This window comes from Spirosoma fluminis (assembly GCF_054778895.1).
Map to the genome: position 1 here is coordinate 57,672 of NZ_BAAGZD010000001.1, position 41,878 is coordinate 99,549.

Below are 41,878 nucleotides of genomic sequence, written 5' to 3' on the forward strand. Positions count from 1 at the left end.
CAGATCCATCCGATGGGTGCTCTTGTAGCCGGTACCATCATCCTTCAGCGTGTGCATTTTAGTACCGAGGAACCCGATGGTGTTGTTGATCAGGAAGTCGCCCTGAATCTCGTCGGGGAAGTGACGGCTCGATACAAATTCCACCCCGGACGTAGGCCGAACGCGGTGGGCCTCTTCAATGAGCTGCTTGGATTTATGGGTCGATTCGCCATAGCGCGGCAGAACGGAGCCGGGCAGCATCCAGCGGAAATCCGGGCTGGAGGTTTCGGCGAAGAAGGGTTGGCCCCATTCATCGAAAGCAATACCCCAGGGGTTCGGGATAGCTAACTGCGCGGTACGTTCCAGTTTTTTAAGCTGCGGAGCGTAACGGTAGAACCCCCCGTTTGTCGCCCGAACGGGACCGTAAGGTGTCTCGACATTGGTATGCAGGAACACGCCTTCGCCCGAATAGATGGCACCCGATGGATCGGTCGTAAACGCGTGGCTGTTGTGGTGCGTGTCGTGGTCGTCGAAGCCACTCAGCAGAATTTCGCTCTTGTCGGCTTTGTCGTCGCCGTTGGTATCGGTGAACAGTTTCAGGTTGGTTCCCTGCGATACGTAAACGCCTTCCTTCGCAATCTCGAAGCCAAGCGGCAGGTGCAGGTTGTCGGCAAATACCGTTTCCTTATCCGCTTTGCCGTCGTTATTGGTATCTTCGAGAATGATGATTTTGTCGTTCGGTTTCGGATCACCAGGTTTGTAGTGCGGATAACTCGGCATGCAGGCAACCCACAAACGTCCTTTGTTGTCGAACGACATCTGCATCGGTTTCGCCAGATTTGGAAACTCTTTTTCCGAAGCGAACAGCTCGATTTTATAGCCAGGGGGGACTTTTAGCTTGCTGAGCGCATCCTGCCCGTAGAGGTACGTCAGGCTCCCATTTTTATCCGGGTTATAGTTGGTTTTCACCTCCGGTAATTTTCGGGTGCGCTCATCAGCGGCCGCTACGTCCATTTTCTGGCCTTTTGAAGCCGCCAGCCAGATAGCCGTATCCCGAATAGCCGTCATCTGGCGAATCTTCTCAATTTCGGCCGGATAGTTGTCAGGGCCAAACGGATTGTAGCGACGGCCGTAGGCGTGGACGCCATTCGGAATCTTGATGTCGTTATGCCACATCCAGTCTTTCTCGATAACAGCATCGTAGACAAGTTTTCGATTGGCTTCGGCCCTAGTCGGAGCCTTGCCAAAAATTTGATCAGCTAAGAGAACCCCCAGCTTTTTGTAACCTTCCGCGTTTAACTGACAGCCATCGATGGTGAGCGGCTCTTTACTCTCATCGTACCATTTCTGCGAAGGCGTAAACGCATCGACGAAGAGCACGACTCCCGCACCCCGGCTGTTCTGGTCCGCCACCTCCTTCATGGCTTTGGCATACATTGCCAGATTTGCGTTCTCTTTCTTGCCGTTAGGCAAATCATACATGGAAGACAAATCCTCGAAGGCGATGGGCGACACAAGCACCAGTTGCGGTGCCGTAGTTCCGTTGTACGTCTGGTTGAGCGTATGCTTGACAAAGGCATCCAGTTCGGCTTTGTAGTTCGCTAAGCCAGCCTGTCCCTGAAACGATTCATTATAGCCAAAGAACGCCATGATAACGTCTGGCTTCAGCCGGGTAAGCCACTGATCTGGTGAGTCGAAATGGCCTTCGCTTTCGGAGGGATTAGCCAGCTCCGTCTGGAATTTTTCGGCACCCGGAAACGCCCAGGGTGAAAAGCGGCTGGAATGGGGGCGAAAGCCCGGCGTGTCTCCGCCGTCGCACATATTGCGAATAAACAGCTGACTGTCGGGGTAGCGCAGGTGCATCTCGGTCTCAAAGTGATCATAGTTCATCATCCTTGAGCCGAGGTTGTTGCCCAGCAAAACGATACGGGCTCCCGGCTTTAACTGAAGCGACTGGGAGTCATTGAACTGGAACGCGCTAAACCCAACGAGTAAGGCGAATACAAGGAGCAGGCCGTAGATGCTCCTGCTTGGAGAGACAAACCGTTTCATACCGTCAGGGTTTTTTAGGGTGGCCGTAAGGCACGTTGATGGCTAGTTTACCCTTCCACTTCTTCGGAACCGGCTGACCAAGCTCCCAGTGAATGGCATTGATGACTAAGCGCTGCACCGGCTCAAGGCTAAAATCTTCGGGGTGACCGAGGGTTGTCATGAAGGCTTTGCCACCCCATTCGTTTTTCCAGGTCCAGGCAACAGGATTATCAGTAGCCTCTTTGTCCGGGTTAACCGACTTACCCATCAGCAGAGGTACCGATCCTTTCGCCGGATAATCGGGCTTAACCCGGTAGAGCCAGGACGCTACATGGAAATTCGGTTCAACCCCCGTCAGAATGGGATGCTTAGCGGCTTCGGGGATGATCGTTACGTCAGTCGTGCTGTTGTGACCGTAGTGCGTATGTTTGGCGGCTCCACCCCAGCCCGGAGGACTGCCGAAGGCAAACTCACCAAAGGCATTCCAACGCTTACGCTCGTCACCATCGGGGTAGTTGAAGGCATGGGTCGTTGTTCGGAATCCCATCACCGGTTTGCCCGATTTCAGGTAATTATCAATGTAGTTGAGCTGCTCCTGTGGCAGCAGACGCCAGCGCAGAAAGAAAACGGCCAGATCGGCATCCTTCAACGTTTCCAGGCCGGGTATATCTTTTTCGCCATTGTAGTCGGGTACGGATTTGAGCACCTTCGTCCGCATTCCGTAATTTTTCTCCAGCTCAGCGGCAAACAGCGGCATGGTTTCTTCTCCACTGTATTCATGATCGCCCGTGACGAACACAACGTAAGGCTTATTGGCGTGGGCAGAATGTCCGGCAACTGTTTCAGTCCAGTTCGATAAGCCGCTTGCCGCCAGCAAACTGGCTGCTTGTTGAAAAAAAACTCGGCGTTGGGTTTTCATGAAGGGCATTTTAAGAATAACGTAACAACTAAGGAAAGATGACATTTAGCCAGATTTACCCGAGGCCGTGACCAGGGCTACTTGATGAATTTAGCTACGTTCTCTTTCGTAACGAGCTGAAATGGAATCAGCGTTTCTTTCGCGTACGATTGCCCTTTGGCCAGTTTCACGGCGGCTTCAATGGCTTTGGCGCCCTGTTGCTCGGCATTCTGGAAAACCGTTGCGTCCAGCGTTCCTTTCTGTACAGCCTGCAACGCATCCGGAATCGCGTCGATGCTGACGACGATAATTTTGTTCTTTAGTCCGGCATCCGTCAGGGCTTTTACCGCGCCCATGCCCATTTCGTCGTTATGCGCAAAAACCGCGTTGATCTCTGATCCATACGATTGAATCCAGTTTTCCATCAGGTCCATGGCTTTCGCCCGGTCCCATTCGGCGGTTTGGCTGGCTACCAGCTTCAGGCCGGGGTACTGTTTCAACACGTCACGGGCTCCCTGTTCGCGCTTGATCTGAGCGGCCTGGCCCATGTAGCCGTGCATCATCACTACGTTGCCTTTGCCGCCGAGTTTGCCAGCAATGTATTTCATTGCAATCCGGGCCGATTCCACATCGTCGGAGCCGACAAAGGCGGATGGCTTCGTGCTGGTCTCCGAGTTTACATTGATGATAGGAATTTTAGCCGCCAAGGCTTTGGCCACCGCTGGCGAACTGGCTTCCACTTCGCAGGGATTCATAATAATAGCGTCGACCTTCTGAGCAATGAAGCTTTCTACCTGCTCCACCTGTTTCAACGCCGACCGTTCTGCATCGACGCTGATCAATTCAACGCCCGCTTCTTCGGCCTTTTTGGTCATCTCATCGTTGACGTTAACGATAAACTCATTCTGCATACTGAGCATCGTAGCGCCCACAACGAGTTTTTTGCCACCATCTCCCTGACTAGTTTCATTGGAGGTCGATTGATTGCAGCCGGTGAGTAGTGTAGCCGCCGTACATAAGGTTAGAAATGTGTGTTTCATTGGGTAATGTATTGTTAGGTCATTCCTTTAGCGGGCGAACTAATCTGCCTATTAAAGGAAATTATTTCTGGTTCACGCTGTCCAGCACGACGGCACCGATGATAATGACGCCCATGACCACCTGCTGGTAATACGACGATACGTTGAGCAAATCGAGGCCATTGCTAATGACACCAATCAGCAAGGCTCCGATCAGCGTGCCGGTCATGGTTCCGGTGCCGCCGGAGGTGCTGGTGCCGCCGATGATAGCCGCGGCAATGGCGTCGAGTTCAAAACCGGCACCGGCGTTCGGCTGTCCCGTGGTGATGCGGGACGTCAGCACAATGCCGGCCAGTGCAGCCAGTAAGCCACTCATGGTGTAAACCGCCATTTTGACTTTGCTCAGCTGAATGCCTGATGCTCTGGCGGCTTGTTCGTTGCCTCCAACAGCATACATATAGCGCCCTAATACCGTCTTGTTTAAGATGACGTAGCAGATCAGGAACATACTGATCAGGATGATAATGGGCATGGGGACGCCCAGCACCTGACCGCCACCAATGAAGTTGAATGAGTCCGATAAATTCGAGATTGGTCGCCCTTTGCTCAGGATTAAGGCCAGGCCGCGTCCGATGGTCATTGTGCCGAGCGTAACAATAAATGGCGGGACCTTACTCCGCGTAATAACGAAGCCATTAAACGCGCCGAAAAGAAGTCCACTTAGCAGTCCTACGAGAATCGGTACAATCACCGGGTACGCATCCGATTTGGCGAACAGGGCTGCAACAACGCCCGTTACGGCGACCATCGAACCCAACGATAAATCGATACCTCCGGTGATAATGACAAACGTAACGCCAAACGCCAGCAGCGCGTTGATCGACACCTGCGTGACGATAATCATCAGGTTCGAAACGGTCAGGAATCGTGGCGTTATCAGCGAAAGGGCGATACAAATCACGAGAAAGGCCACAAAAATTCCGGCTTTGCCAATGCCGCTGATCCGTGTCCTGTACGACTCCCGGACCGGTTTAAAGTAAGTGTCTATCGTGTTTTTCATAAATAGAATCGGCGGGCAGAAGAGATTTAGTGCTGCATGGCGTACGCCAGGATGGTTTCCTGCGTGGCTTCTTCTTTAGAAAGCACCGCAGCCTGTTTTCCTTTAGTCAATACCAGAATTCGGTCGCTTAAACCCAAAATTTCTGGCAGTTCAGAGGAAATCATGATGATGGCGATGCCGTTTGCCTTTAGCTGGTTGATGAGCTTGTAAATTTCGGCTTTGGCACCGATGTCGATGCCACGGGTGGGTTCGTCGAGGATGATAACGTCGGGCGAGGCCAGCAGCACCTTCCCGATCACTACTTTCTGCTGATTCCCTCCACTCAGGTACATCACCTTCTGATCAGGGCCTGCCGTTTTTATACGAAGGTCAGCAATCATCTTGGTCGCTACCTCAGTTTCGCTTTTATCCTGAAGCAACAACCCTTTTGTGTGATTTGATAAGCTGGCCAACGTAATGTTTTGCTTCACCGATAAGCGCGGAATGAACCCCCAACCTTTTCGGTCTTCGCTAACGTAACCGATGCCGTGTCGAATAGCATCCTGCGGGGATTGAATAGCGACCGGCTGGCCTTTGATAGAAATCTCTCCGCTGGTGATGCGATCGAGGCCAAAGATAGCGCGGGCAATCTCGGTACGTCCAGCACCCATCAGGCCCGCAATGCCCAGCACCTCGCCTTCGTGAACGGTAAAATTGATGTCACTGAATACGCCCGCCCGACTGAGTGACCGAACGGAGAGCACTTCTTTCCCGTTGCGGACAGTCGATTCTGGAAACAGGCTATCAATCTCCCGACCGACCATCATGGCGATCAAGGTATCAATATCCAGTTCGGTCGCCGGTTTAATGCCGATGTATTTGCCATCGCGCAGGACGGTGATGGTGTCGGCGATTGTGAATATCTCGTCCACCTTGTGCGAGATATAGATGATGGCCACACCTTTCTGCTTCAAATCGCGGATAAGGCCAAACAACGTAGCGACTTCTTTGTCTGATAAAGCTGAGGTCGGCTCGTCCATGATGATTACCTTGGCGTCGTTCGAGATGGCTTTGGCGATTTCCACCATTTGCATCTCGGCCACACTCAGGTATTTCATTCGGGTGTCGGGTCGTATACTGACGCCCATTTGGTCGAGGAGCTGCCTGGCCTGCTGATTCAGTCGTTTGTCAGTCAGCCAGCCGAATAAGCCGCCCGCCGTTTCTCTACCGAGGAAGATATTCTGCGCAACTGTCAGCTCGGGTACTGCCATAATTTCCTGATGAATCATGGAAATGCCCCGCTTCATGGCTTCGTGAACGCTGCCGTTTTTCAGCTCCTGACCCTCTAGAAGTATCTCGCCCGAATCGGGTGCCAGCAGGCCCATCAGGATTTTCATCAGGGTTGATTTACCCGCTCCGTTTTCGCCCATCAAGGCATGAACCTCGCCCTTTCGCACGTTCAAAGCGACAGTATCGAGCGCTTTCACACCCGAAAACGTTTTTGTCAGGCCGCGTACGGTAAGGATATAGTCTTGAGTCGGGAGCATGAGTAAATGGGTTTAGTATGGTCGGTTTCCCTCATGGTGTCGGATTTGAGAATCAGACTCCACAGACAGGTAGCGCAGCAAAGCGCCGTAGGTGCGGTCTGTCAATAGCCCGTTTAGCTCCTTCTTATTTCTAAGCGCCGTAGGTGCGACATACGGTATGTCGCACCTACGGCGCTTAGGGTTAACTATGTAAGTTTCTATGAACAGACCACCCCTACGGGGTTAGCAATGAGATCAATGCTGTTTCAGATTTATGATTGACCAATTATGAGCGATCTTAATAATCAATCATAAATAGCGTTAAGCCTCCTGGCTAACACCCGCGCCAACGCCGGTTTCTTTCCAGCTTCGGGACGCGGCCGATTCCAGCACGGCTTCGCACACTTTCTGGGTTTCGAGCGCGTCCTGGAAGGTTGGGGAGCAGGGTTCGCCTGTTTCCAGGCTTTTCAGGAAATCAGCTACCTGGTGAATGAAGCTGTGCTCATAGCCAATGCCCAGGCCGGGTACCCACCACTTATCCATATAAGGCTGATCACCATCGGTTACATGAATGGAACGCCAGCCGCGTACAATGCCTTCATCGCGATGGTCGAAGTATTCCAGCCGGTTCAGGTCATGCAGATCCCAGCGAATCGACGCGTTTTCACCGTTGATTTCGAGGGTATATAGGGCTTTGTGGCCACGGGCGTACCGCGTTGATTCGAACAGACCCAGCGAGCCGTTATCAAAGTGGCAGTGAAAAATGCAGGCATCATCGATACCAACCGGCTGCACTTTACCCGTTACGGCGTGCATCCGTTCTTTCACGAACGTTTCGGTCACGGCCGATACGTCAACAATATTGCCGTTTAGCCACATGGCTGTATCAATGCAGTGCGCCAGCAAATCGCCCGTTACGCCGGAGCCAGCGGCTTCAACATCCATGCGCCAGGTACCCGTGCCGCCCTGTGGTACGTCGGCGCTGATGGTCCAATCCTGCAGGAAGTTAGCCCGGTAGTGGAAAATCTTGCCAAGCTTTCCGGAATCGATAATCTGTTTTGCCAACGTAACAGCCGGAATCCGTCGGTAGTTGTACCAGACTGTGTTGGCAACACCCGCTTTCTCAATGGCATCGACCATTTGTTGACCTTCGGCTACCGTACGGGCCAGCGGTTTTTCGCACAGGACCATCTTACCCGCTGCTGCCGCGGCAATCGCGATTTCAGCGTGCGAGTCGTTGGGTGTGCAGATGTCTACAGCGTCAATATCGTCGCGGGCGATGAGCGCTCGCCAATCGGTTTCAATGGATTCGTATCCCCATTGGTCGGCAAACGCTTGTACCTTTTCGGCGTTACGTGAGCAGACGGCTTTTAAAACGGGCTTGTATTGGAGTTCTGGAAAGAAGTGACTGGCCTGGCTGTACCCATTCGAGTGGGTTCGACCCATGAAGCCCGTACCAATCAATCCGATGCGTAAGTCTTTCTTAGTTGCCATGTTTAGGGGAAGAGTAAAGGGGTGATAGTCATCGGTCATTCATTGTCCGTTACGTAGTCATTTGTTGTCATTGTCGGTTGGCTTTCAGCACTTCTACCGGATGACGATGAATGACTTCTAATGTCAACGAACGACCCCATAATGACCGATTATTCAGCTTCATACCAGCCGTGTGCCTGACGAACTTTGATCATGGTGGCCAGAATGTCGTTCCAGGTTTGCTGCTTCGTCATGACCTCATTCGGGAACATACAGCCGTCCCAGCAAATATGCTTGAACGCTTTCGTCAGCTCGCCATTTTCGTTACGCAGCCAGTACCCCGCATCATGCACAATATCGAGCTTCCCGTTGGGGTCCAGCGCCTGGCAGTGGCGGCCCGTCTTGTCGTGCGAACCCGATCCGAAAACGGTTCCGTCGTTCTGTGCTACGTGGAAATCGATCGTGTATGGACGTAAGGCGGCTGTCACTTTTTTAAGGGCTTCCGACAACGTTGCCCGGTCACTCCAGTCAAAGTCGGGGGGGAGAATCCGGTCTTCGGGACGATTGTAGCCTAGTAAGTACAGCAACGTATGCGCCATATCAGCCTGGAAGCCCATGTTCGGGCGATCAACGGCTGCCAACGTATCGACCATTGTTTTCCAGCTGTGCATACCCCCCCAGCAGATTTCACCTTCGGCGGCTAGTTTCTCGCCGTAATCGGCCGCTACGTCGCAGGCTTCCTGGAACGTCTGCACAATCAGTTTGCTGTTGCCAACCGGATCGACAGCCCAGTCGTGCGGAGAGCTTGCCGAGTCGATACGTACGACGCCACTGGGACGAACGCCCAGCTCTTTTAACTTTTGACCGATGTGGCAGGATTTACGGACCATCTCGACAAAGTTGGCCCGGTCTTCTTTGCTGCCCATCGCTGGCCCACCCCAGATGGGAGCGACCATTGAGCCGATGTTCAGGTTGTAACCCGCTACTTTATCGGCTAACCGCTTGATGTCGTCATCCGACAGATTGACATCGATGTGTTCGAAAAGGGCCAGGTCAACGCCGTCGAATTTGACGCCTTCTACTTCGGCAGCGGCCGTCATTTCCAGCATGGTATCGAATCCAATAACGGGTTCGGAGTCGGGACCTTTTCCAACCACACCCGGCCACATAGCGTTGTGAAGCTTGGGATAATTATTCTCGTTCATGAAGAGGTTTTGATTTAAGGGGTTTGAGCTATTTCCCTAAGCCGGTGACCGCCACGGCGAACCACATGGGCGGCCCCGCGTTTGATGCACCGGCTTAAGGATTGAATTACAATACCAAATCAGGATTTCCGGGGCCGAAGTGCTTCAGCATTACGATCGGGTCGGTTGTGGAGGGGTTAGTAATGGTAACGCCTTCCATGGCGGCCTTCTCACTGACAAAGAACTCGTCATTGGTGAGTTGGCCGTATCGGATGAGGGCGGGGGTTTCAATATCCCATACACCCATCTTGCCGTGCCCCTGCATAACGATCAAGCCATAGGCTGCACTGTCTTTAATCGTCACCGTCTGGCCGGGGAGAACCGTCAGTTCCTTAGCGCTGAAGGCATCGGATTTATAGCAAACCCACTTTTCGATATAGCCTTCGGCCTCCATCTCAGCCAGGTCTTTCACCGGCTTCGGCACCATGTACCGGTTCGCCATCATGTTCGGATCGGTGTTCAGATCCCAATCAATGGCTTCCATCAGCAGGTCGTAGTCGCCGACGCGGTCTTTGGGCGTACCGTTCCAGAGCAATTCTTCGGGAACAATGGCTTCATTCACCAGCGACTGATACATGGCAAAAATATCCGATGCTTTCTGGGGTTCGTACGTACACATACTACCCGGTGCATGAAGTAGTCCCGGCGGAACGTCCCAACCCGTACCCGGTTCCAGCCGATATGCCGACGAATAATTGGTAATCTTATTGTCGCCTTTCGTGAAGTTGGTCAGGCACTCGCGAATTTGCTCTTTTGTGGTGCCGGGCGCGATGCCGAAGAACGTGTATGGGTAATCTCCGCCGTGGTTGTTGAGTTGGGGAGGGAAGTAATAGGCTTCAGGTTTACCTAGCTGACCGGTCAGGGCGGCCTGTTCGTCGTTATGGTGCACGTGATGCGGCAGCGGTCCCATATTGTCGAAGAACTTCGAGTACATCGGCCAGCTTTGGTATTCATTCCAGAGCCGTTCGCCAATCACTTCACCCTGAAGTTCATCAATGGCATCTTTCAGCAGAAACTGAACTTCGTTGCCGCCATCGTTGAAAACGATCATGCTCAATCCTTCGTTTTCGCCGGTTAGCGGACCGTTTTTGGCGGGGGTAGTCGACGAGAGCCACCGCTCATCGATGCCACCCCGTACGCCACCGAGCACGTAATAATCGTCGGGATGGAGTTTGATGCGCCGTCCGGGTACGCAGAAGGAGCGGGGTACCCAGGTGGGCGCTAAGCGCAGAATGCCTTTGCCTTGTTCCAGGGCTTTTTCCGCTAAACTTACTGTTGGTGTTGTTTCCATCAAGGGTTGTATTTAGTCAGGTAAAACGGGTTAAAAAAACGGAAGGGTTATAGGTTAACCGCTTTGTGTTTTATGAATTGATTGATCTGCGTTTGATTTTGAAGTACTTCAATTTCCAGGTCGTAGGTGCGGCTTTCGCCAGGCTCCAGAAAAATAAGTGAACCATCTTCGCGGGCTTTGGCCTGACCAATGGGCGGGTGCGTGCCTGGCTCAATGCCCGTTACGTATTCGCCTTTGCCCCAGTGCTGCCAGTTGGTAAGCCATGGCAGCTGCTCTTTCTGAAACCGCAGGGCAACCGCAAAACCTAGTTTTTCATTGTACAAACCGGCCGTACACTGACCCATGTCATCGGGGGTAGCGTCGATAATCGCGACGGCTTCACCCGTGCCGCTGTGCGCGTCCATCGGAGCGGGGCAGGTGCGAAAATCGTTGCCTTCGTGGAAAATATCAGCGTTCATACCGCCCTCCCGCGCCTGCCAGTCACCCTGCCAGATAATTTTGGTGCCTTCATCGACCAGTGGCCAGCCGAAGTTGACATGGTACAGCAGCATGTGGGGCGCTGGCGTGTTGGCCCGGTTTAGGACCTCGTCGTGAATGCGGATTACGGGCTGCCCGAGCGTACCCGAAATGGTACGTTTCAACTCCAGATTCGGGCCGAACACTTTGGTTTCCCGTATTCGTCCGGTAATGCTCATATCCAGCTTGCCCAAGGCTGGGTCTGGCTGGATGATCGATTCGATCTCGGCGGGTAGGTTGCTGATCTGGCCGTGGAGGCCACGCTCACCATAAGCGTCCTGCTCAGGCCCACCCACGTGGGTCAGACCGCAGGTCATCAGCAACCCGCCCCCAAACGTGCGGAGCCAGTCAAGCCCCCGATCCGTAAGGGGTTGTGGCGAGGTTATGCCAACGTGGCTGAGCCAGGCCAGGCTATGCTGGTTGTAGAATGCGTCGGCAATGTCCATGGCCCGATCCAGCACCACTTTATACCGAAGGCCGGTACCGGTGTTTATCCAGGCAATACGAACGCCACGCCCGGCACCATTGTCTACTACGGCGGTTTCAATGCCACCCAGCTGGGCTGGGTTCGATACTTTATCGCTCCAGGGGTACTGTGCCAAATCTCGTTCGGGTTAAGTTCCAGGGTAAAGCGCACAGGTTTCGGTACGTATTGTTGAGGAATCCACCTTTAGTTTACCGACTGAAACCTGTGCTGCCTGACCTACAACTGCTTTAGCATTAGATTGCGATACTGGACTTTCATAGGCGGTCCTACGTGTACCTGGACACCCAGCAGTCCTTTTGCTTTACCATTTACGGCGTCCTCATCAACGACTTCGCTCATGAGCACACCGTTAATGTAATGCTGTAAGCGGTTGCCTTTCACGATCAGATGAAACGTGTTCCAATCGTCGGTTTTCACGAGCGTTTTCAGGGAATCCGAGGTGCCGAGCGAGCCGGTTACGGTGCGGTTTGTCCACGCGTTGCGAGCCACTTTACTCCGAATGGCTTCCGGCGTATTCTCGCCGGAATAGGCGTTAATGGTCGCTTTCTCGCCCCGGTAAGCCAGCGTTGTCCGTTTGCGTTCCTCGTAGTTCTGTCCCGTCCACATCCGTTTTCCGTCGATGTCGGCCTGGTAGCCCCGGAGTGCAAAGGGAATGTCTGTCAGCCGGTCGCTGCGGTAATTAATGCCTGAATTGCCAGCCTCCGTAATGTTAAACTCGCCTTTGAACTCAAAATCGGCCGGCTCGCCACCTTGCCAAATGATGAAAGAGTTCGTTTTGAGCAGGGTCGATGGCGTGATTTCGCCGACCAGATTGCCGTTTTCGACGCGCCAGTAGGTGGGGTCACCGTCCCACCCCTTTAGCGTTTTACCATCGAATATCTGCACGAAACCGGCTTTCTTTTCTTTCTTGCGTTGAGCTGAGCCGGTTGTGGGCAAGCCACAGCTTACAGCTACCGCCAGCAGGAACCCCACCCCAAGAAATGTCAAATTTGTTCTAACCAACATGTTCACAAACCGTGTTTAAAGCCTCAATTTATTTACCCTTAGATGCGCTGGCAGCTGTTTTGTATACCTCATGATTTTGATTGCCACCCGATTTCAGGAAAGCGATCAAATCTTTTAACTCTTTCGGGTTGAGGCTATTAATGAGGCCGGGCAACATAATTGATTCAGCCGAATACCGCTTCGAGGTTACGTCCTTCTTTGGAATTTTCCGGAGCTGATCGGCCGCGAATGGATTCTGAGAAATAGAATAGCTCAGTTTATCCTCGTTCACCAGTCGGCCTACTACAGATTCACCGTTTTTCAGAATGAAAATAGTTGATGCGTATTGGTCAGAGACGGCTTTGCTTGGGTTGATGATGGCATCCAGAATGTCCTTATTGGAGAACCGAGTTCCCAGCTGAGTGAGATCAGGGCCAATATCTCCCCCTGATCCCTGAATGGCATGGCAGTGAGCGCATAGAATAGCCGAATAGATTTTTTTACCTGTATCAAAGTCGGGATGTGAGGTGGCTGTATCGACTACGGCTACGGCGTTATCCAGCGTCCAGCGTCTGCCCGGACCTTTAGGCGTATAGCCGTTCATGACTATGTCATTGCCGGAACTGGTTAGAATATCCGCGCCCGACAGCTTGTTGAACTTCTCAAACTGGTCTTTAGGCACGTGGTTCAACGCCAGTTTACGCGCCCTATCGATGAAGCCGACGTAGCTCCGTCCGCCCTCGTATTTGAAGGCATTGCCAAACCACGTAAAGTATCTGGTCCGGAGTTCCGGGGTCCACCCATTGTCGGCGCGGCTGAGCATGACAGCGTAATAGGTTTGTTGGAGTGGGGGAACCTTAGCCAGCATTTTGGCGATATCCATTCCGTATTGTGGGTTACGCAGAATCAGGTCGCTCGACGCGGTGGCGGGGTCCAGGCCCAGGTTCTTCATGCCTGGCTCTTCTTTCATATCCATCAGTGCCAGGGTCTTGTTAACCACGTTGGGCGCTTCCAGATAAATCAACACTTTGCTGAGCCCGCGGTTTAACAAGGCCGTTTTGGCGGGATAATGCGTGTTCAGATACCCGACAATTTTCTCTTTATCAGCGGCCTCGGGTGCACCCATCCGGAGGAAAATCAGTTCGAAGGTACGCAGCAGATCAAACTGCTGTGATTCAGATAGTTGGGCGTAATTGATTTTTAATAACGTACTGATAGCCTTACTTTTCACATCAGCACTACCCTGACGAGCTAACGCCACAATAGCCTGAATAGCGCGCTGGGGATCGGTTTCCGCAATGGCTTTCTCCTGCCACTGAGCCACCGGCTGATGTTCGACCGCAATGCGGGCAGCGTAGCGTACGAAGCGATCGGGGTGGTTCAGATTTGGCCAGGCAGCAGCAATAGCGGCCGGATTTGCGCCTTCGTGGAATTTCTCCAGGCTGGTTCTAAGCTTATGTTCCGCCGTGAGCGCGGGCGTCGGCGACGTAGTCGCTTCGGAACCATTGTAATAGACCCGATACAGGTCTGACTCTAAGCGACGACCTCCCGTTAAGAAATACATGGCTCCATCAGGGCCAATTACGCCATCGGTCAGTGGTAAGGGTGATCCTGAAATAAACTCTTCCCGTTCGCCTTCGTAGGTAGACCCTTTCGGTTTGAGATGGATTGCGTAGATGATTCCGAAGCTCCAGTCGAAGGCAAATATTGACTGACGGTATTTTTGGGGAAACTTAGCATTCAACCCGGACATGACGCTGGTTGGCGAGCCCTGACCGATGTTCACGATCGCTGGCAGATTGTCAGGATTGCCAGGCAGCCACTTGCTGTTGCCCGTACGCCAGCCAAATTCCGATCCGCTCGTAACGTGGCAAATCCGGGTCGGACGATACCAGGGCAAACCAAAGTCCCATTCCATATCCGAATCATAGGTAAACATATCACCTGCCTCGTTGAAGGCAATATCAAACTCATTTCGAAAGCCAGCCCCTATCAGCTCCCAGCGCTTTCCTTCCGGATCAATTTTAGCAACCCAGCCACCGGGTGCCATGCGATCGTTGGCGTGTCCGCGCGGGTCTTTAATGAGTGGAAACAGGTTGTCTTCTTTCCAGTTGGAAGGTAAGCGGTATGCATCCATCTGCGGTACGTCGGTGTGGTTACCAGAGGTGACGTAGATCGATTGTTTGTCGGGAGACAGCACGATGCTATGCGGGCCATGCTCGCCTTCTCCTTTCAGCTCCCTCAACATCGTTACCTTATCGAACTGATCATCACCATCGGTATCCTGTAACCGGTATAGTCCACTCGGCTTGGGAAACTGCTTGCTGGGCCGGTTATTCACCATCACATACAGGCTGTTGAAGGCGTACATTAACCCCTGGGCGTATCCCATCCCGACGCTGGTATCTTTGCTGATCACCAGTTTTTCGACGGTGGGCCTGGTCGAGCCTGAACCAATGGCCGGAAGCTTGATTCGAAACAAACCCCCGTACTGATCGGAAGCAATCATTCGGCCTTTGTCGTCGAAAGTCATGGAGACCCATGACCCCTGCCCGTTTTCGGAGGGGCTGTATATGTGTTCGGCTTTAAAACCGGGCTGTAATTTGAGTTTATCAGCCTTCGAATTATCGGCGCCAATCGTTTCCGGGCCCTGCATGCCAACCCATGACGTTCCGATTAGAACGAGGGCAGACAGGGCTAGTCCGAGTTTGGCAACGTTGAATGATGATTGCATATCGTTGTTGGGGTATCTAGTTTAAAGGAGTATCTATAGAGCGCGTCTCGATCAGGCCTTCGTTCGCATGGATACGTCTAAGAGACGATAATAAGGCATATTCTACTGATTGATTTAACGAATAGTCGCCGGGCTGATTGCGTAAGCCAATCCTTCGGCTGGGTGGCTGCTGGTACGTCAGAGGCTGCTGCACAAAGGTCTTTTGCTGGATAAAGCGTTGTCGGTTAAGCGTATGAACATACCCGCCGATCCAGTTACCTGTACCGGCGGGTATGTTGAATCAGAAGTTTGGCGTCAGGGCCGCTTCAACGGCTGGCAGACCGTAGTAATCATCCAGAACGGTGAAGGCATTTGGTGGTGGAACCGCCCCCGCCGGGAAATAATACGCGGCCGGATTGGCTTTTACTTTTGCTCCGTAAGCACCAATGATCTCTTTCACCCGACCCGTTCGGGTCAGATCGAACCAGCGTTTGTTCTCAAACGCCAGCTCTACGCGCCGTTCCCTGAAGATGGCCTCGCGCATGTCGGCCTGCGACGACGCGGTCGTAGCCGCTAATCCTGCCCGTGTGCGCACCTGGTTCAGATACGTAGCAGCCTCGCCGGTTTTGCCCTGCTCATTAAGCGCTTCGGCCATGAACAGCAACACTTCGGCGTACCGGTAGACCGGCCAGTTCTGCCCCGTGTTGTTGTGGAGCGAATGAGTCTTGGCGTATTTTTTGATGTACGGGTACTTTTTATCAGCCCGCAGACTACCGCTTAACGTAACGTATCCAATGGAAGCGTCCAGGCGTTTATCGCCGGGTTCGTAGGCCGCAATCAGATCCGGTGTCGGAATATTGTTGCTTTCCTGCGACGTAGGCTGGGGGTTCGAGGTACCGGTAATCGGTTTGATCTCATCGGCGCTGATTGGTGAGGGTAGAAAGCGGTAAATCTGGTTGCCGTTGTACCCAGCCGAGCCTTCCATGTACTGAATCTCGAACACCGACTCTGCATTGTTCTTGTTGCCGGTGGTGGTCGAGAAGACGTTGTTGTAATCCGGTATCAGCGAATAGCCGTCGTTGGTGATAACGTCTCGCATCAGCGTTTCAACCTGCGCCCATTTTTTCTGGGTCAGATAAAGATTCGCTAACAGCGTTTTGGCGGCTCCCGACGTAGCGCGACCTGCCTCCTGTTTCGCTTTGTTGAGCAGCATCTTACTGGCGTCCGTTGCGTCTTTTTCAATCTGCGCGTAGACCTGCTCTGTTGTCGACAGGGGTAGGGCGGCATCGTTCCGGCCCGTAACGGGTACCAAGTGCAGCGGCACTTTACCGAATAACCGAACCAGATCGAAGTAGGCAAACGCTCTCAGGAACAGCGCCTGGCCTTTCAGATTATCTCGATTGGCCGGGGTGCTGAATGTAATCGTGGGGCTGTCGATAAGTGCCAAAATCTGATTGGCACGGGCAATGATCACGTAGTTTAATCGATACTGGACCAGTACGTTATCATTGGCCGTAACGCCATTGGCCGTAGGGATGGCGAAATCCGCTACGTTCTCGGTTGCGTCAACCGCGCCGTAGAGCGTATTGCGGGCGTAGTACGTGTTGTCGGAGTGCATTTCCTCCAGTACCCAGGCCCGCTCGTTATACATCTGCCGAAAAGGTACATACGCCCCATTGACAGCCTGCTGAAAGTCGGCTTCGGTCTTAAAAAACGTTGCCGAGCTTAGGGCCGTTTCAGGCACTATGTTCAGAAAATCTTTTGTGCAGCCGGTCAGGACAATCGCCAGGAGGCCAGCTACTATAAATTTACGGTTCATATACTTCAGAATGAGTTTATTGCTGTTCACTGGTCATTACGTAGTGATCCGATTGGTATTTTCAGGAATAACTGCCAAATGACCAGTGAATGACGATGAATTAAAAATTCAGGTTAACACCGAGGGTGTAGGTACGTGGAACCGGGTAGTTCGAGAAATCAACGCCCTGACTCAGGTTATCACCGGGGCCATCACCGGCCTGGTTTCCGCTGGTTTCCGGGTTCGGACCACCCCAGTATTTGGTGAAGACATATACCTGCTGAACAGATGCATATACGCGGGCCGACTTGAAGAATCTGTTCATGGCTCCCAGATTATAGCCCAGCGTTATGTTCTTGATCGTGAAAAACGACGCGTCAGCCAGAAACTGCGAACTATGCCAGTCGCGCTCGATACCTGTGAAGTTGCCGCCATTGTTTGTTGCCCCGAACTGACCTGCGCCCTGAGTGATTACATTGGTGGCGACCCCGGTCGTCGTGCCGTTGATGACAACGTTGGTATTCTGAACCCGGAAGCGGTCTTTTACGCCTTCAACCATGTTAAATACACCGTCCAGGTTAGCCGTGCTGTACAAATGACGTACCCAGAGCTGGTTGCCGTAGGAGCCGGAGCCCGTAATCGACAGATCGAAGTTGCCGTATTTCAGGTCGTTGGTAATGCCGTACGTAAACTTCGGAAATGGACTTCCCAGAATGGTCCGGTCATCGGCATCGCCCCCGTTCGTAATTACGCCATCGCCGTTGATGTCCTTAAACTTGATGGTACCGATGGCCGAACGACCCGGAATGATGGCTGATGTGCGGAGTTCTTCCGCTGTCTGATAATATCCTTCTTTAACCAGCCCATAGAACTGACCAAAGGGCTTGCCGACCTGCGTGATGTGGAAGCCAATGCCGCTATACACCCGATCGATACCCGGTGCCAGCGACATAACCTGATTTCGGTTAAACGAGATGTTGGCGTTGGTTGTCCATTTCAGTCTGCCCGTGGTGTTTTTCGAGGTCAGCGAGAACTCGTGTCCCCAGAACTTAATCTCACCGATGTTGTCGGAGAAGAATCCAAATCCAGCCTCCTGCGGAATTTGCACGTTATAAAGCAGATTCGTCGTACGCTTGGTATAAAAGTCGTAGATGAACTGAATCCGATCGTTGAACAAGCCCAGGTCAAGACCGAGGTCGAACTGTTTGGTCGTTTCCCAGCCTAAGTTGGGATTGGCCAGGGAGGTCACAACGGCACCAGTCGCTACGTTACCGCCAAATACAGCATTGGTCGTGTTGTTGACCAGCGCATAGGACGTGTAGTTACCGATGTTGTTATTACCGATCACGCCGTAACTCGCCCGGATTTTGGCAAACGAAACCTGCTGAATCGGTTTGAGGAACTCTTCGTCCGAAATTACCCAGCCCACCGAAGCCGATGGGAACGTACCCCAGCGATTGTTGGCACCGAACCGGGACGATCCATCTGCCCGGACAGCCGCCGTAAACAGGTACTTTCCTTTGTAATTGTAGGTAAGCCGGGAGAGATAAGACGACAGCGTCCACTGATTGATCCCGTTGTTGGTGCCGCCCCGGTTTATGTTGAGCGCGCCCTGGATCGTAGGCAGCCGATCATCGGCATACGTATCGGCCTGAACTCTGGTGACTTCCTGTCTGAAGAATTGGTTCGTGAAACCGGCCAGTAACTCAAAGTTGTGATCTCCAAAGCTTTTGCCGTATGTAGCCAGGTTTTCATTCAGCCAGGACGTATTCTCCAACCCCTGCCGAATCGAAACGGCTGTAGTCGGGATGGGTACGTTAATGGCGCTGGTAGCCGTTGAGGGGTTAAAGAAGAAAAACTTCGAGTTCTGATACTCGATGTTCATCGTCGACCGCAGGGTTAACCCGTTAATCGGCCGGTATTGCACATAGGCGTTCGCCAGCAGGTTCGTGTTCCTGGTTTCGTTGACCAGCTCGTTGGCAGCGCGCACCCAGTTGGGGTAATTAAAAATGTTACCCGTACTGGCTGGGAACGTGTTGAATTTGGTCAGTTGGCCATTGGCATCGTAGATCGGCATCACCGGCCAGGTATGCAGCGCGTTGAACAGAATCCCGTTTCCGCGGTCGCCGTCGGTGCGGGGCGTATTGTCGAATACATAGGAAGGCGCTACGTTGAAACCAACCGTGATCCGGTCCGACAGATTGTAGTTTGAATTCAGACGCAGCGAGTACCGTTTGTATTTGTTGTTCAGCACCACCCCATCCTGGTTGAAGATACCGGCTACCAGCGCTGTGTTGGACTTGTTGGTATTGTTGGAGATGCTCAGGTTGTAGCTTTGAATGGGCGCTACGCGCAGCAACGCATCGTACCAGTCGTTATTCTTACCTTCGTACTGGGCCGGATTCTGGAACTCTGCCGGAACGGGCTGCAGCATGTCTTCGTAGAATTCTTTCTTGAATTGAGCGAACTCAACGGCATTCAGCATTTTCACCCGACCTTTCTTGGGGACTTGCTGGACACCGGCATAGGCACTGAAGCTGATATTTGTCTGACCTGGTTTCCCTTTTTTGGTGGTGATCAGTACCACTCCGTTGGCCGCCCGCGAACCATAGAGCGAGGTCGACGCGGCATCTTTCAGGACGGAGATGTCTTCAATTTCATCGGGGTTAAGTTGGGCAATGTTACCAGTAATGGGAAAGCCGTCAATTACGTAGAGTGGGTCACTACCGGCCGAAACGGATACCTGACCGCGAATCCGGATGCTGATACCCTGACCGGGTTTGCCGGTCGCCTGGGTAATCTGCACACCCGCCAGCCGCCCCTGCAGCTTCTGACCGATCTGCGAAACGGGTAAATCTTTAATTTCCTGCGCACTTACGGTTTGCACCGCGCCGGTTACTTCCTTCTTCAACTGGCTGCCGTAGCCCACCACCACCACTTCGTTCAGCGTCTGGTCGTCGGGAGCGAGCTTAACGGAGATGGTTTGCTGACTGCCAACCGTGATTTCCTGCTTGATGTAGCCAACGAAGCTGAACACCAGAACAGCACGAGTATCGGGAGCTGAGATTCGAAATCTACCCTCAACGTCCGTAGTTGTCCCCTGCGTTGTTCCTTTCACCACGACACTAACCCCTGGCAGTCCGTTCCCTTGTTCATCCGTTACCCGACCCGATACTGAAACATCCGAAACCATCGGAGCGATCTCTGCCAGGCTTCGTTGGGGAATATGCTTAGCCAGCAAGGGCCCTTTGTTCAGCACTAAGCTAGCCTTAAGGGGTGTTGTTTCCTGTCCTTGGGCGAGCCCTGCCGAACAGCTAGCCACTATACCTAGTGCTAGTAGTTGACCAAGTTTCTTCATGATGATAATATATAGGAGAGAGGTTAAAGATTAGAATAGCCCGAAAGCAGACAACTCAATACCCAAATATTACCACCCCTCTTGCAGTAACTTTCCTATACTTACCTAATTTTGTAATTATTCAAATAATAAAGAGTCAATTTCTGATACCTAGGTTAGTTGGCGCGAAAATCCATCGTGAACTCGACTAGTTTGATCTGATGATTTATGGTACCAGGTAAGGTAAAGGCGGTCCCAGAGAGGCTTTAGAGAGTAGAGCGAACAGCTTAACTCGCGTACGAATTCTTTTCCAACTTACCCATGATCGATTATTCTGAATACAACTCGGCCCAGAAGCATTACACCCTGCTCGACCATATTCGAATCAATGACTATTCGAACACCCCTAAGTATCAGCAGATCTATAACTCGATCGTAGAAGGAATAGAAAACCGGGACATTCTGCCGGGCGATAAGCTGCCTTCAATTCATGAAGTATGCGCTGAATTCGACGTAGCGAAGGGTACTGTCGAGCGGGCGTATGAACTCCTGAAGGACAAAGAGATTATCGGAGCCGTTAAAGGAAAAGGGTTTTATATCAACTACACCAAAACCGGCCGGAACCTCAAGATATTCCTGCTCTTCAATAAGCTGAGCGCCCACAAAAAAATCATTTACGACTCTTTCGTTGAGGTACTCGGGCCGGGCGTAGCCATCGACTTCTTTATTTACAACAATGACTTTCGGCTGTTTCGCGATTTAATCCAGCGCCAGGCGCAGAACCATACTCACTACGTAATTATCGGCCACTTTTTTGAGGGTGGCGAAAAAGCGAATGAACTCATCAATAGCCTGCCCAAGCACAAACTCGTGATTCTGGATAAGTTGCTGGAGGGCGTATCGGGCGAGTACGCGGCCGTGTTTCAGAATTTTGAGAAAGATCTGTATCAGGCTCTAACGGATGCGCTGCCGTTGCTGAAGAAATACACGACGCTGGGGATGCTGTTTCCGTCCTATACGTATCACCCCAAGGCGATTCTGAACGGATTTTACAAGTTCTGTTACGAACACGGCTTTGGGGCCAGGGTCATTCACGACATCAAGCAGGAGGTTGTTCAGCCCAAACACGCTTATATCAACCTGATGGAAGAGGACCTGGTGGAACTCATCAAGAAAATAAAAGGTACGCCCTACGTAGTGGGGGAGGAGATCGGCATCCTGTCGTACAACGAAACGCCCCTGAAGGAGTTTCTGCTGGATGGTATTACGGTCATGTCGACCGATTTTGCCCAGATGGGACGCACGGCGGCCGAACTCATTCTGAACGATACGCTCCAGCACGTAGAGAACCCGTTTCAGCTCATTGTGCGGAAGTCGCTCTGAGTCAAAGGTGTTTCTGATAAAAATCTATAATCTGCTCAATCACTAACGCGGGTTTATCGTAGGGAATGTTGTGCGAACTGCCTTTTGCAAAAAGCAGACGTCGATTTCGGTGTCCTTTAATTAAGCTGCGCTGGTCAGCCTGAAATCGTTCGTTCTCCTTCGCTTCCGCAAATGGACCGTGCTCTGCCATAATGTCGAGAATGGGAATAGCAGGCGGCAAAGGCACCTGTCTTACATAGTTGCTGGTACGTTCCATTCGGGCAAGCAGATGATACAAGCTCATGTATTCAGCTTCATAGTCTTTGCGGTTGAGTCCTTGAAAATAGGTTCTGGCCAGTCGCATATCGGCGTAGGAAGGTATTCGCGGATCGAGAAGAACAATGCCTTTCACCTGGTTGGGATGCCGGGCGGCATAGACCCGGTTGTAGAAACCGCCTAACGAATGCCCAACCAGAAGCAGATCGGATTGACTGTAACCCAATTGCTGCAAAGCAGCCTCCAGGCAGTTAATCTCCTGCAGAATCGTGTAGTTAAGCGTATCGAAACTGCTTTTCCCAAACCCGGCCCGGTCATACGTGATTACGGTGGCCTGAAGACGGTGATGCACTACGGTCGCAATCGAGTCCCATTGGGTAGCATCCTGTCCTCCGCCTGATTCAAAGAGGATCGGTGGGTTCTTTCCTCTCAGAACTCTAAAATGAAGCTGATAAGGCGCGACATGAAGTAAGGTGTCAAGACGTTGAGCGTTAGCGTTTACGGTCACGAGTGACAGCAAAACGAGAAGCATTTGCTTGACATAGTTCATCTGGTTGTGTACGGCTGGTAGGCGATGCCAAGTTACGTATCACCAGCGTATCGAGCAGCGGCATGTTGATATTGCCTACGCCAGCACCTCCCTGATTACTTTGCCGTGAACGTCGGTCAGCCGGAAGTTACGGCCCTGAAAGGGGTAGGTTAACTGCTCGTGATCGAAGCCTAACAGGTGCAGAATGGTGGCCTGTAGGTCGTGGATATGCGTTTTGCCACGTACACCGTAATACCCGATTTCGTCGGTCTCGCCATGTGTATAGCCCGCTTTCAAACCACCCCCGGCCATCCACATCGTGAAGGCATCAATGTGGTGGTCACGTCCTTTAAACGGCGAGTTGTTGTCACCAGCCCGGTTCTCCATCATCGGCGTCCGGCCAAACTCCCCGCCCCATACCACCAACGTATCGTCGAGCAGACCGCGCTGCTTAAGGTCCTGGAGTAAGGCCGTAATGGGTTTGTCGATTGAGCGTACATTCCGGCGTAAGCCTTCGTCTACGCCACTACCGGCGTCGGTACCGTGCGAATCCCAACGTCGGTCGAACAACTGCACGAACCGAACGCCTTTTTCCAGCAGCTTTCGGGCCAGCAGGCAGTTATTGGCGAACGAAGCCTCGCCCGGTTTTGTCCCGTACCAGTCGTGTACCCACGCTGGCTCATCGGCAATGTCCATCGTTTCGGGCACTTCCGACTGCATGCGGTAGGCCAGTTCATACTGCGAAATGCGGCTTAAAATCTCCGGATCACCGATCTGCTGGTGTTCCAGTTCATTGATCTGGTTGATAATATCGATCGACTGCTTTCGTAACGTATCACTTACCCCCGCCGGATTTTTTATATACAGAACGGGTTCGCCCATCGATCGGCATTGTACGCCCTGGTATACCGTTGGCAGAAAACCACTGCCCCAGACTGACTTGCCCGCACTGGGCTCTGGTCCGGACACCAGCACTACGTATCCCGGCAGATTCTGATTCTCCGAGCCCAGCCCGTACGTCACCCAGGCTCCCATGCTGGGTCGTCCCAAACGCGGGCTGCCCGTATGCATGAACAGCTGCGCGGGTGCGTGGTTGAACTCGTCGGTATGCATGGCCTTCAGAAAGGTAAGCTCATCGACCACCTTCGGCAGATGCTCGAAATAATCCGATAGCCAGGCACCCGACTGGCCGTACTGCGCAAACTGCGCTTGTGGCCCCAGCATTTTGGGCACTCCTTTGATGAAGGCAAACCGCTTTCCTTCCAGCAGCGACTGCGGACACAACTGGCCGTCGAGTTTGGCCAGATCGGGCTTATAATCGAATAATTCCAGTTGCGAGGGAGCGCCTTCCATGTGCATGAATAGCACCCGCTTGGCCTTACCCGATTGAAGGGGACTGAGGGGCTTGAGCGGGTTTTCGTTCCTGGCAACTGGCGTCGAACTGCCTGCACCGCAACCGTCCAGCAACGACAGCATCGCCAGCGACCCTAAGCCCGAGGTGCATTGCTTCAGAAAATGCCGCCGGGTGTTAAACGTAGCCTGATTGAACACCGCTTCGTCGGCGAGCGTGAGCTTTTTCATTTGGTCAGCGTTTCGTCTAGGTTTAACAGCGCATTGGCCACCAGCGTGAGTGCCGCCAGATCGGTTTCGGGTTGATAACCTGCCAGGCGGACGTTCGGTCGGCGCCGACGTTGCTGGCTTGCCTGCACGTATAACTGCTGCAAGAGGTCAAGTTTGGCGGGCAACGGCTTTTTGAACATTACCTGCTCATAGCCCGCTGTAATCTTCTGACGTAGCGTTTGCCCCCTCACATCCATAGAGGTAGCCAGGCGCTGCGCGGCTTCCGTGTACACCGTGTCGTTCAGTGTTGTGAGCGCCTGTAAAGGCGTATTGGTACGTACCCGGCGGGAAACGCAGAGGTTACGCTGGGGGCTATCGAAGGTAACCATCGACGGATACGGGTTGGTACGTTGCCAGAATGTGTAGAGGGCCCGACGGTGGCGATTCTCCGGTTTTTCCTGCTGCCAGGCACCGTTTGTTGGATTAAAAGGCCGTACGCTGGGCCCGTATAATGTCTTGTTTAATAAACCACTAACCGCTAAGGCCTGGTCACGAATCTGCTCGGCACTGAGCCGGACGCGCGGTCCCCGCGCCAGCAACAGGTTACGCGGATCTTTCTGGGTAAGCTCGGGCGGAACAATGGCCGACTGCTGATACGTCGCCGACAGGACCATGTCGCGAACTAGTTTCTTGACGCTCCACCGATGTTCATCCTGAAACCGAACAGCCAGCCAGTCGAGAAGCTCGGGATGAGTTGGTTTCGCGCCCATCGTACCAAAATCTTCTAGGGTCTCCACGATCCCGTAGCCGAAAAGCTGCTCCCAGAACCGATTGACCATCACCCGGGCCGTCAGCGGATTGTCACGGCTAACCAGCCAGCGTGCCATGTCCAACCGGTTTTTTACGTTTTCCGAACCCGAATACAGCGAATTGGGTAGCGTCGGCTGAACTGCCTGTCCCTTTGTTAACCAGTTCCCCCGAATGAAAACGTGCGTCGGTCGCGCTTTGTGAGCAGGGCGTTCCAGCATAATCGGCGTCGAAACAACGGGTACAGCCGCCAGCTTATAAACCGAATCCCGGAGGACCCTATTGCGATCTAAAAGGGCCTTATCGATGTGTAAGTCAAACCAGTCCAGATGAAGCAGATCACTGCGAAACTCCTTGTCTTTATGGAACGTAACGAACACGGTATGCTGCCCGGTTACCGGTTGAATCGGCGCACGATGAGTACCAAAGGTTTTCCAGCTGGACCAGGCACCAGGATCGCCTGTTTGCGTTGCCGGTACTTTCGTTCGACTGATCAATGGGCCATCGGGCCGGTCGAGGTGAAGCTCAAGGAACGACGAAAACGAAGTCGTGTAACGATACGTAACGCTCGTAACGCCTGTCAGGTCCACATCGTCATAGGCACAAAAAGCGCCTTCGGTGGTTTGCATAATCGACGTCTGGTTGTCCCAAAGCTCAATATGGCGGCTGGTCGAGTCAAAGTCTTCCGCTTCGATACGTCGGTAGCCGACGGCATCAAGCAACGCACGACGCTGCTCGCTCAGGCTGGCCGTTGACGTAATCGAGGGCGAAGTTGTCGGCAATGACTGGTTGATCCAGGTGATCAGGCGGGTAGTCTGCTGTTCGTTTTCGGGCGTGAACGTGTAGAGCTTTGGCTTTTCGTTGTACAGGTCTTTATCCTGTGTATTGTTGAAAAACGCCAGGAACTTGTAAAAGTCTTCGTGGCGAATGGGGTCGTAGGGGTGGCTGTGGCATTGCACGCAGGCCATGGTTGTGCCCTGCCACACTTCCCAGGTCGTACTGACCCGGTCGATCAGCGCCATATTGCGGAACTCCTCGTCGTTTGTACCGCCTTCATCGTTCGACATGGTGTTGCGGTGGAAAGCTGTCGCAATCAACTGGTTTTGCGCGTTTGCTACGTCCTTCTTAGGCAACAAATCCCCCGCCAGTTGCTGAATGGTAAACTGGTCGAAGGGCATGTCCCGATTGAAGGCCCTGATCACCCAATCGCGGTACAGCCAGATGCTACGTTCCAGGTCTTTTTCGTATCCTTTCGAGTCGGCGTATCGGGCCAGATCAAGCCACATCGACGCCCAGCGTTCGCCGAAGTGCGGAGATCGTAAGAGTTGATCGACCAGCCGGGTATACGCTTCGGGCGATTTGTCGTTCAAAAAATCCTGAGCCTGTTTTGCGGTAGATGGCAGGCCCGTCAGGTCCAGGCTGACGCGTCGCAGTAAGGTCGCTTTATCGGCCTGGGGCGATGGGTTTAGTCCTTCCTGTTTCAGTCGCTGGTAGATAAAGCGGTCAATGCCGTTCCTGGCAAACTGATCACCAACCTGGGGTGGGCTGATCGACCGGTCGGGAGCGATGTAGGACCAGTGGTCTTCCCACTCGGCGCCCTGCTCAATCCATTTTTCGATCAGGTCGATTTCGGCTGCGCTTAAGGGTTCGTGCTCAAGCGGCATCCGAAGTTCCGCGTCATCGCTGACCAGCCGTTTTACTAATTCTGACTCATCAGGCTTACCCGGAACAATGGCGTATTTCCCCGACTTCGCTTTGGCCAGTGCCTCCTCCCGAAACAGCAGACTGAAGTTTCCGCTCTGCTTGATGCCGCCGTGGCACGTAATGCACTTGGCGTTGAAGATGGGGCGGATGTGCTGATTGTAACTGATCCGTTCGTCCGTACGCAGGCCGTTTATGGCGTAAACCACAAAAAGTACGGATGCTGGTATGCCAATAAGCCACCACTTTTTCATAAAGCGAACGGGCAGTTAGTGCTTTATTATCAACTATGGACTTACTGAGTAAAAGGTGGAATTGGTGTAATCTACCGTTCGAATTAGATTTTGAGATAGGGATTTAAGCCCCGTAGGAATGGTATGTTCACAGAGGGATAAAGTGAGGTGGTTTGATAGCTTCGTAGGAGCGGCATGTCTATCCATACACATACCGCTCCTACGAAGCTTTAGTTGGTCGAAGAATTGTCCGTCTATTGACAAACCGCCCTTACAGGGCTAAATCTGGGGTGACTCAAACGTATTTTGACGTACTTGGTTACGCCCGGTGCCCGACTTACAGGTTAACCCAATCCGCTTTTAGATAATAAGAAGGGCAGCGTTAGCGACAGCGCATAAAGGCGCTCGCTGCAATAGCAGAAAAGCCAGCCCTTCAATAAAGGTGCTGGCTTAGTAAAGTGATGTATGATATTGGTTTACCTGAAGGCAGGAAGGCTAGATAAAGATAACATCGTCGATTACATCGGAGCCCATGTCCTTATTTACCAACTGAATCAGCTTTTGCTTCGCGTTGACCAGTTCGTTACGTAGCGGAGCAGACGCGATCTCGATATGTAGCTTCCGGTCGCGCACATAAAGCCGATTTGTCCGGGAAGCAATGGCTGGTCCCATCATTCGGCCCCAGAATGCTTCGAGGTAGGTTTCGTTAAAGCGCGTTTGCAGTTGGTACGTTTTTAAGAGTTGCCCGATCGCGTCTTTTAAGGTAGTAGTACCCGCCATTCGGGTGGCGTTATCGCGATTGTATCGGTATGTGTGGCTCATCAGTACGGCAGTCTTAGCACAAAAATAAGCAACGATCGAACTAAACAAAGGTCTGCTGCGGCATTAAGCGAAAAATTAAGATGGCCGATAGAAAAACCGGGCTGCGTTTGGAATCGCCCCGTTTGCCTAGTATACTTGCGGCATCAAGTCAATTGCTACGCATCGCTTTTCTTATCTTCGGTGCGCGTTGATTTATAAAGAAGCGGGGAGAGATCAGGCTCTGTGAACCGCTGGCAACCTACCACATGGCAAGGTGCTAACTCCTGCCTAAAGCAACCGTTTCGACGGATCGTTAGGGACTATAAATCGAAAACTCACATGCTCTACAATCGACGCTGTATGCCTTCAGGGGCCTACTAAGCACTCTCCAACTTCGCTACGTACACCGGGAGAGGTGTCGTGTGCGCCTATGTAGCGGTCTGTCGCTGCATCGTTCCGCTGGCCTTCATCTATGTCAGCCTTACCCAGCCTACCATTTTTTTAGTGAACTATAACCAACAAAACCATGTCTCAACTGCATTTCGATACCTTACAGCTCCACGCTGGTCAGGAAGCCGACCCAACGACCAACTCGCGGGCCGTACCTATTTACCAGACTACCTCATACGTATTTAACGATTCGGCGCACGGAGCCGATTTGTTTGCTCTAAAGGCGTTCGGGAATATCTATACCCGCATCATGAATCCTACTTCGGATGTGTTCGAGAAGCGGATTGCTGCGCTCGAAGGCGGAGTAGCGGCCTTAGCGGTGGCGTCGGGGCAGGCGGCTCAGTTCATTGCCCTGAACAACATTTTAGCGGCCGGCGACAACTTTATCTCGACGTCGTTCCTGTACGGCGGTACGTATAATCAGTTCAAAGTATCGTTCAAGCGGTTAGGCGTCGATGTCCGTTTTGCCGATGGCGACAAGCCCGAGTCGTTCGCCCGCCTGATCGACGGGAAGACCAAGGCGATCTACCTCGAAACGATCGGTAACCCTGGTTTCAACATTCCCGATTTCGACGCCATAGCGGCCATTGCCAGAGAACATGATCTGCCCCTCATCGTCGACAATACGTTTGGCGCAGGTGGGTATCTGTTCCGGCCGATCGAGCACGGAGCGGCTGTGGTGGTTGAGTCGGCAACGAAGTGGATCGGTGGCCACGGCACCAGCATCGGCGGGGTTATCGTCGACAGTGGCAACTACAACTGGGGGAACGGCAAATTCCCGCAGTTCAGCGAACCATCGGAAGGCTACCATGGCATGGTGTTCAGCGATGTGTTTGGCGTCGGCGGTCCGTTCGGTAATATTCAGTTCATTATCCGCGCCCGGGTCGAAGGCCTGCGCGACTGGGGTCCAGCTATCAGCCCGTTCAACTCGTTCCTGCTGCTGCAAGGTCTGGAAACACTTTCGCTACGTGTCGACCGGACGGTGCAGAACGCGCAGGCGCTGGCTGAGTGGCTCGAATCGCACGAGCAGGTTGAGGTGGTGAATTATCCGGGTCTGGCAAGCAGCCCCTACCACGAACTAGCCAAGAAATACTTGAAACGCGGCTTTGGGGGCGTCTTTACGTTCAAAGTGAAAGGCGGCAAAGAAGCGGCCGATCAGTTCGTAAACAGCCTGAAGCTGATTAGTCACCTGGCGAACGTCGGCGACTCGAAAACACTTATCATTCACCCAGCCTCAACGACCCACCAGCAACTGAGCGAGCAGGAACAGTCGACGGCGGGCGTAGAACCCGGTTTGTTACGTATCTCGGCGGGTATCGAACACATCGACGACATTAAAGCCGATCTGGAACAGGCGTTTGCCAAGATTGCCGAGCCGGTATTAACGTAGTGCTGAGGGGTGGTTTATGAGTTATGGCAGGGTATTTAGCTATGACTCGTAAACCACCTTTCGTAAACCTTTTTGCATTGGACCTCCAATATTTCGATTATAAATACTCGTTTCCGCTGGAATCCGGTGAAACGCTGTCTGGTTTTCGACTGGCTTATACCACGCGCGGTACGTTGAACGACGATGGGTCGAACGTCGTGTGGGTTTGTCATGCCTTGACCGGTACTGCCGACGCGGGCGACTGGTGGGGCGGTATGGTCGGACCAGGTAAATATTTCGATCCGGCTGAACACTTCATCGTTTGTGCAAACGTACTCGGTTCCTGCTACGGTTCTACCGGCCCCTTGTCGGTAAATCCGGCCACGGGTCAGCCGTATTATCATACCTTCCCTGTCTTAACCATCCGGGATATGGTGGGAGCGCTGGATCTGTTACGTCAGGAACTGGGCATTGAAACCATTCAAACCTGCATTGGTGGGTCAGTGGGGGGGGAGCAGGCGCTCGAATGGGCTATTATGCAACCATCCCTGGTTAAAAATCTGGTCTTGATTGCCATGAGTGCCGTAGCCTCGCCCTGGTGCATTGCGTTCAACGAAGCGCAGCGTATGGCCATCGAAGCTGATCCGACCTGGCCCGAAAAGCGCCCCGATGCCGGCGTATCAGGTATGAAAGCGGCCCGGGCTATGGCCATGATCTCGTACCGGAATTACGATACGTATGGATTTACGCAGGCCCTCGATAACAATGAGCAGCTGGATGGCTACAAAGCCGCGGGCTACCAGCGGTATCAGGGTGATAAATTAGCCGACCGCTTCAACGCCTTTACGTACTGGACGCTCTCGAAGGTGATGGATTCGCATAACGTGGGGCGTAACCGTGGCAGCATTCTGAATGCACTGGGACAGATCCGGGCTCGTGCACTTGTTGTTGGCATTCGATCCGATCTCTTATTTCCTCCTTCTGAACAACAATTTCTGGCCCGACACATTCCCGATGCGGCCTACGAAGAAATTGATTCGCTATATGGCCACGACGGATTTTTGATCGAATTCCGGCCATTGGCCAGTATTCTGCGAAAGTGGATGGCGGCTGCCGTACAGGCATCAAAAAAAACGGTTGAAACCGCCAAAGACACGCAGTAGATTAATTTTTGAAGTCAACCTATGATTTGGTACGAAGAAGAAGTCCGAAAGCTAGAGGCAAACGTTCAGTCATTAGTACGTAACCAACAGCTCCCGGCAGAAGGTCCCGTTGTGTTTTATGGCAGCTCATCCATGCGACTCTGGACTACGTTAGCAACCGATTTTCCGCAGACAACCCCCTTAAATCTCGGCTTTGGCGGCTCAACGCTGGCTGCCTGTGCCTGGTTCTGTGAGCGCTTACTGATCCCGGCCGCCCCCAAGTCCATCGCGTTTTATGCGGGCGACAACGACCTGGGCGACGGACGGCACCCGGAGGAAGTATATTTGTTTTTCTGTGCCTTCGCCGAAAAGGTACGTCGCCTGTTGCCGGGTGTGCCTCTGGCTTATATGACGATCAAGGTTAGCCCGTCTCGCTGGAATCTGGCCAAAGATATTATCCAGGCGAACAAAATGATTACTCAGGAGATTAATCGGTATGCCAACTGGCAGGTAATTGACACAACGTCGCCGTTGCTGAGCCCCGATGGCCGACCACGCCGGGAGTTGTTTGAAGCGGATGGCTTACACCTGAATTCGGCTGGTTACAAGGTCTGGCAACGGGTGCTGTTAGAAAACTACGCTGGTTTTTAACAGTTTCTTCATGGAGAAAAGACGCTTTGTTTAACCTAAATACCGGAACTTCGCCTTAATCTACGGCCGACACTATGCATCGTGAGTATCATAAATGGTTCAGTCCCAATTTAGACCGAGACATGGAGTTACTCATTTTTGGTCATGCTGGAGCGCGCGTACTCGTTTTTCCAACCCGCAAAGGGCGCTTCTACGATTACGAGGATTTCGGGTTAGTGGGGGCGCTCTCTCAGCAGTTGGAGGATGGGTGGCTACAGCTCTACTGCGTTGATAGTGTCGATCAGGAAAGCGTTTACAACAAGTACGCCCCTCCGCAGGATCGCATCCGGCGGCATGGTCAGTACGAGCAATACATCCTGCACGAAGTTCTGCCCCTGTCGCGGCTGAAAAACCCCCAGCCTTTCATGATTGCGCACGGATGCAGCCTGGGAGCGTACCATGCCGTAAATATTGCTTTTCGGCACCCGCAGTGGTTTGGAAAAGTGGTTGCCTTAAGCGGTCGGTATGATTTGTCGGAACCCGTAGCCGAATTTCGCGGCCTGTTCGACGATTATTACGACGACGAAATCTATTACAACAGCCCCAACCATTTCCTGCCTAACCTCAACGATGAGGATGTACTGGTTCAGCTGCGTCGGATGCAGATCATTATGACCATCGGTACCGAAGACCCTTTCCTGAACAGTAATCTGGCGCTTAGCGAGGCCCTTTCAGCAAAGCAAATTCCGCATGAGCTACACATCTGGAATGGCCGCGCTCACCGCGCCGACGACTGGCAGAAGATGGTACCGCTATATTTGTAGCTTACTATTCGGCAGTGAATTGACTTAAAACCGAATCGAATCAAACATTTTGACTACGGTTTCTTCGTCTTTTATGTTCCTGCCGCTCAGGACCAGCTTGTTTTGGGCGTTCGTCTGAATATAGACGCCGATGACTCCTTTTCCGGGCTGTTTTGGCCGAACGACCAGCGCTGCCTGTCCATCAATGGTGGTGTTGGTTCGAATGTAGTCAGGTGGCATCTCATTCCTGAAATTATACGAGTACCAGCCGTAATCGAACGTCAGTTCATCCCGGCCATTCGTTATTCGACCAACCTGCGAGTCAATTCCTGCTCCGGGTAGGGCGTGCCAATCCTCGGGCGTTTGGAGCCGGAACGATTTCAGATCAATGGTTTTCACCAGATCAGGACTGCTATCCCGGCAACCCGATAAGCCTAACCCGATCAGGAGCAGGCAGATGAGTCTGTAGTTCATGACTATATTCAGATATGTTTCTCCAGTGACCCGCTGATTAATGGAAGGGTTGGAGCTACCTGCATAACTAAGGCAGCTTATTCGCCAGATACAGGTAGGGTGGATGAAAATGGTGGGTAAAGATTTTCTCTTTGCTATCGGGGTATTGTTTGAGATAATCGGTATCAGCCAGAAGAACGATCGTGTTACCAGTTCGGACGTAATCATTGCTGTTGTAGTATTCAGGTGGCAGGTAACCCGTCAGATTTTTCTTTACCGTATTGGAAGCCACTCTGCCCAGGTATTTCTGATAGTTTTTCTGCGCTTTCAGGGCCGGTTTGCTCAAACTGTTGTAAACATGCCGGAGAATGATACGTTGCGGCAATTTCTGATTTTTAATCAAAGCGGGAGCGCCTTTGAACGGATTGGTGGTATTGAAATCGTTGATCGTCTGAATCGAAATCGGTACCTCAGGAACCCAGTCGGCGGAGTTGACGACGTTGTAAGCCCAGCCGTTTTGGGTAGCGGCTTCATACTCATACGCGAAATACAGGTTTCCCGGCTTTGGCCCCGCGCTGCAGTACGTTTTGAACTGAATATCAGCTGGAATCTTGGCTTGCTTCTGTAGATTCCTGAGATGAGCCGTTAGGAGAAAAGCAATGGCACCGCCCTGGCTATGCCCCATGATGATCATGTCTTTTATGCCGCGCCGATAGCAGGAATCAAGCCTGGGCAGTATATCGCGCGCTAAAAAAGCGGTACTGATCAGCCAGCCGACGTGTACAGCCGCCCTGGGGTTCGAAGCCAGTTCATAGGTGAATTTCTGCGTACTATCGAGCTGGAGTTCACCTTTTGCGGGGACCATAGCCGCGTAAAAATTGGCGAGCCAGCTCACGCTATTGGCCGTTGTGCCCCGAAGACTAAATACGGCTTTCCCCTGGTTGTCGGTCCATAAATCCCAGCGGTTGTCTAAGCCAATGATGGGTGATCGGTAGGTAAGTGTAAACTGCTGTGGAGCCGGAAATGCCTTAACGTATGTAGAGTCGCCAAACTGCGCCGAGACCTTTAAAAGCTCGATGTATTCGGCCTTATCAAAACCGGGCTTCAGCTTTTGGCCGAATGCGCTCGTTCCGTAAAGAAGACTTACAACAACGTAGTAACTCAGTAGTCGCAGTTTCATCAACAGCCCGTTTAAACGTGAAGTAACCTGGTGCATGACGCGGCACCAAGTTACCACTTTTCAGTTACGATCAATAAACCGTTTGCCGAGCCACTAAAGTGCAATCAACTTTTCTGCTGGTTGATCAACCCTGGCCAGGGCGTTACGTACCGTTTCCTGCGCTTTTAGTAAAGCATCTGCGTAGGGCAGATGCAACACGCGGGTAGGCTGTTCAACGGTCAGGTCGGCATCCCACAAACCAGACCGGTGCCAGTGGTCAAGATGATCCCAGTCCGGGCGGTCGATGATGGGGTACAAACACACGCCCCAGAGTGGAATACCCGCTTCGATAACGGCCGCACATTCGCGGCCGATCATGTCGATCCAGACTGGCCGATCAATACCGGGGTGACTGGTTTCGGTTAAGGCAATCGGGCGATCATAGCGCCTGTAGGCTTTGATGAGCAGATTCCTGGGCAGGATCCAGCGCGGGTCGGGGGGCGTATCGTTCCAGGGCAGAAAACTGCCCAGACCCAGCAGCCACTGGTTGTTGTAGTAATAATTAAAGCCGAGAATATCCAGATAATCCGGTGAGCCACCCAGTTCCGGGCACATACGGCCCGCCAGCATGTCAACGGCCTGAAACTGGTATTCATCTTCCTCAGCCGCTTTCTGAATCTCCTCTTCGGTCGCATTTAAAGGCGGCACGATCTGCACGAGCGGCTCAGTGGTGAGAATACGTACGCCGGGATCCAGTTCGCGCATGGCCGCAACGCCTTCGATATAGGCACGCATCAGCCCATATTTCACTTCCCAGCCCTGGCCAACGCAGTACGGCGAGGTTCCCCGCGCTTCACCCCCTAACCACGACATGAAACTTACCTCGTTAATAGGCGTGACGATCAGTTCATCGTCGGGGTAGCGGTCGCGGTAGAACCGCACGAACGCCTGCGCAAAAGCGGCAAACCGCCGGGCAAACATAGGGTGGAGCGGAGTGAGGTCGTCGGGGTAGCCGAAGTGACATAAATCCCAAACCTGCTGAATACCCTGTCGATGGCCTTCCTGGAGCATTCGCTCGACAACGCTCCAATCGTAGCGATAGGGCATTTTTTCGACCTGGCTCCAGCGAACGCCTTCGCGCACAGTACGTATGTTAAACGGGCTCAAATCTTGGTAATCGCTTTCCAAACGCTGCAGATGACCCGTTAAGGGTAAAAAATCGACGCGGTTTCCAAAACAGTTGAGTTGGTCTGTGCATTCATAGCCTGCCCACCAGAACGATCGAAAAGGATTAGTAAATGAGGAGGATGTATCTAGAGGCATCAGTTAGTCTATTGGGCTTGTGTGTTCATCAAAGTTCATAAAAAAGCCATTGGTCATCAAAGGCCAGCGGCTTTTGTTAGGCAAGGGGACAAGTGTTGACGAAATGGACTAAAAGATCATGGCCTAATGCTATAATTGGCTCGTCTGTTCTTATCGAAACACACAAGCGAACTCGCTGCCCCGTACCGGGTTAGAGGCTGTTAACGATGGCCAGCACGAGCTTGGCCGAGTTGCGGGCCGCAATCTTATAGAACGTAAGCATGTCCTGCCGGGCGTTGCCGTTTGCTTTGTCGCTTAGACTGCGAATCACCACGCAGGGCACACGCAGCTGGTAACAAACCTGAGCTACAGCGGCTCCCTCCATCTCGGTAGCATCGGCTTTGTGGTCGGTACGTAGCTGAGCGACGCGGGCTTCGGAGTTAACGAATTCATCGCCCGTTACAACCGTACCCGTAATGATCGATGGAGGACGGGACGTAGCCGGAATTCGCTCAAAATCGGTTTTCTTCACGGCTGCCAATGCTTTCTGAAGCAGTACCGAATCGGCCGGAAAGTAAGCCGGATTCATTTGTTTGCTGACAGCGTCGCGGGTTTGGATGGTTGGCTTCTGATCGAACGTAACGCTGTGGTAATCATGGTAGCCCGTCTGCTTCGCTACGACAATATCACCCGGCTGAAGATCGGGGTTTACGCCCCCGGCAATGCCCGTGAAGATCACCCGTTCAGGCTGAAAATAAGCGAGCATGAACGCCGTGGTCATGGCGGCATTGGTTTTGCCAATCCCCGTTTCGGCGACAACCACCCGGTGGCTGCCAATCAGTCCGCTGGTAAAGGTCAGGCCGTTTATCGTCTTCGTGACAGGATCGTTGAGCGACTGCTGGACGAGTTTAACTTCTTCGTCAAAGGCGCCAAGCAGCGCTGTAACAGGTTGCGGCTTGTAATCCTGGGCTAAACCGACCTGAACGGTGAGTAACAGCGAAAGCAGAGCATATTTCATCTCACAAATATCTCACATGATTTTGGTATTCCTGTGGTGATCGGCTGGGCTACTGATCTGAACTGGCCGGTTTAGTGGCCAGCGGTGAGGGCCAGCAAACAGAACGCGTCAACGACCCACAAGCCCGGCGATACGTCCCGGCCTTTGCCAACGGCAACTTTTATCACCGTCCAGGACAGAAAGCCCCAGATCAGCCCTTGTGTGATGGAGTAGCTGAATGGAATCAGTACTAAGGCCAGAAATGCTGGTAAAGCATCGTCTAACTTGTTCCAATTGATGCGGGTAATGGGTTTCATCATGAATGCACCAACCAGCACCAGCGCGGGAGCCGTCGCAATGGAGGGAATCACCGAGAGCAAAGGAGATAGAAACAAAAACGGCAAAAAACAACAGCCCGCGACTACCGCCGTAAGACCAGTACGTCCACCCTGCGCAATACCCACCGCTGATTCGATGTAGGCTGTTCCCGGACTCGTGCCCAGAATACCCGCGAGGGTGGTGGCCAAGGCATCTGTTAGCATCGCACGGTTCAGGTTGCGGGGTTGCCCATCGGGATCGTGAAGGTTACCCGCTTCGGCCACGCCGACAAACGTAGATACGCTGTCGAAAAGGTCGGTAAAGGCAAACGCAAAAATGACTGGCCAGAGTGCCCACGTCAACGATCCTGCTAGATCGAGACGTCCGAGCAGGCTGAAATCGGGAGTGGCCCAGATGCCCTGAAAATTAACTAAGGTCTTCTGCCCAAAATTTATGGCGGACGCGTCGCCCCAGAAACGACCGATCGGCCAGGCGGCTAAGGTTGTTACAACGATGCCAATGATAATGGCGGCCGGTACATCGCGCACGACCAGAATGCTGGTCAACAACAATCCGAACACAAACGTCAGCACAACCGGATCGTTGAAGCGGGCGATGCCAACCAGTGTTGCCGGATTAGCGACAATGAATTTGGCGTTCTCGAAGCCAATCAGCGTAATGAACAGACCGATACCGGCCGAAACAGCAAAACGTAAAGGAGACGGAATGGCGCGTACGATGGACGAACGAATATTGCCGATCGATAAAAGCAGGAATAATACGCCCGCCCAGAACACCGCCCCTAAGGCAACTTCGGGCCGCAGGCCCATGCCCTTTACCGCGGTGAACGTGAAAAAGGCATTCATGCCCATACCGGGTGCCACGACAATTGGGTTGCGGGCATACAATCCCATCATGAGACTGCAAAAAAACGACAAAAGAATCGTTGCGGTCAGAACGCCACTGAACGGCAAACCGGCCTGACTCAGAATGGATGGGTTAACAACGATGATATACATCGTTGCCAGAAAGGTCGACACACCGGCCAGAACTTCGGTACGCGTCGATGTTTTCCTGGCGGTCATTGGTTGGTCGTTCATCGTTCCAGGGGGTATTCGTTGCGGAACATACGAGATATAACGTTGAATGCCAACTACTGACTGAGTTGGCTTCCCGCATCTTCATCGATCCAGACCTGCGCGTTTGTATGCGTTTGCAGGATACTGGCCGGTACCTGATCGGTGACTGGTCCCGTTAAGGCTTCGGCCAGCATGGGCGCTTTCTTCGGGCCGCTCACTAGCAGAATCACTTCCCGGGCCTGAGTCAAATGGCGAAGGCCAACGGTGATCCCCTGGGTTAAGGTTGTTTCAGTCGTAAAATATTTCTGCCCGACGGTCTTCGTGCTTTCTGCCAATTCGACTACATGACAACCGAGTGCCCAGGACGTACCCGGCTCATTCAGGGCAATGTGGCCATTCATACCCATACCCACCAGCAGCAGATCCAGTCCGCCGTGCGCATCGATAACCGCGTCAATACGAGCGCACTCCGCGGCAAGATCGGTTGCCTTCGCGTTGAACGTATGAACCTGATCAGGGCGTAGTCCGAGCGGTGTGAACAAGTCACGAAAGACGTAATACGAACAACTGCCGTAATCATCCGAACCGAAACCCACCCACTCGTCTAATCCGACAAATGTGCAACGGCTGACATCGGCCTGGCCTGCTTTGACCAATGCAACGAAGCGATGATACGTTTCGATGGGCGTATCGCCCGAGGCCAGGCAAAGCAGGGCATCCGGTGTTTGATTAACAAGAGCCGCGATATGTTCTGCGGTGTGTTGAGAAAGGGCGTCGTGGTCAGGAAAGGTTTGCAGGGTCATGGAAGGGATGGTTTGTTACTTGTCATTCAGGATTATCGATAGTCATTGGCGACTGATAACTAGTTTAACTCATTCGCCCGGATATCTCGACTCCAGCGTTCGGTGCCCTTCTGGTCGTAGACTTTAATGGTGAGGACACGATCTTTTAAGGGGCCGGTGACGGTCATAATGCTGAAGTTACGGTCGCCGACTAGCGTACCGTCGACATAGGTAGGCTGCTTCAGTTCATCGGCCCGGGGTTGCGAGGGCCCCGACGTCAGCGGTGAAATCGTTACGTCGTAGAGTGGATACGTACCGTTACGTTCCAGCTTATGAAGAATGCTGTGGTGACGGTCGCCGGTGATGAACAATACGCCCGGTATTTTAGCGTTGGCAATGGCCTTCAGCAGTCGGTCGCGCTCGGTGCTGTAGATGGCGTAATTTTCGAATGCCTTGGTCGGGTTTACGATCTGACCACCCGTAACGATAAATTTAAACGTAGCCTTACTGGAAATCAGCGCATCAAGCAGCCACTGCATCTGTTTCTCGCCAAAGTACACTTTCTCCGGCCCATCGGCCATGTCGTCGGGTGCCCGGAACGTCCGGTCGTCGAGCATAAAAAACTGGCAGTCGTTCCAGAAGAATGTACCGGCGCAGCTTTCCGGAAAGATAAAGTTTGGATTAGCCCAGAAAAGTTTGAAGGCGTCGAGCGTGGTCGTTTTCAGCCAGTACGAACGATCCGAGTCATTCGGGCCGTAATCATGATCGTCCCAGATGGCGTAGTTATGGGTGGCAGCCAGTAACGGCTGCATTTCGGGTAAGGAGCGCGTGTGCGTATACCGACGCAGCACCCCGGACCGGCTGTTCCAGTCCACTTCGCGGGTATACGTATTGTCGCCGGTCCAGAGCATGAAATCAGGTTTCTGAGCGGATAAGGCCGTGAATATCTCATAGCCACCCCCATAGGGCGTGCCGGGGCGGTCGACTTCAGGTTCGTTGACGTAGGTGCAGCTTCCGACGCCGAAGCGAAAGGTCGGAGGGTCGGTCCGCCACTGCCACAGGCTTTGGGTTTGGAACGTTGTCGGGTAGGGCAGGCTCACCGTTCGCCCCTCGATCAACACGTTGTACACGTACTTTCTTCCGGGTTCCACCTTGTCGGCGAGCAGGTGGGCTGTAAAAGCCGCTTGTTCGTTGGTCCGGATTGCGTTGGTTACGTAACTGGGTGTTGGTTTTCCTACTTCGTGGTAGCGAATCTGCACGCGGGCGGGCTGTTTGGTTTGTACCCAGAGCATCACTTCGCGCATGTCCGAATAACCAACCATTGGTCCGGATTGAATCAGTCCTGTTGCGGGAAGGGCTGTTTTGGGCGCTTTTTGTTTCTGAAGCGGTGTTTGAGCCAGACCGATACCCGAAGCGAAGGCATACCAGAGAAAAAGAACGTATTTCATAAAGCAGTCATTAGCAGTCTTTATCAGCAAGACAAAGACGAAAGAATTATATTTGCACCCTAATTCGGGACAAATGCAACTGGAGAATCAACAATATACTATTCAGGGTGTTGACGTACTGGCCATTGCTGATGAGTTCGGCTTGCCAGTCTATGTGTATGATGCCAACAAAATTATCGAAAAAATCGGCTTGCTCCGGTCTTCATTCGCCGGTGTCAACTTAAAGATAAAGTACGCAGCCAAGGCACTGACGAATCTGTCCATTTTGAAGCTCATGCGGCAGCAAGGCGTTGACATGGATTCGGTTTCGGTGAACGAGGCCCGCCTGGGACTGCTCGCCGGTTTTGAGCCTGGTCAGATCATGTTTACGCCCAGTGGAGTTTCGTTCGACGAAATTCGGGAGGCTGTTGACCTCGGTCTGCAACTGAATGTCGATAGCCTGCCGTTGCTGGAATGGGTCGGACAAACGTACGGGAGCACTGTTCCGGTGAGCATCCGGATAAACCCCCACATCGCCGAAGGCGGAAACATAAAGATTTCAACGGGGCACAAAGACTCGAAGTTCGGGATTTCGATTTTGCAACGATCTGAAATTCGGCAGCTTGTTGAGCAGTACCAGATTCATATTGTCGGCCTGCATATACATACCGGCTCCGATTTCAAGGATGCAAACGCGTTCTTACGAGGGGCTGAAGTGCTTTTTAACTTGTCCAGCGATTATCCAGACCTGACGTTCATCGATTTCGGCAGTGGGTTCAAAGTCGCGTATAAAGACGGGGACTATGTGACGGATGTGGCTGAATTAGGGGCTAAAGTGTCGGAGACGTTTCAGGCGTTCTGCCAGCAATACGGTCGTGAACTTGAACTTTGGTTTGAGCCGGGTAAGTTCCTGGTCAGCGAATCCGGACACCTGCTCGTCAGCACCAACCTTGTAAAAGAGAATCCATCGCGGACGTTCGTCGCCGTCGATTCGGGGCTCAATCACTTGATTCGGCCGATGATGTATGATGCGTATCATGACATCAAGAACGTATCGAACCCGATGGGTGCCGAGCAAACGTACACCGTTGTCGGGTACATTTGCGAAACCGATACGTTTGCCACCGACCGTTCGCTTCCGGAGGTTCGTCCGGGCGATGTGCTGTCGTTTGAGAATGCTGGCGCGTATGGGTTCAGTATGGCTTCAAACTACAACGCCCGGTTTCGTCCGGCCGAGGTGCTGGTTTACGAAGGAACACCGTATCTGATCCGTAAGCGCGAAACGTTTGATGACTTACTACGTGGTCAGGTAGACGTTCCCGTTTTGAACTCAGAAATAATCGAACAACCCTTATAGTTTGCCGGGTGGGCGGGTTTCTTACGTACCTAAGGTGGTAAGATGAACACGCACCCCATAAACTCAGAACCATAACTGTAACAACAATGGGAAGAGCGTTTGAATACCGGAAAGCGCGTAAAATGAAGCGGTGGGGACAGATGGCCAAGACCTTCACCCGGATCGGCAAAGACATCGTCATCGCTGTGAAAAATGGTGGCCCCGACCCCGATACCAACGGGCGGCTCCGGGCTATAATCCAGAATGCCAAGGCGGCTAATATGCCGAAGGAAAACGTGGACCGGGCCATCAAAAAAGCGTCGTCGAAAGAGCAGGAGGATTATAAAGAGATTGTGTACGAAGCCTACGCTCCGCACGGAATTGCTCTAGTAATCGAAACGGCTACGGATAACCACAACCGGACGGTAGCTAATGTTCGCAGTTATTTGAACAAGCTGGGCGGTAGCCTCGGCACCCAGGGCATGCTGGATTTCATGTTTGACCGCAAGTCGGTTTTCCGGATTCCGGCCGAAGGGGTTGATCAGGAAGAGCTTGAACTGGAACTGATCGACATCGGTGGGGACGAGGTTGAATTCGATGAAGAAACCAACCAGTACGTTATCTACGGCGAATTCACCGCGTTTGGGGCTATCCAGAAGTTCCTCGAAGAAAAGAGGTACGACATAAAACAAGCGGAGTTCGAGCGCATCCCCAACGATTACAAAGAGCTATCGGACGAAGAAGCTGCTGACGTTGAAAAGCTGATCGAACGCATCGAAGAAGACGACGATGTACAGACGGTGTATCATAACATGCGATAAGCTTGTTATGCGTTTTTAACAGAAAAGCCAGCACCTGAGAGGGGCTGGCTTTTCTGTTAAAGTATGATTTATGTGTTTTTTATTTAAGGGATACGTTTTCTCTAAGCAGCTGCACCCAGCCCTTCAGCACCTGCGGGGGCGCCGTGCGGTCCAGCACCCCGTAGCGCACACTCACCTGGTAGTAGTACAACCCGCTGGGCAGCTCC

At 52.7% G+C, this 41,878-nt stretch carries 31 protein-coding genes and 1 riboswitch (1 of these 32 running past the window's edge); of the genes, 7 read left to right on the forward strand and 24 right to left on the reverse strand.

The features are described 5' to 3' along the window. The 13 genes from ACYVBJ_RS00245 to ACYVBJ_RS00305 form a co-directional block, all read right to left on the reverse strand. Positions 1-2,031 carry the 5' portion of a PVC-type heme-binding CxxCH protein gene (locus ACYVBJ_RS00245; RefSeq protein ID WP_460980297.1) on the reverse strand. Its footprint begins 1,179 nt before the window's first position, so the window shows 2,031 of its 3,210 coding nt (coding positions 1-2,031); its start codon is at positions 2,029-2,031; its stop codon lies off the left edge, out of view. A gap of 4 nt (positions 2,032-2,035) precedes the next feature. Continuing rightward, positions 2,036-2,929, reverse strand: coding sequence for a ThuA domain-containing protein (locus ACYVBJ_RS00250; RefSeq protein ID WP_460980298.1), 894 nt, complete (start codon positions 2,927-2,929; stop codon positions 2,036-2,038). Positions 2,930-3,006: 77 nt separating this feature from the next. Next, complete coding sequence (locus tag ACYVBJ_RS00255) at positions 3,007-3,948, reverse strand: sugar ABC transporter substrate-binding protein (RefSeq protein ID WP_460980299.1); 942 nt, start codon at positions 3,946-3,948, stop codon at positions 3,007-3,009. Between the two features lie 61 nt (positions 3,949-4,009). Beyond that, a complete protein-coding gene (locus tag ACYVBJ_RS00260; RefSeq protein ID WP_460980300.1) occupies positions 4,010-4,987 on the reverse strand; it encodes an ABC transporter permease in 978 nt (325 codons plus the stop codon). A gap of 26 nt (positions 4,988-5,013) precedes the next feature. Next, a complete protein-coding gene (locus ACYVBJ_RS00265; protein ID WP_460980301.1) occupies positions 5,014-6,513 on the reverse strand; it encodes a sugar ABC transporter ATP-binding protein in 1,500 nt (499 codons plus the stop codon). A gap of 300 nt (positions 6,514-6,813) precedes the next feature. Further along, entirely contained in the window at positions 6,814-7,986 is a 1,173-nt protein-coding gene (locus ACYVBJ_RS00270) for a Gfo/Idh/MocA family protein (RefSeq protein ID WP_460974825.1), read from the reverse strand. 149 nt (positions 7,987-8,135) lie between these two features. Further along, positions 8,136-9,170 (reverse strand): sugar phosphate isomerase/epimerase family protein, encoded by a 1,035-nt coding sequence (locus ACYVBJ_RS00275; RefSeq protein ID WP_460980302.1) that lies wholly within the window; start codon positions 9,168-9,170, stop codon positions 8,136-8,138. A gap of 106 nt (positions 9,171-9,276) precedes the next feature. Beyond that, positions 9,277-10,500: a class I mannose-6-phosphate isomerase gene (locus ACYVBJ_RS00280; RefSeq protein WP_460980303.1), complete on the reverse strand. Its 1,224-nt coding sequence runs from the start codon at positions 10,498-10,500 to the stop codon at positions 9,277-9,279. A gap of 47 nt (positions 10,501-10,547) precedes the next feature. Further along, a complete protein-coding gene (locus ACYVBJ_RS00285; RefSeq protein WP_460980304.1) occupies positions 10,548-11,618 on the reverse strand; it encodes an aldose 1-epimerase family protein in 1,071 nt (356 codons plus the stop codon). A 101-nt stretch (positions 11,619-11,719) separates the two neighbouring features. Next, positions 11,720-12,508, reverse strand: a complete 789-nt coding sequence (locus tag ACYVBJ_RS00290) for a 3-keto-disaccharide hydrolase (protein ID WP_460980305.1) — start codon at positions 12,506-12,508, stop codon at positions 11,720-11,722. 28 nt (positions 12,509-12,536) lie between these two features. Continuing rightward, complete coding sequence (locus tag ACYVBJ_RS00295; protein WP_460980306.1) at positions 12,537-15,221, reverse strand: c-type cytochrome; 2,685 nt, start codon at positions 15,219-15,221, stop codon at positions 12,537-12,539. Positions 15,222-15,501: 280 nt separating this feature from the next. After that, positions 15,502-17,019, reverse strand: a complete 1,518-nt coding sequence (locus ACYVBJ_RS00300) for a RagB/SusD family nutrient uptake outer membrane protein (protein ID WP_460980307.1) — start codon at positions 17,017-17,019, stop codon at positions 15,502-15,504. Positions 17,020-17,119: 100 nt separating this feature from the next. Further along, a complete protein-coding gene (locus tag ACYVBJ_RS00305; RefSeq protein WP_460980325.1) occupies positions 17,120-20,191 on the reverse strand; it encodes a SusC/RagA family TonB-linked outer membrane protein in 3,072 nt (1,023 codons plus the stop codon). 465 nt (positions 20,192-20,656) lie between these two features. On the opposite strand from ACYVBJ_RS00305, the gene ACYVBJ_RS00310 reads away from it, so the two are divergent. Continuing rightward, positions 20,657-21,718, forward strand: coding sequence for a GntR family transcriptional regulator (locus tag ACYVBJ_RS00310; RefSeq protein ID WP_460980308.1), 1,062 nt, complete (start codon positions 20,657-20,659; stop codon positions 21,716-21,718). A gap of 1 nt (position 21,719) precedes the next feature. Here the strand turns inward: ACYVBJ_RS00310 and ACYVBJ_RS00315 are convergent, their stop codons facing one another. The 4 genes from ACYVBJ_RS00315 to ACYVBJ_RS00330 form a co-directional block, all read right to left on the reverse strand. Further along, positions 21,720-22,505, reverse strand: coding sequence for an alpha/beta fold hydrolase (locus tag ACYVBJ_RS00315; protein WP_460980309.1), 786 nt, complete (start codon positions 22,503-22,505; stop codon positions 21,720-21,722). A gap of 93 nt (positions 22,506-22,598) precedes the next feature. After that, complete coding sequence (locus tag ACYVBJ_RS00320) at positions 22,599-24,083, reverse strand: DUF1501 domain-containing protein (RefSeq protein ID WP_460980310.1); 1,485 nt, start codon at positions 24,081-24,083, stop codon at positions 22,599-22,601. Then, complete coding sequence (locus tag ACYVBJ_RS00325; protein WP_460980311.1) at positions 24,080-26,824, reverse strand: DUF1553 domain-containing protein; 2,745 nt, start codon at positions 26,822-26,824, stop codon at positions 24,080-24,082. The genes ACYVBJ_RS00320 and ACYVBJ_RS00325 overlap by 4 nt, the downstream gene beginning before the upstream one ends. 474 nt (positions 26,825-27,298) lie before the next feature. Beyond that, entirely contained in the window at positions 27,299-27,625 is a 327-nt protein-coding gene (locus tag ACYVBJ_RS00330) for a DciA family protein (protein WP_460974836.1), read from the reverse strand. Between the two features lie 189 nt (positions 27,626-27,814). Then, positions 27,815-27,933, forward strand: a riboswitch (SAM riboswitch). A 197-nt stretch (positions 27,934-28,130) separates the two neighbouring features. On the opposite strand from ACYVBJ_RS00330, the gene ACYVBJ_RS00335 reads away from it, so the two are divergent. From ACYVBJ_RS00335 to ACYVBJ_RS00350, 4 genes are all read left to right on the forward strand, one after another. Next, complete coding sequence (locus ACYVBJ_RS00335; RefSeq protein WP_460980312.1) at positions 28,131-29,444, forward strand: O-acetylhomoserine aminocarboxypropyltransferase/cysteine synthase family protein; 1,314 nt, start codon at positions 28,131-28,133, stop codon at positions 29,442-29,444. Between the two features lie 77 nt (positions 29,445-29,521). Beyond that, positions 29,522-30,586: a homoserine O-acetyltransferase family protein gene (locus ACYVBJ_RS00340; protein WP_460980313.1), complete on the forward strand. Its 1,065-nt coding sequence runs from the start codon at positions 29,522-29,524 to the stop codon at positions 30,584-30,586. A gap of 21 nt (positions 30,587-30,607) precedes the next feature. After that, positions 30,608-31,216: a GDSL-type esterase/lipase family protein gene (locus tag ACYVBJ_RS00345; protein ID WP_460980314.1), complete on the forward strand. Its 609-nt coding sequence runs from the start codon at positions 30,608-30,610 to the stop codon at positions 31,214-31,216. A gap of 74 nt (positions 31,217-31,290) precedes the next feature. After that, a complete protein-coding gene (locus ACYVBJ_RS00350; RefSeq protein WP_460980315.1) occupies positions 31,291-32,019 on the forward strand; it encodes an esterase family protein in 729 nt (242 codons plus the stop codon). 24 nt (positions 32,020-32,043) lie between these two features. Here the strand turns inward: ACYVBJ_RS00350 and ACYVBJ_RS00355 are convergent, their stop codons facing one another. From ACYVBJ_RS00355 to ACYVBJ_RS00385, 7 genes are all read right to left on the reverse strand, one after another. After that, positions 32,044-32,472, reverse strand: coding sequence for a hypothetical protein (locus tag ACYVBJ_RS00355; protein ID WP_460980316.1), 429 nt, complete (start codon positions 32,470-32,472; stop codon positions 32,044-32,046). A 67-nt stretch (positions 32,473-32,539) separates the two neighbouring features. Next, positions 32,540-33,631: a lipase family protein gene (locus ACYVBJ_RS00360; protein WP_460980317.1), complete on the reverse strand. Its 1,092-nt coding sequence runs from the start codon at positions 33,629-33,631 to the stop codon at positions 32,540-32,542. A 93-nt stretch (positions 33,632-33,724) separates the two neighbouring features. Continuing rightward, positions 33,725-34,933 (reverse strand): amine oxidase, encoded by a 1,209-nt coding sequence (locus ACYVBJ_RS00365; RefSeq protein WP_460980318.1) that lies wholly within the window; start codon positions 34,931-34,933, stop codon positions 33,725-33,727. 190 nt (positions 34,934-35,123) lie between these two features. Beyond that, on the reverse strand, positions 35,124-35,930 hold the full coding sequence (locus tag ACYVBJ_RS00370; RefSeq protein ID WP_460980319.1) for a 5'-methylthioadenosine/adenosylhomocysteine nucleosidase: 807 nt from the start codon (positions 35,928-35,930) through the stop codon (positions 35,124-35,126). A 71-nt stretch (positions 35,931-36,001) separates the two neighbouring features. After that, entirely contained in the window at positions 36,002-37,327 is a 1,326-nt protein-coding gene (locus ACYVBJ_RS00375; protein ID WP_460980320.1) for an NCS2 family permease, read from the reverse strand. 53 nt (positions 37,328-37,380) lie between these two features. Then, positions 37,381-38,109 (reverse strand): glucosamine-6-phosphate deaminase, encoded by a 729-nt coding sequence (locus tag ACYVBJ_RS00380; protein WP_460980321.1) that lies wholly within the window; start codon positions 38,107-38,109, stop codon positions 37,381-37,383. A 59-nt stretch (positions 38,110-38,168) separates the two neighbouring features. Further along, positions 38,169-39,536, reverse strand: a complete 1,368-nt coding sequence (locus ACYVBJ_RS00385; protein ID WP_460980322.1) for an alkaline phosphatase D family protein — start codon at positions 39,534-39,536, stop codon at positions 38,169-38,171. 73 nt (positions 39,537-39,609) lie between these two features. Between ACYVBJ_RS00385 and lysA the strand changes: the two genes are divergently transcribed. After that, complete coding sequence (gene lysA / locus ACYVBJ_RS00390; RefSeq protein ID WP_460980323.1) at positions 39,610-40,872, forward strand: diaminopimelate decarboxylase; 1,263 nt, start codon at positions 39,610-39,612, stop codon at positions 40,870-40,872. An 86-nt stretch (positions 40,873-40,958) separates the two neighbouring features. Beyond that, entirely contained in the window at positions 40,959-41,672 is a 714-nt protein-coding gene (locus ACYVBJ_RS00395; protein ID WP_460980324.1) for a YebC/PmpR family DNA-binding transcriptional regulator, read from the forward strand. The last annotated feature ends 206 nt before the right edge of the window (positions 41,673-41,878 follow it).

Excerpts from the sequence above, each read along its gene's own strand:
- ACYVBJ_RS00365 (WP_460980318.1), bottom strand. The coding sequence starts at position 34,933 with ATGCCTCTAGATACATCCTCCTCATTTACTAATCCTTTTCGATCGTTC.
- ACYVBJ_RS00370 (WP_460980319.1), bottom strand. The coding sequence starts at position 35,930 with ATGAAATATGCTCTGCTTTCGCTGTTACTCACCGTTCAGGTCGGTTTA.
- ACYVBJ_RS00280 (WP_460980303.1), bottom strand. The coding sequence starts at position 10,500 with ATGGAAACAACACCAACAGTAAGTTTAGCGGAAAAAGCCCTGGAACAA.
- ACYVBJ_RS00250 (WP_460980298.1), bottom strand. The coding sequence starts at position 2,929 with ATGAAAACCCAACGCCGAGTTTTTTTTCAACAAGCAGCCAGTTTGCTG.
- ACYVBJ_RS00300 (WP_460980307.1), bottom strand. The coding sequence starts at position 17,019 with ATGAACCGTAAATTTATAGTAGCTGGCCTCCTGGCGATTGTCCTGACC.
- ACYVBJ_RS00380 (WP_460980321.1), bottom strand. The coding sequence starts at position 38,109 with ATGACCCTGCAAACCTTTCCTGACCACGACGCCCTTTCTCAACACACC.
- ACYVBJ_RS00305 (WP_460980325.1), bottom strand. The coding sequence starts at position 20,191 with ATGGTTTCGGATGTTTCAGTATCGGGTCGGGTAACGGATGAACAAGGG.
- ACYVBJ_RS00310 (WP_460980308.1), top strand. The coding sequence starts at position 20,657 with ATGATCGATTATTCTGAATACAACTCGGCCCAGAAGCATTACACCCTG.
- lysA (WP_460980323.1), top strand. The coding sequence starts at position 39,610 with ATGCAACTGGAGAATCAACAATATACTATTCAGGGTGTTGACGTACTG.
- ACYVBJ_RS00275 (WP_460980302.1), bottom strand. The coding sequence starts at position 9,170 with ATGAACGAGAATAATTATCCCAAGCTTCACAACGCTATGTGGCCGGGT.
- ACYVBJ_RS00295 (WP_460980306.1), bottom strand. The coding sequence starts at position 15,221 with ATGCAATCATCATTCAACGTTGCCAAACTCGGACTAGCCCTGTCTGCC.
- ACYVBJ_RS00325 (WP_460980311.1), bottom strand. The coding sequence starts at position 26,824 with ATGAAAAAGTGGTGGCTTATTGGCATACCAGCATCCGTACTTTTTGTG.
- ACYVBJ_RS00265 (WP_460980301.1), bottom strand. The coding sequence starts at position 6,513 with ATGCTCCCGACTCAAGACTATATCCTTACCGTACGCGGCCTGACAAAA.
- ACYVBJ_RS00320 (WP_460980310.1), bottom strand. The coding sequence starts at position 24,083 with ATGAAAAAGCTCACGCTCGCCGACGAAGCGGTGTTCAATCAGGCTACG.
- ACYVBJ_RS00330 (WP_460974836.1), bottom strand. The coding sequence starts at position 27,625 with ATGAGCCACACATACCGATACAATCGCGATAACGCCACCCGAATGGCG.
- ACYVBJ_RS00270 (WP_460974825.1), bottom strand. The coding sequence starts at position 7,986 with ATGGCAACTAAGAAAGACTTACGCATCGGATTGATTGGTACGGGCTTC.
- ACYVBJ_RS00255 (WP_460980299.1), bottom strand. The coding sequence starts at position 3,948 with ATGAAACACACATTTCTAACCTTATGTACGGCGGCTACACTACTCACC.
- ACYVBJ_RS00395 (WP_460980324.1), top strand. The coding sequence starts at position 40,959 with ATGGGAAGAGCGTTTGAATACCGGAAAGCGCGTAAAATGAAGCGGTGG.
- ACYVBJ_RS00385 (WP_460980322.1), bottom strand. The coding sequence starts at position 39,536 with ATGAAATACGTTCTTTTTCTCTGGTATGCCTTCGCTTCGGGTATCGGT.
- ACYVBJ_RS00375 (WP_460980320.1), bottom strand. The coding sequence starts at position 37,327 with ATGAACGACCAACCAATGACCGCCAGGAAAACATCGACGCGTACCGAA.
- ACYVBJ_RS00350 (WP_460980315.1), top strand. The coding sequence starts at position 31,291 with ATGCATCGTGAGTATCATAAATGGTTCAGTCCCAATTTAGACCGAGAC.
- ACYVBJ_RS00290 (WP_460980305.1), bottom strand. The coding sequence starts at position 12,508 with ATGTTGGTTAGAACAAATTTGACATTTCTTGGGGTGGGGTTCCTGCTG.
- ACYVBJ_RS00360 (WP_460980317.1), bottom strand. The coding sequence starts at position 33,631 with ATGAAACTGCGACTACTGAGTTACTACGTTGTTGTAAGTCTTCTTTAC.
- ACYVBJ_RS00335 (WP_460980312.1), top strand. The coding sequence starts at position 28,131 with ATGTCTCAACTGCATTTCGATACCTTACAGCTCCACGCTGGTCAGGAA.
- ACYVBJ_RS00355 (WP_460980316.1), bottom strand. The coding sequence starts at position 32,472 with ATGAACTACAGACTCATCTGCCTGCTCCTGATCGGGTTAGGCTTATCG.
- ACYVBJ_RS00260 (WP_460980300.1), bottom strand. The coding sequence starts at position 4,987 with ATGAAAAACACGATAGACACTTACTTTAAACCGGTCCGGGAGTCGTAC.
- ACYVBJ_RS00315 (WP_460980309.1), bottom strand. The coding sequence starts at position 22,505 with ATGCTTCTCGTTTTGCTGTCACTCGTGACCGTAAACGCTAACGCTCAA.
- ACYVBJ_RS00345 (WP_460980314.1), top strand. The coding sequence starts at position 30,608 with ATGATTTGGTACGAAGAAGAAGTCCGAAAGCTAGAGGCAAACGTTCAG.